Origin of the sequence: Methylorubrum zatmanii, from assembly GCF_014845115.1 — a bacterium.
In the GTDB taxonomy this organism is placed as follows: Bacteria; Pseudomonadota; Alphaproteobacteria; order Rhizobiales; family Beijerinckiaceae; genus Methylobacterium; species Methylobacterium zatmanii.
This window is the reverse complement of record NZ_NKUI01000039.1, coordinates 1-47,096: the sequence shown is the minus strand read 5'-3', so window position 1 is coordinate 47,096 and position 47,096 is coordinate 1. Positions and strand designations below refer to the sequence as shown.

Annotated in this window: 40 protein-coding genes and 1 pseudogene; 19 read left to right on the top strand and 22 right to left on the bottom strand. The window is 69.5% G+C overall.

Going from position 1 to position 47,096, the window contains the following annotated elements; genetic code table 11:
• The 4 genes from MZTS_RS05110 to uvrB form a co-directional block, all read right to left on the bottom strand.
• On the bottom strand, positions 1-2,229 hold a 2,229-nt coding region (locus MZTS_RS05110), incomplete at its 3' end, for a PAS domain-containing protein (protein ID WP_192282308.1).
• A 262-nt stretch (positions 2,230-2,491) separates the two neighbouring features.
• On the bottom strand, positions 2,492-3,163 hold the full coding sequence (locus tag MZTS_RS05105) for a YidB family protein (RefSeq protein ID WP_009863904.1): 672 nt from the start codon (positions 3,161-3,163) through the stop codon (positions 2,492-2,494).
• Between the two features lie 72 nt (positions 3,164-3,235).
• Positions 3,236-3,574, bottom strand: a complete 339-nt coding sequence (locus MZTS_RS05100) for a hypothetical protein (protein WP_192282306.1) — start codon at positions 3,572-3,574, stop codon at positions 3,236-3,238.
• Positions 3,575-3,740: 166 nt separating this feature from the next.
• Positions 3,741-6,446: an excinuclease ABC subunit UvrB gene (uvrB, locus tag MZTS_RS05095; protein ID WP_192282305.1), complete on the bottom strand. Its 2,706-nt coding sequence runs from the start codon at positions 6,444-6,446 to the stop codon at positions 3,741-3,743.
• Positions 6,447-6,576: 130 nt separating this feature from the next.
• On the opposite strand from uvrB, the gene MZTS_RS05090 reads away from it, so the two are divergent.
• The 9 genes from MZTS_RS05090 to MZTS_RS05050 all read left to right on the top strand — a co-directional run bounded on the left by MZTS_RS05090 (position 6,577) and on the right by MZTS_RS05050 (position 16,029).
• Entirely contained in the window at positions 6,577-7,059 is a 483-nt protein-coding gene (locus MZTS_RS05090) for a VOC family protein (RefSeq protein ID WP_192282304.1), read from the top strand.
• Between the two features lie 85 nt (positions 7,060-7,144).
• Positions 7,145-7,786 (top strand): hypothetical protein, encoded by a 642-nt coding sequence (locus MZTS_RS05085; RefSeq protein ID WP_192282302.1) that lies wholly within the window; start codon positions 7,145-7,147, stop codon positions 7,784-7,786.
• On the top strand, positions 7,773-8,177 hold the full coding sequence (locus tag MZTS_RS05080) for a transcriptional regulator (RefSeq protein ID WP_192282300.1): 405 nt from the start codon (positions 7,773-7,775) through the stop codon (positions 8,175-8,177). The genes MZTS_RS05085 and MZTS_RS05080 overlap by 14 nt, the downstream gene beginning before the upstream one ends.
• Positions 8,178-8,242: 65 nt before the next feature.
• Complete coding sequence (locus MZTS_RS05075) at positions 8,243-8,962, top strand: di-trans,poly-cis-decaprenylcistransferase (RefSeq protein ID WP_192282298.1); 720 nt, start codon at positions 8,243-8,245, stop codon at positions 8,960-8,962.
• Positions 8,963-9,045: 83 nt separating this feature from the next.
• Positions 9,046-10,572, top strand: a complete 1,527-nt coding sequence (gene bchE, locus MZTS_RS05070) for a magnesium-protoporphyrin IX monomethyl ester anaerobic oxidative cyclase (protein WP_192282296.1) — start codon at positions 9,046-9,048, stop codon at positions 10,570-10,572.
• Positions 10,573-10,647: 75 nt separating this feature from the next.
• On the top strand, positions 10,648-11,178 hold the full coding sequence (locus tag MZTS_RS05065; RefSeq protein WP_192282294.1) for an ankyrin repeat domain-containing protein: 531 nt from the start codon (positions 10,648-10,650) through the stop codon (positions 11,176-11,178).
• A 170-nt stretch (positions 11,179-11,348) separates the two neighbouring features.
• On the top strand, positions 11,349-12,854 hold the full coding sequence (gene glpK / locus MZTS_RS05060) for a glycerol kinase GlpK (RefSeq protein ID WP_192282292.1): 1,506 nt from the start codon (positions 11,349-11,351) through the stop codon (positions 12,852-12,854).
• Complete coding sequence (locus MZTS_RS05055; protein WP_192282290.1) at positions 12,854-14,029, top strand: alpha/beta fold hydrolase; 1,176 nt, start codon at positions 12,854-12,856, stop codon at positions 14,027-14,029. Before glpK ends, MZTS_RS05055 begins: the two co-directional genes overlap by 1 nt.
• A gap of 314 nt (positions 14,030-14,343) precedes the next feature.
• The gene (locus MZTS_RS05050; RefSeq protein ID WP_192282288.1) at positions 14,344-16,029 is read left to right on the top strand and encodes a methyl-accepting chemotaxis protein; all 1,686 of its coding nucleotides are present in this window, start codon (positions 14,344-14,346) and stop codon (positions 16,027-16,029) included.
• A 258-nt stretch (positions 16,030-16,287) separates the two neighbouring features.
• Here the strand turns inward: MZTS_RS05050 and MZTS_RS05045 are convergent, their stop codons facing one another.
• The 6 genes from MZTS_RS05045 to MZTS_RS05020 form a co-directional block, all read right to left on the bottom strand.
• The gene (locus MZTS_RS05045; RefSeq protein ID WP_192282307.1) at positions 16,288-18,306 is read right to left on the bottom strand and encodes a glycosyltransferase; all 2,019 of its coding nucleotides are present in this window, start codon (positions 18,304-18,306) and stop codon (positions 16,288-16,290) included.
• Positions 18,288-19,523 carry an HlyD family secretion protein gene (locus MZTS_RS05040; protein ID WP_192282286.1) on the bottom strand — a complete coding sequence of 412 codons (1,236 nt, stop codon included), beginning with the start codon at positions 19,521-19,523 and terminating at the stop codon, positions 18,288-18,290. Before MZTS_RS05040 ends, MZTS_RS05045 begins: the two co-directional genes overlap by 19 nt.
• A gap of 362 nt (positions 19,524-19,885) precedes the next feature.
• Positions 19,886-20,647 carry a glycerophosphodiester phosphodiesterase family protein gene (locus tag MZTS_RS05035; RefSeq protein WP_192282284.1) on the bottom strand — a complete coding sequence of 254 codons (762 nt, stop codon included), beginning with the start codon at positions 20,645-20,647 and terminating at the stop codon, positions 19,886-19,888.
• On the bottom strand, positions 20,644-21,117 hold the full coding sequence (locus tag MZTS_RS05030; RefSeq protein ID WP_192282282.1) for a RidA family protein: 474 nt from the start codon (positions 21,115-21,117) through the stop codon (positions 20,644-20,646). Before MZTS_RS05030 ends, MZTS_RS05035 begins: the two co-directional genes overlap by 4 nt.
• 83 nt (positions 21,118-21,200) lie before the next feature.
• Complete coding sequence (locus tag MZTS_RS05025) at positions 21,201-23,384, bottom strand: peptidase domain-containing ABC transporter (RefSeq protein ID WP_192282280.1); 2,184 nt, start codon at positions 23,382-23,384, stop codon at positions 21,201-21,203.
• Positions 23,381-24,676, bottom strand: a complete 1,296-nt coding sequence (locus MZTS_RS05020) for an HlyD family secretion protein (RefSeq protein WP_192282277.1) — start codon at positions 24,674-24,676, stop codon at positions 23,381-23,383. Before MZTS_RS05020 ends, MZTS_RS05025 begins: the two co-directional genes overlap by 4 nt.
• 448 nt (positions 24,677-25,124) lie before the next feature.
• On the opposite strand from MZTS_RS05020, the gene MZTS_RS05015 reads away from it, so the two are divergent.
• The 4 genes from MZTS_RS05015 to argF all read left to right on the top strand — a co-directional run bounded on the left by MZTS_RS05015 (position 25,125) and on the right by argF (position 29,091).
• Positions 25,125-25,343, top strand: coding sequence for a hypothetical protein (locus MZTS_RS05015; protein ID WP_192282275.1), 219 nt, complete (start codon positions 25,125-25,127; stop codon positions 25,341-25,343).
• A gap of 349 nt (positions 25,344-25,692) precedes the next feature.
• Positions 25,693-26,586, top strand: a complete 894-nt coding sequence (locus tag MZTS_RS05010) for a helix-turn-helix domain-containing protein (RefSeq protein ID WP_009866615.1) — start codon at positions 25,693-25,695, stop codon at positions 26,584-26,586.
• Positions 26,587-26,875: 289 nt separating this feature from the next.
• On the top strand, positions 26,876-28,066 hold the full coding sequence (locus MZTS_RS05005; protein WP_192282273.1) for an acetylornithine transaminase: 1,191 nt from the start codon (positions 26,876-26,878) through the stop codon (positions 28,064-28,066).
• 74 nt (positions 28,067-28,140) lie between these two features.
• The gene (gene argF / locus MZTS_RS05000; protein ID WP_009866892.1) at positions 28,141-29,091 is read left to right on the top strand and encodes an ornithine carbamoyltransferase; all 951 of its coding nucleotides are present in this window, start codon (positions 28,141-28,143) and stop codon (positions 29,089-29,091) included.
• Between the two features lie 54 nt (positions 29,092-29,145).
• On the opposite strand, the gene MZTS_RS04995 is transcribed toward argF, so the two are convergent.
• Positions 29,146-29,616, bottom strand: coding sequence for an SRPBCC family protein (locus MZTS_RS04995; protein WP_009866891.1), 471 nt, complete (start codon positions 29,614-29,616; stop codon positions 29,146-29,148).
• A gap of 14 nt (positions 29,617-29,630) precedes the next feature.
• Positions 29,631-30,064 (bottom strand): annotated as a pseudogene (locus MZTS_RS04990) (VOC family protein).
• Between the two features lie 205 nt (positions 30,065-30,269).
• Here MZTS_RS04990 and MZTS_RS04985 point away from each other — a divergent pair.
• The 4 genes from MZTS_RS04985 (at position 30,270) to MZTS_RS04970 (ending at position 35,903) form a co-directional block, all read left to right on the top strand.
• Positions 30,270-31,076: an SDR family NAD(P)-dependent oxidoreductase gene (locus MZTS_RS04985; RefSeq protein ID WP_192282271.1), complete on the top strand. Its 807-nt coding sequence runs from the start codon at positions 30,270-30,272 to the stop codon at positions 31,074-31,076.
• Positions 31,077-31,080: 4 nt separating this feature from the next.
• Positions 31,081-32,463 carry a dihydrolipoyl dehydrogenase gene (locus MZTS_RS04980; RefSeq protein WP_192282269.1) on the top strand — a complete coding sequence of 461 codons (1,383 nt, stop codon included), beginning with the start codon at positions 31,081-31,083 and terminating at the stop codon, positions 32,461-32,463.
• A 221-nt stretch (positions 32,464-32,684) separates the two neighbouring features.
• Positions 32,685-35,309, top strand: coding sequence for a histidine kinase dimerization/phosphoacceptor domain -containing protein (locus MZTS_RS04975; protein ID WP_192282267.1), 2,625 nt, complete (start codon positions 32,685-32,687; stop codon positions 35,307-35,309).
• 30 nt (positions 35,310-35,339) lie between these two features.
• Positions 35,340-35,903, top strand: a complete 564-nt coding sequence (locus tag MZTS_RS04970) for a biliverdin-producing heme oxygenase (protein WP_009864535.1) — start codon at positions 35,340-35,342, stop codon at positions 35,901-35,903.
• Positions 35,904-35,948: 45 nt separating this feature from the next.
• On the opposite strand, the gene MZTS_RS04965 is transcribed toward MZTS_RS04970, so the two are convergent.
• Positions 35,949-37,091, bottom strand: coding sequence for a lysylphosphatidylglycerol synthase domain-containing protein (locus MZTS_RS04965; protein WP_192282265.1), 1,143 nt, complete (start codon positions 37,089-37,091; stop codon positions 35,949-35,951).
• On the bottom strand, positions 37,084-37,464 hold the full coding sequence (locus MZTS_RS04960; RefSeq protein ID WP_192282263.1) for a (2Fe-2S) ferredoxin domain-containing protein: 381 nt from the start codon (positions 37,462-37,464) through the stop codon (positions 37,084-37,086). Before MZTS_RS04960 ends, MZTS_RS04965 begins: the two co-directional genes overlap by 8 nt.
• A 374-nt stretch (positions 37,465-37,838) precedes the next feature.
• Between MZTS_RS04960 and MZTS_RS04955 the strand changes: the two genes are divergently transcribed.
• Together MZTS_RS04955 and MZTS_RS04950 are read left to right on the top strand one after the other, a co-directional pair.
• Positions 37,839-39,170 carry a KpsE/RkpR family capsule polysaccharide export protein gene (locus MZTS_RS04955; RefSeq protein WP_192282260.1) on the top strand — a complete coding sequence of 444 codons (1,332 nt, stop codon included), beginning with the start codon at positions 37,839-37,841 and terminating at the stop codon, positions 39,168-39,170.
• 21 nt (positions 39,171-39,191) lie between these two features.
• Positions 39,192-39,476, top strand: a complete 285-nt coding sequence (locus MZTS_RS04950) for a hypothetical protein (protein WP_009863948.1) — start codon at positions 39,192-39,194, stop codon at positions 39,474-39,476.
• Positions 39,477-39,700: 224 nt separating this feature from the next.
• Here MZTS_RS04950 and flbD read toward each other — a convergent pair whose 3' ends face one another.
• From flbD to MZTS_RS04910, 8 genes are all read right to left on the bottom strand, one after another.
• Entirely contained in the window at positions 39,701-41,068 is a 1,368-nt protein-coding gene (gene flbD / locus MZTS_RS04945; protein ID WP_192282258.1) for a sigma-54-dependent transcriptional regulator FlbD, read from the bottom strand.
• A gap of 194 nt (positions 41,069-41,262) precedes the next feature.
• Complete coding sequence (fliN, locus tag MZTS_RS04940) at positions 41,263-41,610, bottom strand: flagellar motor switch protein FliN (RefSeq protein ID WP_192282256.1); 348 nt, start codon at positions 41,608-41,610, stop codon at positions 41,263-41,265.
• A 5-nt stretch (positions 41,611-41,615) separates the two neighbouring features.
• Positions 41,616-42,254: a FliH/SctL family protein gene (locus MZTS_RS04935; RefSeq protein ID WP_192282254.1), complete on the bottom strand. Its 639-nt coding sequence runs from the start codon at positions 42,252-42,254 to the stop codon at positions 41,616-41,618.
• Positions 42,251-43,306 (bottom strand): flagellar motor switch protein FliG, encoded by a 1,056-nt coding sequence (gene fliG / locus MZTS_RS04930; RefSeq protein WP_192282253.1) that lies wholly within the window; start codon positions 43,304-43,306, stop codon positions 42,251-42,253. The genes MZTS_RS04935 and fliG overlap by 4 nt, the downstream gene beginning before the upstream one ends.
• A 41-nt stretch (positions 43,307-43,347) precedes the next feature.
• Positions 43,348-44,970: a flagellar basal-body MS-ring/collar protein FliF gene (fliF, locus tag MZTS_RS04925; RefSeq protein WP_192282251.1), complete on the bottom strand. Its 1,623-nt coding sequence runs from the start codon at positions 44,968-44,970 to the stop codon at positions 43,348-43,350.
• Positions 44,971-45,222: 252 nt separating this feature from the next.
• The gene (gene sciP / locus MZTS_RS04920; RefSeq protein WP_009865968.1) at positions 45,223-45,498 is read right to left on the bottom strand and encodes a CtrA inhibitor SciP; all 276 of its coding nucleotides are present in this window, start codon (positions 45,496-45,498) and stop codon (positions 45,223-45,225) included.
• Between the two features lie 141 nt (positions 45,499-45,639).
• A complete protein-coding gene (locus MZTS_RS04915) occupies positions 45,640-46,311 on the bottom strand; it encodes a flagellar hook assembly protein FlgD (protein WP_009865967.1) in 672 nt (223 codons plus the stop codon).
• A gap of 9 nt (positions 46,312-46,320) precedes the next feature.
• The coding region (locus MZTS_RS04910; RefSeq protein WP_192282249.1) for a flagellar hook-length control protein FliK at positions 46,321-47,096 on the bottom strand (776 nt) is incomplete at its 5' end.

Genomic DNA, 47,096 nt, shown 5'->3' with positions numbered 1-47,096 from the left:
AACGTGGCTGTAGCCGGAGGTCAGAGCCACCGGGAGCGCCGGAAACTTTTCGCGAAGGATGCGGGCGAGGGCGATGCCGCCCATGCCGGGCATCACCACGTCCGAGAACACCGCGTCGAACGGCGTTGCGGCCCGTTCCAACTCGGTCAGGGCGGCCTCGGCATTCTCGGCCCAGACCGGGTGATGGCCGAGCTCCTCCAGGATCTGGGTGCAGAAGCGGCCGACTTCGAGATTGTCCTCGACCACGAGGACGCGCAGCCGCGCCTCCGCCGACGCCGCCTCGCTCGGGCCGGCGGGGGCGGAGGTCTCGGCCGGGGCGGCGACCTGGGGCAGGTAGAGGGTGAAGGTCGTGCCCGCGCCCGCCCGGCTCTTCACGTCCACGTCCCCGCCCGATTGCTTGGCGAAGCCGATCACCTGCGACAGGCCGAGCCCGGTGCCCTTGCCGACTTCCTTGGTGGTGAAGAACGGCTCGAAGATGCGGCCGAGATCCCCGGACGCGATGCCGGTGCCGGTATCGGTGACGGACACCGCGACGAAGGGGCCCGCAGCGCCGGCATGGCCCCGGATCGGCGGCATCGGCGCACCGCCGTCGAGATGCAGGGTCAGGCGGCCCTCGCCGTCCATGGCGTCACGGCCGTTGACGGCCATGTTGACCAGGGCGGTCTCGAACTGGCTCGCATCGGCGCGCACGTAGCAGGGCTCGCCGGGCAGGTCGGTCACCACGCGGATACGGGCGCCGGTCACCGAATCGAGCATCTCCGAGATGCCGCGCAGCCGCTCGCACACGTCGAAGGTCTCGGGCTTCAACGCCTGCCGCCGGGCGAAGGCGAGAAGCTGGCCCGTCAGCTTCGCCGCGCGGTCCACGGTGTCGGACACCGCGTCGAGGTAGCGGCGCTTGCGCTCCGGCGCGAGGTCGGGCCGGCGCAGGAACTCCACCGAGGAGCGGATGATGGTGAGCAGGTTGTTGAAGTCGTGGGCCACGCCCCCGGTGAGCTGGCCCACCGCCTCCAGCTTCTGCGACTGGCGCAGGGCCTCCTCCGCCTGACGCTGCTCGGTGATGTCGCGGCCGAAGCCGTAGAGCAGGCCGTCCTCGGGCACGACGGTCCAGAGCACCCGGCGGGTGCCGCCTTCCCGGGTGAGGCAGGTCAGTTCGAGATCGGTGGAGGCACCGGCCGCGAGCCGCTCCAGCGCCAGGGCCGCCGCCGCGCGCTCCTCGGGGGCGAGGAAATCGGGCACCGAGCGGCCCACCGTCTCGTCCGGCGTCCATCCCAGGGTCCGGGTCCATGACGGGTTCACCTTCTCGATCCGGCCCGCGGGGGAGGCCACGACCTTGAGCACCGGCGAGAGCGTCCAGACCCGGTCGCGGTCGCGCCTCTGCGCCACCACCTCCGCCTCCAGATCGGCGGCCTTGGAATGGAGCGAGTGCTCCACCCGCCGACGCGCGGTCACATCCTGGAACAGCACCGCCACCTGGCGCCGGGAGGGCGGCTCGATGCGGAAGGCGGCGACTTCGAGGTAGCGGCCGGTGGCGACGAGTTCGCGCTGGATGCGGATCGGGTGGCCGGTGCGCAGCACCTCGCCGTAGAGCGCGATCCAGCCATCGGCCTCCGCGCCGACCATGTCGCGCAGACGCCGGCCGACCACGTTGTCGATGCCGGCATGCTGCGCATAGGCGCGGTTGGCCTGGATATGAACGTAGTCGCTCAAGGGGCCGTGGGGGCCGTCGATGAACTCGATGACGCAGTAGCCCTCGTCCATCTGCTCGAACAGCGTCCGGTAATGCTGTTCGCTCTCGGCCAGCGCCGTGCGTTGGGCCCGCTGCTCGGTCACGTCCCGCACCACGCCGGACAGGCGGAGCGGCACACCGTCGGCGTCACGCTCGATGTCGAAGCTGCGCGCAATCCAGCGGGAAGCGCCGGTGGCGGCATCGCGGACGCGGTAGATCGCTTCCTGCCCGGCTGGCGCCTCCGGCGTCAGACGGGCCTCGGCGAGTTCGGCGGCGAGGATCGAGGCCGGATAATCCGCGCGCACCTCCAGGCCGTGCAGACGGCAGAAGGCGGGACTCGGATGCAGCCTCCCCTCGCGCAGGTCGAGGGCGAACAGGCCGATCCCGGCGGCCTCCTGCGCGCGGACGAGATGGTCCCGCGCCGCATGCAGGCGATCCTCCGCCGGCGGACGTGCCGGCTCGGGTTTCACATCGTCGAGGGTGCGGGGCTGGCTCACGGTCATGCTCACGGGCATTACCTTATCACGCCGCATTGCAGCGCAAGCGCGACCGTTTGGCCGCGCAAAACTCCCTTTCCGTCCTTATAGTGGCCCAACCGCGATCAGGGGAGATCGCGTGCCGGCCAGGGCCGGAAGATGTTCTGCTCTCTGAACAACAGGCGCCCTTCGCTGGCGAGGCAGGCCGCGATCCGCAGCCATCCGCGGATCTGCGCCCATGAAGACCGAATCACCCTCCCGAGAGGATCGGCTGGCCCGGCCCATCGTTCTACCAGCCGCCGCGCTCCTCACGGCTCGGCGGTCGCCCCTGAGGCGTCAATGCATCGATCACGCCGGGCAGGGCCTGGGCGAGCTGGGTCAGCAGGTCGTCCCGCGACAGGCCCGTCTCCCGACTGAGGGTGTCGACCGCCCCCGGGCCGAGGGCGTCGGCGAGGCGGTTCGGCGCGATCTCCCGATTCGGGCCATGGCCGATCCAGGAGGCGATCACGTCGCCGAGCCCACTTCTGTCGAAGCCGCGGATCAGATCGTCGAGGCCGCCCGCCACAGCTCCGCCTTCGTCCTGCGGTTCCCGGTCGAGTCCGGCATATGGGCCCTCCCCAGGGGAGCGGCTGCCGGCCGGCACGTCGCCCGGACCGTCGAGCATCCCGGCGAGATCGCCGAACTCGCCGCCCAAGCCGGGATCGCTGCCCTGAGACGGCAGCCCGCTGCGGCGGCCATGGTTGAACTCGCCGAGATCCCCGTCATCGGCGTCGGGACCGGGGAGCGGCCGTCCGCCGGCCTCCGCCTGCCCGCGCCCGAAGATATCGCCGAGGCCGCCCGCTCCCTTGGCGAGGAGCAGCATGAGGAGCGCCTTCATCACCGGTGAGGCCAGGGCTCCGCCGCGCCCGCCTCCCAGGACCTGTCCGACCACACCGCCGATGACCTGATCGAGCAGCCCCATGCGTTCCTCCCGACATCGCGGCCCTATGGCCGGCCTATCGTGAAACGGTGGTGGCCACGCTAGGGTTGCCGATCAGTTCTCGTGGTTGGAGCGGAAGGGCTTGGAGAGGTGCTCCGAGGGGTTGGTGCGGGTCGTCTTCTCGCTCCCTCGACCGCTACCCTTCCGTTCGGGCACCACCGAGGTGGAGGGCCGGATCGCACTCGGTGCCGAGACATCGCCGGTCGGCCGCTCGGCGGCGGGGCCGCTGCCACGGACCGTGTCGGTGCCCGGGGGCAGGGTGCCTGCGGTGGGCTGGTCGTTGGGATTGGCCGCGCTCTGGGCCATCGCGGAGCCAGTCAGGCTCGCCAGCAGGAGGCCGCCGAGGAGGGCGGCGGTCGCGGTGACCCAAGGGCGGGGAGAGGGGCGCGTCATGGTCGGCTCCGGCGTGCGGATGCCGCGCGGCCGAGGAAGACGGCCCGCGGCGGCGGCGGGATGCCGGGCCAATCCCCGGCCCGCCGCCACGGTTCCGCTCTCGCCTGCCCGAGTTTCGGGCAGAGGCCTTCGGACAGCGGTCCCGAAGCCGGAGCCTGATCCGGCCTCAGCCGCGCTTGCGCCCGCCGCCGCCCTTGTAGCGGGGCTTCTGGCCCCCCAATCCTTGCGTCGAGCGTGCCTTGGGCCGCTCCTGCCAGGGCACGGCGCCGGCGGGCAATTCGCGGTCGGTGCCGGGGCCCATGTTGTCCAGCGTCGGTTTCGAGATGCGGCTGCCCTTCTGCCCGTAGCGCCCGGCCTCGCGCTCCACATCGCTCTGGCGGGCCATGGGATCGTCGGAGACCATCAGCTCGGTCGCCTGCAGGCGCTTCAGCTCGTCGCGAAGCCGGGCCGCCTCCTCGAAATCGAGGTCGGCCGCCGCCGCGCGCATCCGCTTCTCCAGATCGGCCATGACGGCCTTGAGGTTGTGGCCGACGGTGATCGCGTCCTTGGCCAGCCCCGTATCGACGCGGACGTGATCGCGCTCGTAGACGCTTTCCAGAATGTCGCTGATGCCGCGCTTGACCGATTGCGGCGTGATGCCGTGCTCTTCGTTGTAGGCGAGCTGCTTCTGGCGACGGCGCTCGGTCTCCGCCATCGCCCGCTCCATCGAGCCGGTGATGGTGTCGGCGTAGAGGATGCAGCGGGCCTCGGCGTTGCGCGCGGCGCGGCCGATGGTCTGGATCAGGGAGGTTTCAGACCGCAAGAAACCTTCCTTGTCGGCATCGAGGATGGCGACGAGGGCGCATTCGGGGATGTCGAGCCCCTCACGCAGCAGGTTGATGCCGATCAGCACGTCGAAGGCGCCGAGCCGCAGGTCGCGGATGATCTCGATCCGCTCCAGGGTGTCGATGTCGGAGTGCATGTAGCGCACCCGCACCGAGTTCTCGTGCAGGTATTCGGTGAGATCCTCGGCCATGCGCTTGGTCAGCGTCGTCACCAGGGTCCGATAGCCGGCCTGAGCCACGGCTCGGACCTCGCCCAGCAGATCGTCGACCTGGGAGCGGGCCGGGCGGATCTCGATCACCGGATCGACGAGGCCGGTGGGGCGGATCACCTGCTCGGCGAAGACGCCCGCCGTGCGCTCCATCTCCCACTTGCCGGGCGTGGCCGAGACGTGGACCGATTGCGGCCGCATCGCGTCCCATTCCTCGAAGCGCAGGGGCCGGTTGTCGAGGCAGGAGGGCAGGCGGAAGCCGTATTCGGCCAGCGTCGCCTTGCGCCGGAAGTCGCCCCGGTACATGCCGCCGATCTGCGGCACGGTGACGTGGCTCTCGTCGGTGAAGACGAGGGCGTTGTCGGGCAGGTATTCGAACAGGGTCGGCGGCGGCTCGCCGGGTTTGCGCCCGGTCAGGTAGCGCGAATAGTTCTCGATGCCGTTGCAGGCACCGGTGGCCTCGATCATCTCGATGTCGAAGGTGCAGCGCTGCTCCAGGCGTTGCGCCTCGATCAGGCGCCCCATCCGGGTCAACTCGTCGACCCGCAGCTTCAGCTCGGTCTTGATGCCCTTGATCGCCTGCTGCAGCGTCGGGCGCGGCGTGACGTAGTGCGAGTTGGCGTAGACCTTCACGAACTTCAGCTCGTTGATCTTCTTGCCGGTCAGCGGGTCGAACTCGACGATCGATTCCACCTCGTCCCCGAACAGGCCGATGCGCCAGCCGCGATCCTCCAAGTGGGCCGGCCAGAGTTCGATCACGTCGCCGCGCACCCGGAAGGTGCCGCGGGCGAAGTCGGACTGGATCCGCTTGTATTGGAGCGCCACGAGGTCGGCGATGAGCTGGCGCTGCTCGATGCGCTCCCCGAGCGAGACGGTGAACGACATCGCCGTATAGGTCTCGACCGAGCCGATACCGTAGATGCAGGAGACCGAGGCGACGATGATGACGTCGTCCCGCTCCAGCAGGGCGCGGGTGGCGGCGTGGCGCATCCGGTCGATCTGCTCGTTGATCGAGGATTCCTTCTCGATGAACGTATCGGACCGGGGCACGTAGGCCTCCGGCTGATAGTAATCGTAATACGATACGAAGTATTCGACCGCGTTGTCCGGGAAAAAACTCTTGAACTCGCCGTAGAGCTGCGCGGCCAGCGTCTTGTTCGGTGCGAGGATCAGGGCCGGGCGCTGGGTCTCCTCGATCACCTTCGCCATCGTAAAGGTCTTGCCCGAGCCGGTGACGCCGAGCAGCACCTGATCGCGCTCGGCCGTTTTCACACCCTCGACCAGGGCGGCGATCGCAGTCGGCTGGTCGCCGGCGGGGGTGAAATCGGATTTCAGCGTGAACTTCACGCCGCCTTCCGACTTCGCCGGCCGCTCTGGACGGTGAGGCACCCAGGCCTCCCCGTTCTTGAACAGCGGATTGCCCTCGGTGAGCAGCTTTTCCAGCGCCTCGACGGTGGCCGAGACGCCCTCGGTCGCGAGGGATGGGGCATCGTCCTGCCCCGCGCCCTCAGGGGCCGGCCCATCCTCGGGCGGGGTCAGGCCGAGCGCCTGGGCCAACCGCGGATCGACATCCGCCGCGTCGCCGAGGGCGAAGCCCGCCTGCGGCGCCTCGGCGAAGCCGTCCTGCGCGATTCTCCTGGAAGCCTTCGCCTCGCTCTTCCCACCGCGCCCCTTGCCACCGCGCCCCTTGCGCTCCGGCGGAGGCGCCGGCTCGGCGGCCTTCGGGCGGTTGCGGTTGAGGGCGGGGTTGAGCAGCGCGGCGAGATGCTCGTCGAGCGGCATCAATTCAGGCTTGTCGGCCCGCGCTTGGGTGACGCGCGGTTTTTTCGGTGCGGGCATGGATGCAATATGGGTCGAGCCGGCCGCGCGCGGAAGTGTTTTGGAAGCGATTGCGGACCTTCCCTGATCCCGACGGATCATGCCAGAGGTTGCGCGGTCGTCCGGCTGCTCGAGCCGCCCCGGAGGAATCATGTCCGAACCGATCCATCCGCAAACCCGTATCGGCCATGTCCATCTCAAGGTGGCCGATCTCGACCGCGCCCTGGGCTTCTATTGCGGGGTCCTCGGCTTCGCGCTGATGCAACGCTACGACAGCCAGGCCGCCTTCGTCTCGGCCGGCGGCTACCACCACCATATCGGTCTCAACACCTGGGAGAGCGCGGGAGGCGAGCCGCCGCCGCCCGGCACCACCGGCCTCTACCACCTCGCCATCCTCTACCCGACCCGCGCAGCCCTCGCCGACGCCCTGCGCCGGGTCGAGGCGGCGGGCATTCCTCTCGACGGCGCGAGCGACCACGGCGTGTCCGAGGCGCTCTACCTGCGCGACCCCGATGGCAACGGCGTCGAGCTCTACCGTGACCGGCCGGAGGCCGATTGGCCGCGGGACGGGGAGGGGCGGCTCGCCATGGTCACCCGGCGCCTCGACGTCGCGGACTTGCGATCGGAGACCTGAGCGACGGCGCCAACGCCGCTTGACGGCTCTGCGAAGGCGTGTACTTTGCAATGCAAAGCACGCCCCGACGCGGGAAGACGAGCCCATGCGTGACCGACACGGAGACCTCGACAAGGCGCTCGCCGACATCGTCGCGATTCGGATGCAGATCGCGCGGGACACCGCCTTCCGCGGCCTCGGGGCGGCGACCCTCGCCGCCACCGGCGTGCTGGCGCTCGTCGTCGCAGCAGGACAGGCCGTGCTGCTCGACGATCCGACCGGGCGCCCGGTCGCCTTCTTCGGCCTGTGGATCACCGCCGCCGTCACCGCCTGCGCCCTGATCGGCTTCGAGGCGGTGCGCCGCTCGCGCCGGGTCCATTCAGGCCTCGCCGACGCGATGGTGTTCAGCGCCATCGAGGGCTTCCTGCCGGCGGGGGGAGCCGGGCTGTGCCTCGGCCTCGTCTTCGCCCGCTTCGCGCCGGACCAGCTCTGGATGCTGCCGGGGCTGTGGCAGGTGCTGGTCGGACTCGGCCTGTTCGCCTCCGCCCGCATCCTGCCCCGCAGCGTCGCGCTGGCCGGGGCGTGGTACCTGCTCGCGGGATTCGCGGCCCTGGCGCTCGCCAGCGAGACGCGGCACCTCTCGCCCTGGCTGATGGGCCTGCCCTTCGCCGTCGGCCAGGGACTGGTCGCCGTCATCATCCACTTTCAATCGGGACGCCTTGACGGAGACGCCGATGCCGACCTCTGACCGTCCGCAAGTCCCCTCCTCGCAAGCCCGCTTCTCCTATGAGGGGCTCGACCGGATCATCCACGAGCGGGCGCGGCTCTCGGTGCTGACCTCCCTGGTCTCGCATCCCCGCGGCCTCGCCTTCCCCGACCTCAAGCGCCTGTGCGGCCTCACCGACGGCAACCTCAGCCGCCATCTCGCGGTGCTGCAGGAGGCCGACCTCGTCAGCCTGGAAAAGGGCTACGACCAGAACCGCCCGCAGACCCTGTGCCGCCTGACTCCGTCCGGGCGCACCCGCTTCCTCGATTACCTCGGAGTGCTGGAGCAGGTGGTGCGGGATGCCGCCCAGGCCGCCGGCAAACCGCAACCGGCCGGCGGCCACGACCGTTCCAGCCTCGCCAAGCCGGCCTGACGGCCCCGACTCCGTCGAAGCCGACCTCTCCCCCTTCGTTCCTCATGTCGCCCGGAGACTTTACGATGCAAAGCAGTCTCGATCGCAGACCCCGGCAGCAGGGACTCCACGCGGCGATCATCATGGACGGCAACGGCCGCTGGGCCAGCGCCCGTGGCCTGCCGCGGGGAGCGGGCCACCGGGCCGGGGTCAAGACGATCCAGCGGGTGGCGGAGGTCGCCCCCGATCTCGGCATCGGCACGCTGACCCTCTACGCCTTCTCCAGCGACAACTGGCGCCGCCCGGCCGAGGAAGTCGGTGGGCTGATGCGCCTGCTGCGGGCCTATCTCCGCGGCGAGACCGAGCGGCTCGCCCGCACCGGCACGCGGCTCTCGGTGATCGGCCGCCGCGACCGACTCCCCGCCGGCATTCCGGAGGCCATCGCCCGCGCCGAGGCGGCGACCGCCGCCGGCGACCGGCTGCACCTGCGCATCGCCGTCGACTACTCCTCCCGCGACGCGATCCTCGCCGCCGCCGCCCGCCTCGGACCGGAGGGCCTGAGCCGCGAGGGCCTGAGCGGCGCCCTGGGCGCGGACGGGGACGTCGACCTGTTGATCCGCACCGGGGGCGAGAAGCGGCTCTCCGACTTCCTGCTCTGGGAGGCGGCCTATGCGGAGCTGCACTTCACCGACCGGATGTGGCCGGATTTCGGAACCGCCGACCTCGCCACCGCAATCGCCGACTTTTCCGCCCGCGACCGGCGGTTCGGCGGGTTGAACGTCGCGGCGGTGCCGGAAGCCGCCTAAAGCGCCTTCAACCAAGCCCATCCGGCGAGCCCCCGCAGAATCGTCTCGGTTCTGCGCCGCCTTCCTCATGCCCGAAGCACGCGATGAAGATTCTGCTCGTCAACGTGCCGCATCCGGCGATCGGCAGCCGCATCCCTGACGATCATCTGCCTCCGCTCGGGCTGCTCGCTATCGGCGGGCCCTTGATCGATGAAGGCCACGCCGTCTCCTTGATCGACGGCGAGTTCGGACCGATGCCCCTCGGCGATCTTGTCGCCCGGATCGTCGCCGCCGCACCCGAGGCGGTCCTGTTCGGACATTCCGGCTCGACCTCCGGTCATCCGGTGATCGCTGCCGTCTCATCCGATCTGGCGATGGCGATGCCAGACGTCAAAATCGTCTATGGTGGCGTATTCCCGACCTACCATTGGCGCGACATCCTGGAAGCGGAGCCGCACGTCACCGCCATCGTCCGCGGCGAGGGGGAGGAGACCACCCGCAGGCTGATGTCAGCGCTCGAAGCAGGCCGGCCGCTCGATGCGATTCCCGGCATCGCCTTCCGCGACGGCAGCGTGATCCGAGAAACCCCGCCGGCAGCCCTGATCCGCGACCTCGACGCCTACCGGGTGGGCTGGGAGCTGATCGATCACACCCGCTACAGCTACTGGGGCGGCCTGCGCGCCGTCGTCGTGCAATTCTCTCGCGGCTGCCCGCATCCCTGCACCTATTGCGGCCAACGCGGCTTCTGGACCCGCTGGCGCCACCGCGATCCCATCCGCTTCGCCGCCGAGCTCGCCCGCCTCCATCGCGAGCACGGCGTCCGGGTCATCAATTTCGCCGATGAAAACCCCACCGTCTCGAAGAAGGTCTGGCGCACCTTTCTCGAAGCGCTGATCGCGGAGAACGTCGACCTCATCCTGGTCGGCTCGACGCGGGCGGACGACATCGTGCGCGACGCCGATATCCTGCCCCTCTACAGGCAGGCGGGCTGGGTGCGTTTCCTGCTGGGCCTCGAAAGCACCGACGCGGCCACCCTCGACCTGATCCGCAAGGGCACGACGACGACGACCGACCGCGAAGCCATCCGCCTGATGCGGGAAAACGGCATCCTCTCGATGGCGACCTGGGTGGTCGGCTTCGAGGAAGAGCGCGACCGCGATTACTGGCGCGGCCTGCGGCAACTCCTCGCCTACGATCCCGACCAGATCCAGATGCTCTACGTCACGCCCCATCGCTGGACCCCGTATTTCCGGCTCACCGAGGAGCGCCGGGTGATCCAGCTCGACCGGCGGCGCTGGGACTACAAGCATCAGGTGCTCGCCACCCGTCACATGCCGCCCTGGCGGGTTCTGCTCTGGTTCAAGCTGATCGAGGTGATCCTCCAGGCGAGGCCGAAGGCGTTGGCGCGGACCTACCTGAACCGCGATACGCGGCTGCGCCACGCCATGCGCTGGTACACCCGGATGGGCCGCCGGGTCTGGCCGCACGAACTCTTGTCCTGGTTGCGCGATCCACTGACCCGGGACGGGCCAACCGTGGCGGAGTTCTGGGGGAAGGGACAGGAGCGGGAGGACTCGATGGTCGTGCGCGCCAACGCCCGGCCCGTTGCGGCCGGGCGCGAGGCCGCCTGACCCCTTCAGGCTGGACGAACGCCGTGACAATCCCACATGCACGGTCCCGACCCGTCACGAAGCTCACACGCCGCCATGCAGGCCGATCCGAACGCCGCGCCCCCCGCCCTCGACGACGAGACCCTCGCCTTCGCCGGCCGGGTCTTCCAATACGCCCGGATGGGCCATGCGGAGGAACTGGCCGAATTGTTCGGGCAGGGCCTGCCGGCCAACCTGCGCAACGACAAGGGCGACAGCCTGTTGATGCTCGCCGCCTATAACGGGCAGGAGGCGGCCACCCGCGTCATCCTGGAGGCCGGGGGCGATCCGGAACTCGCCAATGATCGCGGCCAGACCCCGCTCGCCGGGGCCGCCTTCAAGGGCGAGGCCGGTATCGTCCGGCTGCTGCTGGAGCACGGTGCTCAGGTCGATGGGGCCGGCGACGGCAGCCGCACGGCGCTGATGGTGGCGGCGATGTTCGACCGGACCGAGATCGTCGACCTGCTGCTCGCCCACGGCGCCGATCCGTCCAAGCGCGACGCCTCCGGCCTGAGTGCCGCCGACATGGCCCGGCAGATGGGCGCTCACAACACTCCGGCCCAGTTGGAACGCGCGCAAGGGGGCTGACAGGGGGCCGATACGGGAAGCCCGCGCGGCGTCTGAGCGGAGCCCAAATCCACCATCCGAAGCGATCACCCGGATTTGGTATGACCGGTTCCGGCGCCCCCCGCCTCGTGTAGAATCGGCCGCGAGCCGGGCCAAAGATCCCGGATGCGAGGAACGCCGGGAGGCACGCCATGCCGGATGCGGTCGGGGCGATCGACCAGGGCACCACGAGCACGCGCTTCATCGTGTTCGACCGCCACGGCGCGATCCTGGCGCAGGCCCAGCGCGAGCACGAGCAGATCTTTCCCCGGCCCGGCTGGGTCGAGCACGATCCCCGGGAGATCTGGCGCAACACCCACGCCGTGATGCGCGAGGGCTTGGCCCGGGCCGGGCTGACACCGCAGGCGCTCGCGGCCATCGGCATCACCAACCAGCGCGAGACGGCCCTGTTATGGGATCGCCGCACCGGCGAGCCGCTCCACAACGCCCTCGTCTGGCAGGACACCCGCACCGACCGGCACGTGGCGGCCCTGGCCCGCGACGGCGGCCGCGACCGCTTCCGCGCCGTCACCGGCCTGCCGCTGGCGAGCTACTTCTCGGCCTCGAAGCTCGCCTGGCTGCTCGACCGCGTGGACGGGGCGCGGGCCAAGGCCGAAGAGGGCGACGCCCTGTTCGGCACGGTCGATTCCTGGCTGGTCTGGAATCTCACCGGCGGTCCGCAGGGCGGCCTGCACGTCACCGACGTGACCAATGCCAGCCGCACGCAGCTGATGTCCTTGGCCACCCTCGACTGGGACGAGGGCATGCTCGGCGCCTTCCGCATCCCGCGGGCGGTGCTGCCCCGAATCGTCTGCTCCAGCGGCGTGCTGGGCGAGACCCGCGAGCCGTTCCCCGGCGTGCCGATCGGCGGCATCCTCGGCGACCAGCAGGCGGCTTTGTTCGGGCAGACCTGTTTCGCGGCCGGCGAGGCCAAGAACACCTACGGCACCGGCTGCTTCGCCCTGATGAACACCGGTCCGCAGCCCGTCGCCTCCACCGCCGGCCTCGTCACCACCGTGGCCTATACCTGCGAGGGGCACGCGCCGGCCTACGCGCTCGAAGGTTCCATCGCCATCACCGGCGCCCTGGTGCAGTGGCTGCGCGACAATCTCGGGCTGATCGGCGCCTCGAGCGAGATCGAGGGCCTGGCCCGCAGCGTCGAGGACAATGGCGGCGTCTACGTGGTGCCGGCGTTTTCCGGCCTCTACGCGCCGCATTGGCGCGACGACGCCCGCGGCCTCATCATCGGCCTGACCCGCTACGCCAACCGGGGCCATATCGCCCGCGCCTGCCTGGAGGCGACCGCCTACCAGACCCGCGAGGTGCTGGAGGCGATGGAGCGGGATTCCGGCATGGCCCTGGCCGAGCTGCGCTGCGACGGCGGCATGACCGTCAACGATCTGCTGATGCAATTCCAGGCCGACATCCTCGACCGGCCGACCCTGCGCCCCAAGATTTCGGAAACGACGGCGCTCGGCGCGGCCTATGCCGCCGGTCTCGCCACGGGATTCTGGAAGACGCTCGGCGATCTTCGGGACAACTGGGCCGTGGACAAACGCTGGCATCCGCGTATCGCGGAAGAAGAACGTCGCGCACTCTTCACCGGATGGGGCCGGGCGGTGGAACGCTCGTTCGGGTGGATCGAGGAGGAGACGTGATGGGTGCTTCGACAGCCGGCCGGAGACGCTCGCTTCGAACGGCGTTGCTCGCCGCCGCGATGATTGTCTCGCCGCTCGCCGCCGGCCTCGCTCCGGCACCGGTCCATGCCGCGCCGGCCGCCGCCTATCCGGGCCAGCGGGAGGGCGACCACGTCGTCGAGACTTTCCGATTCGCCAATGGCGAGAGCCTGGACAAGGTCAAGCTGCACTACACCACCCTGGGCACGCCCCATCGCGGCGCGGATGGCGAGATCGACAACGCCGTCCTCGTCCTGCACGGCACCACCGGCACCGGAAAGAGCTTCCTGATCCCGACCCTGGGGCCGGAGCTGTTCGGGGAGGGGGCGCCCCTCGACGCGCGCCACTGGTACGTGATCCTGCCCGACGGGCTCGGCCGCGGCGGCTCGTCAAAGCCCTCGGACGGCCTGAGGGCACGCTTTCCCCGCTACGGCTATGCCGATGTGGTGGAGGGCCAGCACCGGGTCGTCACCGAGGCGCTCGGGGTCAAGCATCTGCGCCTCGTACTCGGCACCTCCATGGGCGGGATGCAGGCCTGGATGTGGGGCGAGCGCTATCCCGGGGCCATGGACCTGCTGATGGCGGTGGCGAGCCAGCCGATCCCGGTGAGCGGGCGCAACGCCCTGTGGCGGCGCCTGCTGATCGAGGGCATCCGCACCGATCCCGACTGGAAGGGCGGCGAGTATACCGAGCAGCCGCGCCATTTCGGCCGGATCCTGCCGATCTTCAACATCATGACCGAGAGCGTGCTCGGCCTGCAGAAGCAGGCGCCGACCCGCGCGGCCGCCGACAAGGCCTACGATAAGATGATCGCCGGCTACGAGGACAAGGCCGACGCCAACGACTGGCTCTACTGGTTCGATTCCTCCTACGACTACGACCCGTCGCCGAACCTCGAAAAGATCACCGCGAAAGTATTGGCGGTGAACTTCGCCGACGACGAGCTGAACCCGCCCCAGCTCGATGTGATGAACGCGGCGCTCGCCCGCGTGAAGGGCAGCCGCTTCGTGCTGGTGCCGACCTCACCGGACACCCACGGCCACCAATCCCTGCGATTCGCGAGCCTGTGGAAGGGTTATCTCGCCGAGTTCCTGGCCCACCCCGAGGCGGCGACGGAGGCAAAGAGCACGTCGGAGCGCCCGCAGGGCACCCGCTGACGCTCCCGGTGCACGCTGCCACGAAGCGTGCGGGCGAGTCCGTGAACCGCCGCACGGGAAGCCCCCGGCTTTCCCGTGCGGGCTCCCGCGACTCCAACCTCCGGTTGACGGCTGTCCGGACAAAGATTTCAGGCTGCAAAAGGCAATTTTCTTCCGACAGAAAATAGAATTTGGTGAGCCCACAGGGTAATCTTCGTCCACCGCCTGTGTCTCCGGACTCGGATCAGGCATTTTTCTGCAAAAATCGATGAACCGTTAAGCATTGCGCGGACAGAGTGTGGCCCGGATCGTTTCGATGCCCGGCCGGTTTCATCATGCGCATTTCCCTCAAGGCTGCCCTGGTGGGCTCGTTCAGCCTGATCGCCATCGCCGCCTCCGTTCAAGGCGGGATCAGTATCGTCAAGCTGTCGCGCATCGACCGCGACGTCCGCAGCATCGCCGATAATTGGCTGCCATCGGTGGGATTGCTCGGCGACATCAGCACGGCGACACGGGACGAGCGGGTGAAGACCTACCGCTACGTCGCCGCCTCCGACACCGAACAGCGGCTCGCCGAGAACGAGAAGAGCGTGCGGGCGAGCCAGGCGGCACTGGTGGCGTTGCGGCGGGCCTACGAGCCGCTGATCGCCTCTACCGAGGAGCGCGCGCTCTACGAGCGGTTCTCCACGACCTGGGCGACCTACAACCAGCGCGTGGAGGAGATCGTCGCCCTGATGCGGGCGGGCCGCCGGTCCGACGCGCTGGCGCTGCTGGCCGGCCCCGAGACCCTCGGCCTCGCCCAGGCGGCGACCAAGGTGCTGCAGGAGAACCTCGCCCTCAACAAGCAGGGCGCCCGGACGAATGTCGACGATGCCGTCGGCAGCGCGGCGTCCGCCGCCGCCACCGCCTGGATCGCCATGGCGGTGACGCTGCTCGCCGCCCTCGCCGCCGCCCTGTTCGGCTGGTTCGGCATCTCCCGGCCGATCGAGCGCATGACCGGAGCGATGGGCTCCCTCGCGGCAGGGGATGCGACGGTGGCCGTCCCGGGGCGTGGGCGCCGGGACGAGATCGGCGCCATGGCCGCAGCGGTCCAGGTGTTCAAGGACAACCTGCTCCGCACCCGAGCATTGGAGGAGGAAACGCAGGCCGCCCGCGCCGGCGCCGAAGCGCAGCGGCGGACCGCCCGCCACGCCATGGCGGACGCGTTTCAACGGGCAGTGGGCGGCATCGTCGACGGAGTCACCGCCGCCGCGACCGAGTTGCAGGCCACGGCCCAGCAATTGACCGCCACCGCGCGCCAGACCGCCGGGCAATCCGGCACGGTCGCCACGGCGGCGGAGGAGGCCGCGGGCAATGTCGGCACCGTCGCCGCGGCGGCCGAGGAGCTCGGCGCCTCGGTGCAGGAGATCGGCCGGCAGGTCGACGGCTCGGCGTCCCTGGCGCAGGCAGCGGTGGACGAGGCCGGGCAAACCGCGACCCTCGTGCGCGACCTCTCGGAGGCCGCCGCGCGGATCGGCGACGTGGTGGCGATGATCTCGACCATCGCCGGCCAGACCAACCTGCTGGCCTTGAACGCCACCATCGAGGCGGCCCGTGCCGGCGAGGCAGGGCGCGGCTTCGCCGTGGTCGCGGCGGAGGTGAAGGAGCTGGCCAACCAGACCGCGCGGGCGACCGAGGAGATCTCGGCCCAGATCGCTCGCATCCAGGGGGCGACGGGGCAGGCGGTCGGGGCGATCGACAGCATCGCCGGCCGCATCCGCGAGATCAGCGGCGTCGCGACCGGCATCGCCGCGGCGGTGGAGGAGCAGGGGGCGGCCACCCAGGAGATCGTCCGCAACGTCTCCCAGGCGGCCTCCGGCACCGAGGCGGTCACGCGCACCATCACCGGCGTGGCAGACGCGGCGGAGGAGACCGGCGCGGCGGCCGCCCAGGTGCTCGCCTCCGCGACCGAGCTGTCGCGCCAGTCCGAGCATCTCTCGGCGGAAGTCGCCCGCTTCCTCGACACGGTCCGCGCGGCTTAGATCCTGGTCTCCATGACAGTCCTCATGGAGTCACTGCGCCAGCAGCCTCGAAGCAGCCCGCGACGCTTCTCACGGCTTGGGAATGCCCTGGGATCGACCGTTCCGGGGTGCTTCGAGGCCGAGCGGACGCTCGGTTCCTCGGCATGAGGATTGTGGGACCGGCCCGGCAAGGGAGTTCAAACAGGCTCTGAGGGCGCTCTCCGACTGAGGCCTCCGGGCTCCGTGAAAGCGCGGTTTTCTCCTCAAGGGAAAATGGGTTCAGGCCGGATCGTAGGTGCCGCTTCGTCCGAAGAGGCGGTGCCATAGGCCCCCGACAATGGCCGACTTGTCGATGTCACGGATGTCCTGCGAGTACTGGCCGGTATAGAGCCGGACGATCATCGCGTCGCGGCAATCGCCCTCGAGGGCGTAGGAGAAGCTGACGCAGACCGGTCCGCGCCGCTTGCCGGGCGTCACGCTCGCGACCTTGCCTTCGAGATGCGGGAAGCGCTCCATCTCGATCCAGATCCGGTCGCCGGGACGCAGGCCAGGATCCGTGGTGAAGGAGGCAACGCCCCGATCCAGTGACAGGCTGGCGATCCGCGCATCGAAGGTTCGGTCCGCGGCCACGATTCGGGCCGGCTCATCGGTTGCGAAACTGTCGAGCAGCGGGCGGGACTTCTCGAAGCAGATCAGCGCCGCGACCAAGAGGACGAGGATGTTGAGGGCGGCCCAATAGGCCGAGACGATCGAGAACTCACCCTCGCCGATGCGCGACCATTCCGGCACGATGTTGATGACAAGGCCAAGCGCCGTCACAGCGATCCAGAAGGCGATCGAGAAGAAGGTGTAGGCGTCGAAGGCGTTCTCCTCGTTGCCGCTGCCCTTCGGCGTGACGCGGAACGGGACACCGAACGGCTTGATCACGCTGGACACCACGACGGGCAGCATGCGGAAGGTCGCGAAGGTGCCGACCGCGCTCGACACCAGAGGCAGGTAGCGCGTCGGCGTCAGCCAGCCCATCAGCAGGAAGTAGGCCGTGAGCACCGGCAACTGATAGGTGACGATGTCCTGCGTGCCGGTGAAGTACAGGGGCGCGGCGCCGGTCCAGAGGTAGACGGCGGGCACGACGAGGATCACGAACCGCGTCGTGTACTGCATCAGCCACGACAGGGGCAGGAACATCACCCGCTGGAACAGGTTCAGGCCCGGGCCGCGCAACGGCCCGTTATGCAGATAGATCGTCTGGATGCCGCCGCGGCACCAGCGGCCCCGCTGGACGAAGTAGCCCTTCAGGTTCTCCGCCGCGAGGCCCATCGACAGGCGCTCGTTCAGGTAACGGGTCTTGTAGCCCTTGTTGAGCATGGCGAGGGTCGTGAGCAGATCCTCGGTGATCGAATCGTGCGGGAAGCCGCCGATCACGTCGAGCGCCGCGCGGCGGGCGATCGAGCAGGAGCCGCAGCAGAAGCTCACGTCCCAGGCATCGCGGCTCGCGGCCATCTCATCGAAGAACAGCCGCTGCTCGTCGGGCCAGACTTTTTCGAGCGAGAGGTTCGACTGGACCGGATCCTTGTTGAAGAAATGTTGCGGCGTTTGAACGATACCGATCGTCGGATCCATGAAGAAGGGCAGCGTCCGGCGCAGAAAATTGCGGTAGGGCACGAAGTCCGCATCGAAGATCGCGATGAAGTCGCCCGATGAGACTTTGAGGCCGTTGTTCATGTTGCCGGCCTTGGCGTGAGAATTATCCGGCCGGGTGACGTGGATCGCCCCCTTCTCCTCGCAATACGCCTTCAGCCAGTCGCGCCGCTTGTCGTCGAGGACGTAGACCTTGAACTTGTCCCGCGGGTAATCGAGGGCGAGAGCGCCGACGATGGTCCGCTCCAGCACGTCCAGGGGCTCGTTATAGGTCGGGATGAAGACATCGACCGTCGGCAAGTCCGCCTTTGGACGCGCGAAGAAGGTCCGTTCGGACTGGCTCGCCTCGGTGCTCCGGTCGACCGAGCGGCTCATCACGACGAGGAAGAGCAGGATGTCGGCGAAGGCGCCGAGTTCCACGCAGAAGACCGTCCAGGTCCAGATGAACGCGAAGCTTCCATCGACCGGATGCGGCAGCACGGTGTGAAAGAAGCGCCAGAGCAGGTAGCGCACGGCCACCGCGAGAACGAAGAGGCAGGCAACGCTCCGCGCCCAGGTTTTCTGCCGCGGCCAATTCGTCACAAAGATAAAGAAAAAAGCTCCAACGAGGAACGTCGGAGCGAGAGGAGCGAGCTCCAGATCTAGGAGATACTGAACCACAGGCTCTTCATCCAATTGACGATCGGCAGAATCACTGTAGATCTTTCGAACCGCACTTGTACGGTGCGACCCACATGGCAGAAGTTCTCGTAGTCGGTTTGCATCGCGTTCTGCTCGAGGATCAGCCGGATGCGGGCATTCTTGCCCCTGCTCTTCGGCGGGATGGCCGCGAGCGTCACCTCCTCCACCGCCGCACTCGCGCCGCGCACGGAGTTCACGCGTCCGGCGATGATGTCCGAGGTTCCGAGGAGGCGCACTTCTGCGGGATCGCCGGGCTTGATCTGGTCGTAATCGACCTCGTCGAGCAGGATGTCGACGAAGAGATCCCGGCAGTCGAGCAGGCGGGTCAGTTCATTGCCGACAACCACGTTCGAGCCGCCGACGACGTTGTTGCGCCAGATCACGCCACGGAACGGGAGCCTTATGGAGGCATTCGATAGCCTGTCGTTTCGAGCGCGCTCGATGAGAAGCTGCTTTTCCAGAAGCTGAACACGCGCTCGTTCGAGCTTGGCCTGCGCCTCGACATTGGCGAGCTGGATCGTGACCTCGTCTCCGCGTTGTTGCGAGTAGGGCACGTCATTGCGGCCCTCACCCACGAAGGTGCCGCGTTTCAGGGCATCGAGCTGCTGGCTGAGCCTGTCGAGTTCAGCCTTGGCGATCGTGCCCTCGTTGCCGGAGGCAATGGCCGCAGCCCGCGCCGCCTCGACCGAACTGTTCGCGACCACACCTGTCGCGCCGAGCGTCTGCTTGCGGCTGAGATCGGCCTCTGCGGAGACACGGTTGGCCTGAGCCGTGCTGATCCGCTGCTGGCGGATGATGATCTCCTGCTGGATGCTTTGCAGGCTCGCCTTCTGGTAGTCGCCGAGCCGGGTGGAAAGCTCCTTCTTGAGAGCCGTGAGCTGACCGATCTGTGCGTCCAGCGCCTTCAGGCGCTCGCGCGCCGCGCCGAGATCGGCATCGAGCTGCGCCTCCGCCGTGCGGGCAATGCGATCGTTCGTGATCTGGAAGAGCTCTGCGTCCTCCGGCAGCGCGGTCCCGACCTTGGGAGGCGTATCGGAAACGACCCCCTCGATCGGCGCCGACAGCACAGCGAAACGTGCATTCACGGTGCCATCGAGACTAGTATATCCCGTGAGCCCCGGCAGAACGACAATGATCGCGATGGATAAAAGAGATAAGCCGACAAGAATGCGGATAATACGCGTGTTCCAAAACATGCTCCATCATCCTGACGCGGCGTCTCAGCGCCTTTGGCTCCCCAGGCAATTAGCCCAAAAAAGTCAGATGGATTTCTTGGGCTACAGTCGCGAGAACCCTCGATAAGGCAATTCGGATCCTTAGATTCGCAGGAATGTTGCGTCTTTTCTCAGCGAGATCGCTCCGCCATCACCTCCGCAGCTGTCGCGTATGGACAGCCCGCCGGGGACGGCCGTCGGAACCTTGCGGACTTGCTTTGGTCCATCGCTTCGGCGCGGCCTGGGAGGATCCGCTGGAGCCCGCCCAGCAGGCTCTGCGAAGGCCCGAACAGGGCCGGCATCGGCCGCTTACCGGGCCGAGCGGATCGGGGTTCGCGCTCGGATCAGGCCCGAAACCCCTCGAACACCATCTGGTCGGCATGCTCGGCGGCGAGCGCCCGCTGCGCCTCGGTCCGCACGGTCCAGGTCATCACCGGCATGGCGCCGAGGCGGCGGCAGAGATAGGGCACCGGGCCCGGCAGGTCGTCGACGCGCCAGGACAGGAAATGCGGGCGGCTCACATGGAGATGGAGCAGGCCCGACAGCTCGGCCCGCATCGTCGGCGAGAGCTTGGCATAGGCGGGATCGTCCTGGCTCGCCTCCGCGACGATGCCGCGGGGGATGTCGGGGGCGATCTCCGCGAGGGTGGCGACAAGGACCGGATCGAAGGATTTGAGGGCGACCGGCGCCTCGAAACCGGCAACGATGGCGGCGGCGCGGCGGGTGAGCCGCCGGTCGCCGTCGAAGCGCGACTTGATCTCGACGATCACCGGCACGCGGCCCGCGATCCGGCCGAGGAACTCCGCCAGGGTCGGGATGCGCTCCCGGGTGCCGGCGATGGCGAGGCTCCCGAGGTCGGCGGCCGTGCGGGATTCCACCGGGTCGGTGGCCTCGGTCAGCCGCCCGAGCGCGGCGTCGTGGAACACCATCGCCTCGCCGTCGGCGCTGAGCTGCACGTCGCACTCGATGGCGTAGCCGCCGGCGATGGCGGCCTCGGCCGCCGCCAGGGTGTTTTCCGGAATGCCGGAGGCGCGGTCGTGCAGGCCGCGATGGGCGATCGGACGGGCGGTCAGCCAGTCCGGCGCCCGGCGCGTTTCGCCGCTCACGCGACCTCGAACAGGGCTTCGACCTCGACGGCGGCGTCGAGGGGCAGTTCGGCGACGCCCACCGTCGAGCGGGCATGCCGGCCGCGGTCGCCCAGCACCGCGACCATCAGATCCGAGGCGCCGTTCATCACAGGAGCGAGGGCGGCGAAGCTCGGCACCGCGTTGATGAAGCCGCCGAGCCGCACGCATTGCACCACGCCGCGGTCGAGATCGCCCACCGCCGCCTGGACCTGGGCCAGGACGTTGAGGGCGCAGAGGCGGGCCGCCGCCACGCCCTGCTCCGGCGAGACCTCGGCGCCGAGCTTGCCCTTGTGGGCGGGGTCGAGGGTGCCGTCCGGCCCGAAGCAGATCTGGCCGGAGATGACGACCATGTTGCCGCTGCGCACGAAGGGCACGTAGTTCGCCACCGGCGCCGCCGCCTTCGGCAGCACGAGGCCGAGGGCCTCCAGACGTTCCTTGACCGAGTTCATCGCCGTCGCCTCCCGAAGTGGTGATGCCGGCAGGCTCTGAGCACGGGGGCGGGGCGACTCGCAAGGGGTGCGCCGCCCCGCGCTCACTCCGCCATCGCGGCGCCCCGGGGCGCCGAGGCCGGCTCCGGTCCGGGGAAGACGTAGCGCAGATCGGCATGGGCGACGGTCGCCGGGCGGTGGGCGACGATCACCCGGGTCATCCTCAGCTCCTTGAGGGCGGCGGCGATCACCGCCTCGGTCGGCTCGTCGAGGGCGCTGGTGGCCTCGTCGAGGAACAGGATCTCCGGGCGCCGGTAGAGGGCGCGGGCCAGGATCACCCGCTGGCGCTGGCCGCCGGACAGGGTCGAGCCCATGTCGCCGACCAGCGTCTCGAAGCCCATCGGCGTGCGGACGATGTCGTCGAGGATCGCGGCGCGGGCGGCGCATTCGCGGATCCAGCCGAGATCGGGCCGCTCATCGAAGCCGGCGATGTTCTCGGCGATCGAGCCGGCGAACAGCCCGTCGTCCTGCATCACCCCGGCGATGCGGGCGCGATAGGCGGCCAAGCCCCCGGCGCGGATGTCGCGTCCCTCGACCAGCACCGCGCCCTCGGTCGGGGGCAGCAGGCCCATCAGGATCTTCATCACGCTGCTCTTGCCGCAGCCCGAGGGGCCGGTGATGGCGAGGCTCGCCCCCGGCGGCACCTCCAGGCCGAGATTGCGGAACACCCAGGGCTCGTCGTCGCCGTAACGCAGCGACAGGCCGACCGCCCGCAGGGCCGCCCCCCGGACCGGCTCGCGCGCTCCGGCGGGAAGGATCGCCGGGGCGGGGACCGGCGCCTCGCCGGCGGCGAGAGACGGGGTGAGCGGGGCGGCGGCCTCCTCCGGCTCGGTCATCACGATGTCCGAGAGCCGGTCGGTCTGCACGTTGAGCATGCGCAGCTGGAAGCCGGACTGGATCAGGTTGCCGATGCGGGTCGAGAACTGGTCGCGATAGGCCAGGAAGGCGACCAGCATGCCGAGCGTCATCGACTGGTCGATCACCGCGCGGGCCCCGAGCACGAGCAGGATCAGCCGGTCGGCCCCGAACAGGAACTCGTTGCCGCGCCCGAACACGAGGTCGAGCCGCTGCAGCCGCAGCCGGGCGTTCAGCGCCTGCACGAACTGGTTCATCCAGGTGCCGCGGCGGCGCTCGCGCAGGTTCAGGAGCTTGACGCTCGCCATGCCGCGCACGGTCTCGATGAAGTGGCTCTGCTGGCGCGCCTCGGCGACGATCGCCTCCTCGGTCCCCTCGCGATAGGCCTTGTAGGCGACGATGCGCAGGCCCGCGTTGAGCGCGGTGGCGGCGAGCGCCACCAAAGCGAGCCAGCCGCCGTAGAGGAACAGCATGATCAGCATGCCGGCCGACATGAGCCCGTCGAGCAGGGCCTGGACCAGATCGGTGGTGATGCCCTTCTGGATCGTGGCGAGGGTGCCGAAGCGGGAGATCACGTCGCCGACATGCCGCTTCTGGAAATAGTCGAGCGGCAGCCGGGACAGGTGGTCGAACAGCGAGCCCGACCATTGATAGTTCAGGTTCGTGCCGGTGAGCATGATCGCCCAGGTGCGGGCGATGCCGAGCCCCAGTTGCAGCACCAGCAGCAGGGCGAGACCGAGGCCCACCACCAGCAGCAGGTCGAGGTCGCCGTTCACGATCACCTCGTCGATGACGATCTGCGAGGCGATCGGCATCAGGATCGCGACCAGCTCGATGCCGAGCGACAGGACCAGGATCTGCGCCATGGCCGAGCGGATGCTGGCCATGCCCCGGAACAGGTCGGACAGGGCGAGGCCCTGCACCGCCTTCTCCCGCACGAAGCTCTGGTTCGGCACCACCTCCAGCGCCACGCCGGTGAATTCGCGGGAGGCTTCGGCGAGGCTCAGGGTCCGGCGCCCGCGGGCGGGATCGTGGATCACGATCTCCCGGCGCCGCACCGCCGCCAGCACGACGAAATGGTTGAGGCCCCAATGCAGGATGCAGGGCAGGCGCAGGCGGCCGAGATCGGTCATCTCGACCCGCAGAGCCCGCGTGGTCAGGCCCATGCTGCCCGACAGGTCCATCAGGTTCCTGAGCGTCATGCCCTTCAGGGAGAGGGTATGGCGGGCGCGCAGGGTGCCGAGATCGACCTGACGGCCGTGATGGCTCAGCACCATGGCGAGGCAGGCCATGCCGCACTCGGCCGCCTCCGCCTGGAGCAGGACCGGCAGCCGCCGCCGGAAGCCGAATTGCAGATCCGACAGCACGCTCATCGGCCGCCTCCTTCCGTGACGAGATCGACGCTGCGCTTGACGTGGTAGAGGGGGTCGAGGAGCCAGCGATAGAGCGCGCGCTTCTCGAGCGCGATGTCGGCCTCGACCCGCATGCCGGCCTCCAGCCGCCGCGGCTCGCCATAGGCCGTCACGCTGTCCTCGTCCGGCCGCACCACGATGCGGTACACGCCGCCGTTTCCGGCCGTCCTGGCCGCGTTGCGGGCCGCCTCCGGCTGGGCACCGCCATCGCCCTCCAGCGGGGCGCGGGTCACCTCCGTCACGACGCCCCGGTGCAGGCCGAAGCGCTGGAACGGGAAGGCGGCGTAGCGCAGCATCACGCTCGCCCCCGGCTCGACGAAGCCGATGGCCGAGGAATCGACGAAGAGGTTGGCCTGCATCCGCCCGTCGCTCGGCAGCAGGGTCAGCAGGTTCGCCCCCGCCGCCACCGTCTGCCCGGCCTGGGCGCGGATCGAGGTGAGGATGCCGCGCTCGGGCGCGCGCACCTCGATGGCGCGGCGGGCCTCGCTCTCGGCCCGCTGCTGTTCGAGCTGGGCGGCGCTGCGGTCGAGTTCGGCGAGATCGCGGGCCAGGGTCTCGTCGAAGGTCGCGAGCTTGGCCCTCAGCTCGCCGAGCTTGCCCTCGATCTGGAGCGCGCCCTGGCGGAACTGCGCCAGCTGCGAGCTGGCCTGGAGGTAGAGGTAGTTCTGGCTCTGGAAATCCGCCGCGCGGGCGAAGCCCCGGGTCACGAGGTCGGCGAGTTCGTCGGCGCGGGCCTTGAGGGGAGGCACCAGCTTGTCCTGGAGCAGGACCTGCTCCTCGATCCGGGCGCGCTGCGCCTCCAGATTGGCGATCTGGTCCTTGAGCCCCGCCTTCTCGGCCTCGGCCATGGCGGCGCGGGCCGCCCGCTGGCGCTCGACGCTCTCCCGCTGGAGGGCGAGCTGGGCGATCACCCGCTCCTGGGTCGGGCCGCTCGCCGAGACGGCGTCGAGATCGATGGTGAAGAGGAGCTGGCCGCGCTCGACCCGGTCGCCCTCCTTCACGCCCGAGGCGCTGACCCGGCCGGCAAGCGGGCTCGCCACGGTGATGAGCCCGATATCCGGGGCGAGCATGCCCTCGGCATGGACGCGGCGGGTGTAGCTGCCGAGCCAGGCAAACAGGCCGACCAGAACGACGAAGACGAGGCAGAGACCGACCACGAGGCGGATCGCCAGGGGCTGCACCACCTGGGCCTCGCCGAGCCAGGCACTTTTGCGCGCTTCGACGACCTCGCGTCGGAACAGGGGAGCATTCACCGGAGCCCTCTCCTTATCAGCGACAGTCCGACACTCTGCGATATTCTGACGCACACAAATGATAATACGGAATAATTACAACCTTTTACGTAGGCGTCCACGGACATCGACCGGCACAGCGTCGCCGAGGTCAATTTTTGCTCACTGTCCGGCGCCGCTCCGTGGAATCGGATACCGCCGCGCTGAGCCGCCTAGGAAGGGCCGCCGCCCGCCATGCTCCTCGGCGCGCCATCCCCACGCCATCCGTCGGCAGCGCAGAAAGGCAAAATCTGTTCATTCGTCGCTTCCCATGTCGTCCGGCCACGAACGTCGGACCGGGCCCGGCTTGCCTGCCGGAATAATATCCATACCTTATCCAACAGAGCGGCGCATCGGCGCGGCTCTTATGTCAAAGGAAGACAGAAATATAGAACGATCTTCCAGTATCGTTCGGACAAAGGAGAAAACCATGCAGCAGAACATTGACACCATTCGCGAGCTGAACGCTGCGGAGCTGGATCAGGTCGGCGGCGGTCTGTCTCTCGGTCTCGGTCTGGAGCTCGATCTCAGCAAGGAACTCGGTGCCGTGTCCGGTGTCGTCGATCAGGTCGGCGGCCTCGTCGGCGGCACGCTCGACAAGGTGCTCGGCGCCGTAGGCGGCCTGCTCGGCGGCTTGCTCGGCAAGTAACCAAGTCAGGTCGCCGGACCGAGCCGTCCGGCAAGAATGGGCGTCCCGCGCCTCTCCCGGCACTGACCCGCCCCTCGCCCGATGGGGGCGGCGCAGCGGGAGCCTCGTGAAAGACGGGACGCTCATCTCCCGCGGAAACGGCCGATCCGGCCGCTTCCGCGGGGCGCTCCGGCAAGGAACGGGTGAGGGAGCGGGAACAGCCTGCGATCCGATCCGTTTCATTCGGTCGGCCCTCAAGCGTCAGCATTGGCCGCGCGCCTCGAAGGCGCGCGGCGAAGCAGGATCATCGGGCAAGGATCATGAAACGCGCCGTCGAAGCGCGTCAGCGTCAGGGAGAACGAAGCGGGAGATGAGCGTTCCGTTCGTCAACGCCTCCGTCCAGGGCGAGTTGAGCGCACCGCCCGACGTGATCTTCGGCCAGATTCCGGCCAGCGGCCTCGACGGCATCGCCTTTATCGATTTCGCCTACGGCTCCCCCGGCCACAGCACACACCGCGTCGATGGCCTCCTCATCGGCACTTGGCACGGCGTCCGGCAGACCCGGCTGACCTTCAGCGGCGGCTGCCCCGCCGACGGCGAGCAATGCGACGAACGGACGGGCGAGGCCTTCGTCCTGCGCGGACCCGGCTATGCCGGCAGCACGCTCTGGAGCGGGCAATGCCGTGGCCGCTACCTCGCCTTCATGCCCGCCGCGGTGGAGCGGATGATCGAGGCGCCCCTGTCACAGGCCCGGATTCCCTCGATCACCTGCGACCTCACCGAGCGGATGACCGTCTTCCACCTCCTCGCCGCTCTTGGGCAGGAGGCGTGCGGTCAGGACAGGGCCGCGGACGCGCTTCTGGTCGACAGCGTCGCGCTCGCTGTGTTGCGGACCTCCGGCGCCCTGTCGGCGACCGGCCCCCGCCGGAACGCGGCGCTCAATCCCCGTCAGGCCCGGCGGGTACGCGACCTCGTCGCCGAGCGGATCGGCACCCCGCTCTCGCTCGGCGAGATGGCGGAGGCGGTGGGCCTGAGCGAGGGCTATTTCGTCCGCGCCTTCAAGGGCAGCTTCGGCGTGACGCCGTACCAATACGTCCTGCGCGAGCGGGTGACCCTGGCCCAGTCGCTGATCCGCTCCGGCACCGTCTCCTTGAGCGAGGCGGCGGCCCGCGCCGGCTTCCCGGATGCACGGCGCATGGGGCGGACCTTCCGCAAGATCGTCGGACGCTCGCCGACCGGAGCGACGCGGCTGCAACGGGCTTGAGCCCCCGAAGCAGGGGAGGTCGCCCCGTCGTGGGAGCGCGCGACGAGGCCCCGGCTCGGAACCGCCCCCGAGGCGGCCCGCCCGAGATACGGCCCTCGATCAGCGAGGACGACCGGGAGAAGGGCGAAGGTAGAGACTCCCCGAACCATTTGCCGGCTCATGAGAAAGAGCGCCGGAAAAGCCAGGCCGAGATTGACAGAGCGGACCGCTTCCATAGTAATCGCGCCCGTGCCGCCCGCTCCACGAGGCGGCACTTTCTTTTGGATCGCGCCCGAGGAGACGGACCCGCGTGACCTCCGCCCTGCTCCCGACCTATGCCCGCGCCCCGGTCGCCTTCGAGCGAGGGGAGGGCGCATGGCTGGTCGCCGAGAACGGCGACCGCTACCTCGATTTCGGAGCCGGCATCGCCGTCAACGCCCTGGGCCACGCCCATCCCCATCTGGTGGAGGCGCTGACCACGCAGGCGCAGAAGCTCTGGCACACCTCGAACCTGTTCCAGATCCCACAGGGCGAGCGTCTGGGCCAGCGGCTCGTGGACGCGACCTTCGCGGACGTGGCCTTCTTCGCCAATTCCGGCGCGGAGGCCAACGAGGCCGCCATCAAGATGGCGCGCAAGTATCATGCGGCCGACGGACACCCGGAGCGCTACCGCATCGTCACCTTCGAGGGCGCGTTCCATGGGCGCACCCTGGCGACCATCGCCGCCGGAGGTCAGCAGAAATACATCGACGGCTTCGGCCCGAAGGTCGATGGCTTCGACCAGGTGCCGGTCGGTGATTTCGCCGCCCTCGAAGCCGCGATCGGGCCGGAGACCGCCGCCCTGATGATCGAGCCGATCCAGGGCGAGGGCGGCCTGCGGGTGATTCCCGGCGAGATGCTGCGGCGCCTGCGCTCCCTGTGCGATGCGCACGGCCTGCTGCTGATCATGGACGAGGTGCAGACCGGGGTCGGGCGCACCGGCAAGTTCTTCGCCCATGAATGGTCGGGGGTCACCCCGGACATCATGAGCGCGGCCAAGGGCATCGGCGGCGGCTTCCCCCTCGGCGTCTGCCTCGCCACCCGCGAGGCGGCGCGCGGCATGGTGGCCGGCTCCCACGGCACCACCTTCGGCGGCAATCCGCTGGCCATGGCGGTGGGCAATGCCGTGCTCGACGTGGTGCTGGCGCCGGGCTTCCTCGCCCATGTCGAGCATACCGGCCTGCTGCTCACGCAGAAGCTGGCGGAGCTGATCGACCGCCACCCCCATATCTTCTCCGAAATGCGGGGTCAGGGGCTGATGCGGGGCCTCAAGCTCAACCTGCCGAACACCGAATTCACGGCGGCCGCGCGGGCACGGCATTTGCTCGTGATCCCGGCCGGCGACAATGTGATCCGCCTGCTGCCGCCGCTGATCGTCGGCGAGGCGGAGGTGAACGAGGCCGTGGCCCGGCTGGATGCCGCGGCGACCGATCTGGAGGCGCAGATGCGCGGCGCCGCCTGAACGGCTTTCGCGCGGCGCCCACAAGGCGCTGCGCGAGGCCCTCGGAGCGCGGCACCGCGAGCGAAGATATTGAGATGACCACGACCCTGAACGGCAGCGGATCGCATGTCCGCCACTTCCTCGACCTGAAGGATTTCTCCGCCGAGACCCTACGCGGCGTCCTCGATGCCTCCGCCGCCATGAAGCGGGCGAGGGTGAAGGGCAGGCGCGCGGAGGAGCGACCGCTCACCGGCAAGATGCTGGCCATGGTGTTCGACCGGCCCTCGACCCGCACCCGCGTCTCCTTCGACGTGGCGATGCGCGAGCTCGGCGGCGACACCCTGATGCTGACGGGCAAGGAGATGCAGCTCGGCCGCGGCGAGAGCGTGGCCGATACCGCCCGCGTCCTGTCCCGCTTCGTCGATGCGATCGTGATCCGCACCCTCGACCACACGCTGATGGTCGAGCTGGCCGAACATGCCACCGTGCCGGTCATCAACGCCCTGACCAAGGTCTCGCATCCGTGCCAGATCATGGCCGACGTGCTGACCTTCGAGGAGCATCGCGGGCCGATCAAGGGCCGCACCATCGCGTGGTCGGGCGACGCCAACAACGTGCTGGCGAGCTGGGTCCACGCCGCCGCGCGCTTCGACTTCACCCTCAACGTCGCCGCGCCGAACGAGCTGGCGATGCCGCCGGCCCTGGTCGCCTGGGCCGAGCGCGAGGGCGCGCGGGTCAACGCCACCACTGACGCCTACGCGGCGGTGGAGGGAGCGGACGCGGTGGTGACCGATTGCTGGGTCTCCATGGGCGATGACGACGAGCATTTCCGCCACAACCTGCTCTCGCCCTACCGGGTCGATGCGGCGCTGATGGCGCATGCCGCCAAGGACGCGATCTTCCTGCATTGCCTGCCGGCCCATCGCGGCGAAGAGGTCACAGCGGACGTGATCGACGGCCCGCAATCGGTGGTGTTCGACGAGGCGGAGAACCGCCTGCACGCCCAGAAGGGCATCCTGGCCTGGTGCCTGGGCGAAGCGGCCTGACCTCGCACCCGCCGGCCCCCTCTTCCCGTCCCGGGCGGGGGTGCCGGCGGTTCGTCAGCGCAGTTCCGTCACCAGCTCCGTGAGCTGGTCGGCGCAGATTGCCCAGCCTTCGGCAAAGCCCATCTCCTCGTGGCGCCGGCGATCCTCCAAGGTCCAGTGGCGGGCCCGCACCGTGTAGCGGGTGCCGCCGGCCTCGTCGGCGAAGGTGAGGATCACCGTCAGGAACGGCTTGTCGGACGGGATCCAGGCCGAACGATAGGCGTCGGTGACGACGAGGCGCTCGTCGGGCACCACCTCCAGATAGACACCGGTATTGGGCAGGTCCTGCCCGTCGGGACTGCGCATCACGATGCGGCTGGTGCCGCCGGGGCGCAGGTCGAGTTCGGCGACCGGGGTGGTGTAGGGTTTCGGCGCGAACCACGCCTTCAGCAGATCCGGCTCGGTCCAGGCTCGCCAGAGCGCCCGGCGCGGGACCGGGATCAGGCGGGTCAGCACGAGGTCGCGCGGGTCGTCGGCATCGGCCATGATGTGTCTCCCGCTCAGGATCGGGCCGTCCGACCGGGCTGGTTCATCGCCCAGATCACGCCGAACGGGTCGCGCAGCTGCCCGTAGACGTCACCCCAGAACATCGTCTGATAGGGGGTGACCACCTCCGCCCCCGCCGCCACGGCCCGGTCCCACCAGACCGCGATATCTTCGACCGGCAGGAGCAGGCTGAAGGATTGCGGTGCCTGGAGCGGGTGGCCGTATTCGGGAAAGGCATCGCAGAGCATCACCGAGCTGCCGTTCACGATCAGGTGAACATGCATGGTTCGGCCCTGCTCGTCCGGCGGGATGGAGGCGACGATCTCGGCCCCGAAAGCGGCTTTGTAGAACTCCGCCGCCCGGAGGCACCGTCGAGGGTGAGATAGGCAACCACGCCGCCCTTCGGGGGCACGGCCGGACCCGGCTGCGCCGTGTCGCTCGCGCTCATGGTGTCCCTCCCATCCGATTCGCTTTTGCACCGCGTCCGTGAAGGTGCCGCGCGGCGGCGATCCCCGCAAACGCTTTCACAAGTGCCGCAGCGCCCGGCTGGAACGATCCTCTCCCGCTGCCGTTGGCACGCGGCTTTAACAAAGGCTGCCGCGGCGACATCGAAGGGTCGAATCGGACGCCGACAGCGAAAGAAGGTCGCCCCCATGGATCTCGGCATCAGCGGTCGCGTCGCGGTCATCACAGGGGGCGATTCCGGGATGGGCTATGCCAGCGCGGAGTACCTGCTGCGGGAGGGCGTGAAGGTCGTCCTCTCCGACCTGAAGGAGATGGAGCTGCAGGAGGCGGCCCAAAGATTGGCCGCCCTCGGCCCCGTGAAGGCCTGCCAGGCCGACCTCTCCAGCGAGGCCGGCGCGCGCGCGCTGCGCGACTTCGCCGCCACGGCCTTCGGCGAGACGCCGACCATCCTCGTCAACGCCGCCGGCGTCACCGGGGCCACCGGCGATTTCCTGGAGATCGACGACGAGGGCTGGCTCTCGACGATCCAGGCTGACCTGATGGCGGCGGTCCGGGTCGCCCGCGCCTTCCTTCCGGGCATGCGGGAACGGAAATGGGGGCGGATCGTGTTCTTCACCTCCGAGGACGCGGTGCAGCCCTATGTCGAGGAATTGCCCTATTGCGCCGCCAAGGCCGGCCTGATGAATCTCACCAAGGGCCTGTCCAAGGCCTATGGCCCGGACGGCGTGCTGGTGAATTCGGTGGCGCCCGCCTTCGTGGCGACGCCGATGACCGACGCGATGATGGAGAAGCGCGCCGAGGAACTCGGCGTCTCCTTCGAGGAGGCGATCGAGAGCTTCCTGGAGGAGAAGCGCCCGGGCATCGTCGCCAAGCGCCGGGGCCGGGTCGAAGAGGTGGCGGCGGCCGTGGCCTTCCTCTGCTCCGAGCAGGCGAGCTTCATCACCGGCGAGAACCTGCGCGTCGATGGTGGCGCCGTCCTCACCATGGCGGCCTGACGCGATGCGCGACCTCGCCTGCGACGTGGCGGTGATCGGGGCCGGCACCGCCGGCATCGCCGCCCACCGTGCGGCCCTCTCGGCGGGGGCGAAAGCGGTGCTGATCGAGCAGGGGCCCGGCGGCACCACCTGCGCCCGCGTCGGCTGCATGCCCTCGAAACTCCTGATCACCGCCGCCGAAGCCGCCGAGGATGCCCGCGCGGCCCATCGCCTGGGGATCCATGTCGGCGCGGTGCGCGTCGACGGGCCGGCGGTGCTCGCCCGGATGCGGCACTGGCGCGACCGTTTCGTCGGCTCCGTCTTCGAGGGGCTTGAGCAGCTCCCGGACGAGTCGCGCCTGACGGGCCGGGCGGTGTTCGAGGGGCCGGACTGCCTGCGCGTCGACGATCACACCCGCCTGCGCTTCAAGGCGGCGGTGCTGGCGACCGGCTCCAGCCCGAGCGTGCCGGAGCCGCTGCGGGATCTGGGGGAGCGGGTGCTCACCACCGATACCGTGTTCGACATCGAGGATCTGCCCGCCTCCCTCGCCGTGCTCGGCGCCGGCCCGGTCGGGCTGGAACTGGCCCAGGCCATGGCCCGCCTCGGCGTCCGCACCAGCGTGTTCGATCCCGGCGACAGCCTGGGCAGCCTGAGCGACCCGGACCTGAAGGCGGCGGCGCGAGAGATCTTCTCGCAGGCCTTCGACCTGCATCTCGGCGCCAAGGTCGAGCACGCCGCTCCGGACGGGGACGGTGCGCGCCTCGGCTGGAACGGGGAGGGCGGCGCGGGCGAAGGCCGCTTCACCCGCGTGCTCGCCGCCGCGGGTCGTCCGCCGAATGTCCGCGGCCTCGGCCTGGAACGGACCGGCGTCTCGCTCGACGAGACGGGCAGCCCGTCCTACGATTCCCGCTCCCTGCTCTGCGAGGGCGCGCCGATCCTGATCGCCGGGGACGCCAATGCCGACCGCCCGGTGCTGCACGAGGCGAGCCGTCAGGGCCGGATCGCCGGCCGCAACGCCGCCCGCCTCGCGGCGGGGGAGGGGCCGGAGCGGCCGGAGCGTTGGGTCGCGCTCGCCATGGTGTTCAGCCAACCGCAGATCGCGGTGATCGGCGGCGGGTTCTCGCCCGGTTCCGGCCGGATCGTCGGACGCGCCGATTTCTGCGACCAGGGCCGGGCCCAGGTGATGGACCGGGCGCAGGGCGGCATCCGCCTCTATGCCGAGCCGGACGGGCGGCTCACCGGAGCCGAACTGGTCGGCCCGGAGGTGGAGCATCTCGGCCATCTTCTGGCCTATGCCGTCCAGGACGGGCTCGACGTACGGCGTTTCCGCGACCGTCCCTTCTATCATCCGACCCTGGAGGAGGGGCTCGACACGGCCCTGTCCGATCTCGCGGATCGGCTGGATTGAAGAGGTCCGTTTCAGGATGGCGACAGCCCCGTTCAGACGCCGATCCGACCTCCGACGCCCGGACCTGAAGGAGCCCGCACAGTATCGCGGGAATTGTATGATTTCAGACAAAGCCAGCCTGCACCAATCACTTGGCTCTCCTCATTTCGCAGACCACAAAGGAACGTGAGGCTGTACCGGCATTGCACAATCGAGATACGGCGGGCATACCGGCTTCTGTAATGGTCGATCCGTCGCAGATGCACGCCAAGGGGCCGAACAGTGCTCCGATCGACCTTCCGGTCGATCCTGATTCGCTGTCTCCCGAAGAGCGAAACGAACTCGGCGTAGGGCTGCTGGCCCTCGACGGGACCGGGCTCGTGCTCGATTGCAACCGGGTGGCCGAAACCCTGTGCGGCCTCCCCTCGGAGGCGATGGTCGGGCGCAACTTCTTCAGCGAGCTCGTTCCGAGCGCCAACGTGCCGAGCTTCTATGGCCGTTTCCTCGCGAGCGTGCGCGGCGGCCTCTCCGACCACAGCTTCGAATTCGTGTTCGGCCGCATCCCGGCCCCGTTGCGGGCGCGGATCGGTCTGCGGGCGGCGGCGGCCGGCCATCTCTGGCTGACGATCACCTCCCTGGAGCAGATCGCGGCCGGCCCCTCGCGCGAGGCGGTGCTCGCCGCGATCAGTCATCGCAGCCGGGCCGAGCCGGTCGATCCGAGCCTGTGCGAGCGCGAGCCGATCCATATTCCCGGCTCGATCCAGCCGAACGCGGTGATGTTCGCCGCGGATGCGACGAGCCTCGAAATCCTGGCCTTCAGCGCCAACGCCGCCGACGTGCTGGCCCCGGAGTCCTTCCCGCCGAATGGTCTTTCCCTATCGGAGGTGCTGCCGGCGGACATCGTCTCGGCGATCCGGGACGGGCTGGCCGCCCATACGCTGACGGACGGACGGCTCCTGCGCCGCAGCGTCGTCCTGCCGCCGCGGGGCGAGCGCTTCCTCCTCGTCGCCCACGCCCATCTCGGCCGGGTGATCGTGGAACTGGAACTGGCGCCGGAGCGGCCCGAGGACTTCTCCGCCGCGAGCCCGCTCGATACCGAACTCGCCATGATCCGGCTGCGGATGGCGGAAACCCTGACCGAGGCCGCCCAGATCGCCGCCCTCGAGATCCGCGCGATGACGGGTTTCGAATCGGTGCTCGTGTATCGCTTCGACACGGATTGGAACGGCGAGGCCATCGCCGAGGACATGGTGCCGGACTGGCAGCGCCCGCTCATCGGTCTGCGCTTTCCCGCCTCGGACATCCCGGCCCAGGCCCGCGCCCTCTACACCAAGGCCAAGAGCCGCTTCGTGATCGACCGGGATTGCGTGCCGGTGCCGCTGGTCGCCGACCGCAGCGCCGGCAATGCGCCGATCGACCTCACCTTCGCGCAAAACCGCACGCTCTCGCCGATCCACCTCGAATACCAGCGCAATCTCGGTGTCGACGGCTCGATGTCGATCTCGATCATGGTCGAGAACCGGCTCTGGGGCCTGATGATCGGCCATCACCGCCGGCCCCATTACGTGGCTCCCGAAACCCGCGCTGCGGCGACCGTGCTGACCGATGGCTTCGCCATGCGCGTGCAGGAGATCGAGGGCAAGGCGCTGTGGAGCGAGCAGCAGCGCCATCTCGACATCCAGGGCCAGCTGGTGCGCGGGCTGACCCGCTCCGATGATTTCGTGAATTCCCTCACGCAGGGCAATCCGACCCTCCTCGACCTGTTCGGAGCCGTGGGCGCCGGCATCGTCTCGGACGACGTCGTCTGCCTCGTCGGCACCACGCCGTCGGCGGAGGCGGTGCAGGCACTCGCCGGATGGCTGCGGGAGAGCCTTGGCCCCAACGAGCGGACCTTCGTCACCGACACGCTGGTGATGCACCACGCACCGGCCGCCGCCTATACCGAGATGGCGAGCGGCCTGCTCGCCGCCTTCGTCGGCCATTCGCGCCAGCACCTCCTGATGTGGTTCAAGCCGGAAGTGCCGAGCACCGTGACCTGGAGCGGCGACCCGCGCAAACCCGTTCTTCCCGGCAGCGGCCCGGTCGCAGTGCTGCCCCGCCGCTCCTTCGAGCGCTGGGTCGAGGAGCGGCGCGGCCATTCCATGCCATGGGCGCCCTGGAAGGTCGCCCTGGCCGCGCAGCTCGCCGATGCCGTCGACGGCGTGGTGCTGCGCCAGCGCCGCAAGATCGATGAGCTGACGGGGCTGCTGGCCGACAAGGAGCGGCTGCTGATCCAGAAGGATCTGCTCACCCGCGAGATCGACCACCGGGTGAAGAACTCGCTCCAGATCGTGACGGCTTTCCTGCACATGCAGCGCCGGCAGATCGCCGACCCGTCGGCCCGGCAGGCCTTCTCGGAGACCTCGGCGCGGGTGATGAGCGTCGCGCGGGTGCATGACAGCCTCTACCAGGGCGAGAGCATGGAGCAGGTCGATCTCGGCCAGACCATCCAGGCCCTGTGCAACGACCTGGCCGGCATGGCCGGGGACGAGCACAGCGTCGAGCTGACCGCCGAACCTGGCCTGATGGTGCCTTATCGCCACGCGGTGGCGCTCTCCCTGATCACCACCGAACTCGTGACCAACGCGTTCAAATATGCGGGCCGACCCGACAAGGGGGTGCGGATCAGCGTCACCGTCGACGGCGCGGCGGGCGCCGTGCGGCTTCAGGTCTGCGACGACGGGCAGGGCATGCCGCTGGGCTGGGAGAATGCCAAGGCGCAGGGCACCGGCCTCGGGATGAAGCTGATCCGCGCCATGCTCGAGCAGATCGGCGCCCGCCTCGACGTCGAGAATGCCGACGGCGCCTGCTTCACCGTCCACGCCTGATCCCGTTTCAGACTTCTCCCAGGGGTCTTCTTGACCGACAGCTTACACGCCCGTCTGCGGGAGGCCACGGCCGAAGCGCATGCCGCGCTGGAGCGAGACCTCGATTGGGAGGCGCGGGTGGCGACGCTCTCCGGCTACCGGGATCTGCTCGGACGCCTGCGCGGCTTTCATGCCAGCTATGAGCCGGCCATCGCCGACGCCCTCAACGAGGCGGCGTTCTTCGATCCCCGCCGGAGGCTGACGGCGCTCGATACGGATCTGCGCATCCTCTCCTCCGAGGATACGGCCCTCGGCGCCCTGCCCGCACCCTCCCGGCCCCGTCTCGACGGCAAGGGGGGGGCGCTCGGTGCGCTCTACGTGCTGGAGGGTTCGGCCCTGGGCGGCACGGTGATCGGCCGCCACGTCGCGCGCCTGCATGGGGATAACGTGCCGCTGGCCTATTATGCCGGCCGAGGACGAGCCGTCGGACCGCTGTGGCGCAGCTTTCGCCAACGGTTGGACGACTTGGCCGACGGAGAGGCGCCAGTGGCCTTCGCCGCCGGCATCACCACCTTCGAGGCGATGCGGCACTGGCTCGTGAACGGAACAGGCTGAACGGTCACCGCGCGTGACCTCCGGCCCTTCGGGATAACGGCTGCCCTAATCCCGCGGCGCCAGAACCTGCGCGCGCCGCGCCTCCAGGGTCTGCCAGACGATGAGCGAGGGCAGGCCGAGCACCACGTCGGGGACACGTTTGGCCAGCGACAGGGCGATGGCGATGCCGGCATCGAGCCCGAACAGGGCGCCGACCACCATGAAGCCGCCCTCCTGCACACCGAGTCCGCTCGGAACCGGGAAGGCCGCCGACTTGATCGCCTGCGAGAGCGATTCCAGCACCAGCACCTCGGTCAGGCTGACCTCGATCCCGATACAGGCCAGCACGATCCAGATCTCGGCGGCGCCGAGCGTCCAGGCGGCGGCATGCAGACCGACCGATTGAGCGATGAACCGGCGCCGGTCCCGGGCCCAGACGACATCAAGAGCGTCCTGAACGGGGAGGCCCCCCGGCGACGCCGAAGCCGCCTCCGGCGTCGCCGAGCGCAGGAGGCGCCGGCCGAGGCCGGCCAAGCGTCGCTCCAGCCCTCGGGCGGCGCCGAGGGTCTGCAGCGCGAAGAAGGCGGTCACCGCCGCCACCGCCAGCGCCGCCGCCTCCGTCGTCCAGCGGGCCAGCGCGGCAGCGGCCTCCCCCGGCAACCGCCAGAGCAGGCCGGCGCCGAGCAGGGTGAAGGCCACCTGCGTCGCGACCTGGATCAGCATGTCGGCGAGGAGCGAGGCTGCGGCGAGGCCGCCCGCCACGCCCCAGAAGGTCAGCAGGCGCCCGCCCACCACCTCGCCGCCGACCGAGGCCACCGGCAGCAGCACGTTCACGCCCTCGCGCACGAAGCGCAGGATCAGGAAGGCACCGGTCTCGACCGAAGGCTCGGGAGACGACGCGCCCCCGCCGGGCGCGCGGCCGGAGGGCGGCAGGCCGTCCAAGACCCGGGCCCAGGCGAGGCCGCAGAGCAGGATGATGAGCGCTCGCACCAGCACGATGGCGACGAGGCCCAGGGGGCCGATCCGCCCGAAGGCGGCGCCGACCGCCGAGAGATCGTTGGTGGCGACCAGCCAGACGCCCAGGGCCAACCCGCCCAGGGTGCCGATCAGCGGCAACCGGCGCAGGAGCCCGCGCAGAACGCCGTGCCCGGAGCGCTGCGCTGCCGGCCTGCCGGCGGGGGCCGTCTCGCGGATCGGAGCCTCAGCCATCCCGCGCTCCGGTGGACGGGGCACCGGCCGGACTCCGCGCCTCGGAGGGAGCGGCCAGGATCCCCAGCACCTCGGGGCCGAGGGTGTCGAGCGCCGGATCGATCAGGATGACGCGGCGACTGGCGATGGAACGCGGGGTCGCGACGGTCAGCATCCGCTTCGGGCAGGGGCCGAGACAGCCCGTCTCCACGACCCGGACCTTGCCGGTGCCCGTCTCGCGGGGCACGTTCGTAAGAGCACGCTTCAGGGCCCGGCCGAGCTGTTTGCGATCCACGCCCTGACGCTTGGCGCATTTGCGGCAGACCAGCACAAGGTCGGAAAACGCCGCCTTGGCCGTGCGCGGCACCCCGCCGGGATCCTGTCCCCGTCCCACGTCACCTCCCGAACGGCCCGGTCGTCCCGGGCCCTGCCGAGAGCATCGTCCCGGATATCAGAGCCGGGACGATGCTCTCGATCCTTGCTTCCGCATCGTCTTTTTCCGACAGCCGGAAACCGCCTTTCGGGACGATGCTCTCGCGCCGCCCCGTTGCGGGGATCGCGCGCCACACGGATGCGGTATCGCAGCCCTGTCGGTCGCGGCGCAATCCCGGCGGATCGCCGCGCCTTAAAAAGGGCCGAAAAGAACGTGACCTCAACCGGAGACGGGATGCCGCCCCGAACGCCTTGCCGACGAGCCTCGCCCGAGCGTATCGCGAGGGGCCGGGCGCGGGCGCGCGGCGGCAGCGGATCCGTGAGGGCTCCCTTTCGATGAATTCCGACGAGGTCAAGCAGGAGACCAGGGTCAGGCCGAGCCCGAGCGTTCAGTCGCTCATCGACCTGGCCCGGCGCTCCGTGCCGGATCTGCGGCGCAATGCCGAGACGATCGAGCCGGTCTCGCCGCAGCGGGGCCGGTCCCTGCTGGCGCGGGCCCGGCAGACCCTCGACTGGACCCGCCTGCCGGGGCTTCGACCACGGGAGGCGCGGCCGCCCGAGCGGCTGGCGAAGCGGCTGTTCCGCAGCTACGCCCTGTTCGTGCTGGCGCCGACGGCGGTGATCGGCTTCTACGTGTTCGTGATCGCCACGCCGCAATACGTCGTCGAATCGCAGTTCGCGATCCGCGGCAACGTCGAGCCGATGGCGAGCGCCGATCTCGGCCTCTATGCCGAACTGATCCAGAAGCATAACAGCCAGGACAGCTTCATCCTGCGCGACTACATCGGCAGCCGGCCGATGGTGGAAGCGGTCGATGCCAAGCTCGGCCTCGAGAAGATGTTCGCCCGCGACGGGATCGACTTCTGGGCCCGCTACCAGGACGGCCAGCCGGTCGAGAAACTGGTGCGCTACTGGCGCAAGCACGTGACGCCGCATATCGACGTGATCTCCGGCGTGATCCACCTGACCGTCCGCGCCTTCAGGCCCGAGGACGCGGTGGCGATCTCGCAGGAAGTGATCGCCCGCTCCGAGACCCTGATCAACACGATCTCGCGCCGCGCCCAGGCCGACATGATCGCCCAGTCGATGAAGGAGGTGGAACAGGCCACCGAGCGGCTGAAGCAGGCGCGGCTGGCGATGCAGGAATTCCGCAATCGCTGGGGCATCATCGATCCGGTCAAGTCGGCCGAGGCCGCCATGACCACGATCGAACTTCTGCGCAAGGACAGGATCAAGGCCGAGAACGACCTGCGCGTCCTGCGCGATTCCAAGCTCGACGAGAAGACCCGCGGCATCCAGGTGCTGGTGGCCACCATCGGTGCCCTCGACGGGCAGATCAAGGAACTCCAGAGCCGCCTCACGACGGACGGCATCGTCACGAATTCCGAGCACAACCTCACCCAGGCCCTGCTCGAATACGAGGGGCTGATGGTCGAGCAGACCGTCGCCGAGAAGCTGCTCGCCTCGATGAGCCTGATCCTCGACCGGGCCCGGGTCGCCGCCGCCAAGCAGCAGATCTACCTCTCGACCTTCGTGCCGCCGCTGCTGCCGACCTATTCGGAATATCCGGCCCCGTTCTACGCGCTGTTCGCGGCCCTGTTCTGCTTCACCGTGCTGTGGAGTTCGGTCTCTCTGGTGACGGCGGCGATCAACGACAACCGGCTCTGAGCGACCGAACCGGACCCATCCATGGCGGATTTCACAGATCTCATCGCCCGCGCCGTCACCCCGGCGATGAGCCGGGACGAGCGCGAACAGGTCTACACGGTGGTCCGTCAGGCCGTGCAGCGGCTTCAGGACCGGGAGAACCTCACCCCCAACGATCCGCGCATCCTGCTGCAGCGCCACCTGATCGAGGAGACGATCCGCGATGTCGAGTTCGACATCGTCCGCTTCCTCACCCTGCGCAAGATCGAGCAGGCGCGGGCCGCGCAGAACGCCGAGTACGAGGCCCAGTTCGCCAAGAAGCGGTGAGGGGCGCGGGCGGCCTTTCTAGAGCATTTTCCATGATCCTTGGATCACGGGAAATGCTCCATCTGCTCGATGGTGCCGCATTGTCTTTCGCGGAACCGGCAACCACTTCCGCGGAAAATGCTCTAGAGCGCTCTCCGCCGAAGTGGATGCCGTTTCGGCGAAAGAGAGCGCGTCGAAACAATGGCTGAGCGCCTCTTCCGATCGCACCGCGATCGGAAGAGGCTCTAGCCGTAGGCCGCCACCCGAACTCCGCCCGGCTCGGCGACCGGCACGCCCGCCTCGACATATTCGTTGAGCTTGTTGCGCAGGGTCCGGATCGAGATGCCGAGGATGCGCGCCGCGTGGGTGCGGTTGCCGAGGCAATGGTCGAGGGTGTCGAGGATCAGGTCGCGCTCGACCTCGGCGACGGTGCGGCCGACGAGGCCGCGGGTGGCCGCCTCCGCGGTACTCGCCGCCCGCTCGACCGGCCCCAAGGAGGCCGGCGGCGCCAGGGATTCCCCTTCCGGGCTCAGGATCGCCTCAGGCCCGATCTCCGCCCCCTGCGCCAGCAGCACCGCCCGGTGGATGGTGTTCTCCAGTTCGCGCACGTTGCCGCGCCAGGGATTGCGCGCCACCAGCGCCTGCGCCTCGCGGGCGAGGGGCCGCAGCGGCAATCCGTTCAGCTCCGCATATTTGCGGGCGAAATGGGCGGCGAGTTCGAGGATGTCGGCCAGCCGCTCCCGCAGGGGCGGCAGGCGCAGATGCACCACGTTCAGGCGATAGAACAGGTCCTCGCGGAACGTTCCTTTCTTCACCTCTTCGGACAGGGTGCGGTTCGAGGTGGCGAGCACCCGGATATCGACCTTCACCGGGGCGGCCCCGCCGACCCGGTCGATCACTCGCTCCTGAAGGGCGCGCAGCAGTTTGGATTGCAGCCGCACATCCATCTCCGAGATCTCGTCGAGGAGCAGCGTGCCGCCATGGGCCTCCTCGAACCGGCCGATGCGCCGGGCCACCGCCCCGGTGAAGGCGCCCTTCTCGTGGCCGAACAATTCGGATTCGAGCAGGGCCTCGGGGATCGCCGCGCAATTGACCGAGACGAAGGGGCGGTTGGCCCGGTTCGACTTGGCGTGGACGTGGCGCGCCAGCACCTCCTTGCCGGTGCCGCTCTCGCCGGTGATGAGCACGGAAGCCTCGGACCGGGCGACCTGCTCGGCCAGCCGCACCACGCGCTCCATCGAGGGATCGCGCCAGACGAAGCTGCGGGTATCCGCCGCCACCGCCTCCAGCACCGCGGCGATCATGTCGGGATCGGGGGGGAGGGGGATGTATTCCTTGGCGCCCGCCTGGATCGCCGCCACCGCCGCGCGGGAATCCGAGGCGATGCCGCAGGCCACCACCGGGGTGCGGATGCGCTCGTCGGACAGGGCCCGCACCATGCGCCCGATATCGAGGCCGACATCGACCATGACGAGGTCGCCGCCCTTGGCGCGCAACGCCGCGAGCCCCTGCTCGATCCCGTCCGCATGGGTCACCGAGGCGCCCCGGCTCATGGCGATCTTGGAGGCGGTGACGAGTTCGCCCGAGAGCCGTCCGACGATGAGCAGCCGCATGGCGTGGTTTCTCCGAAAACGTGGTCCGCCGGCCTGAATCCGTCGGATCGAAAGTTCGCCCGCCCGTCGCCTTGGACCACGATGTCCGCGGCGGCGTGCCTCGCAGGATGAGGCCCCGGAAGGGGAGGGTTTGGTGACGCTCACCGCCGGCCCGGCATCCGTTCCGGCGGTGGGCGCCCTGATGAGAGGTCTCGTCAGTGGTCGTTCTTGATGATCTCGGTCATGGTGACGCCGAGGCGCTCCTCGACCAGCACGACCTCGCCGCGGGCGACGAGGCGGTTGTTGACGAAGATGTCGATGGCCTCGCCGACCTTGCGGTCGAGTTCGAGCACGGCACCGGGGCCGAGCCGCAGCAGGTCGCCGATCGGCATGCGCGACGAGCCCAGCACCGCCGAGACCACCACCGGCACGTCGAAGACCTGTTCGAGATCCGCCGCGCTCTTCGGGCTCGTCGGCGCGTCGCGCACGGAACCGGGGCCGCCCTCGTCGTAGGGCATGTCGCCCTCGTTGAGCTGGGGCAGGCTGAAATCGTCGGTCGACATCGGGCTCAGGCCTCGGCGGTTCCGGTGAAGGGCAGGGTGCAGGGCATCAGGGCCGCCTCGACCGCCGCCTCGATGCGGGCGCGGTCGCGCACGACGCCGCCATCGGCCCATTCGAGGCGGGCGTCGCCCAGCGCCATGTCGGGCTCGCCGAGCACGACGAGACGGCCCTCGAACCCGTGTTCGCGGGACAGGCGCTGCATCAGCGCCTCGGCCTCGTCGACGAGATCCTGGCTCACCCGCAGGACGAGATGGGGCACGCCGCGCAGGTGCCGGAGCGCCGAGCGGGCCGCCTCCTCCACCGTTGCCAGCGGGCGCGCGTCGAGGGCTTCGCCCGCGATCCGGCGGGCGAGCGCCTGGGCGAAGGCGAGGGCCTCGGCCTCCTGCTCCGCCGCGTGGGCATCGGATTGGCTGAGCAGCCCGGCCGCCGCGAGGCCGACCCGGGTGAGGGCATCCGCGAGGCGGGCCTGCCCCTGCGCCGCGGCCTCGGCCCGGCCCGCCTGGAGGCCGCGGGCATAGGCATCGGCCTCCAGGGCGGCCCGCTCCGCCTCGGCCCGGGCGAGCGCCTCCGCATCGGCGGGGGAGGGCCCGCGCGGGCGGCGGAAATCGGTGTCGAACAGGAAGGGACGGGAGGCTTTCGCGCTCAATAGACCAGCTCCTCCTCACCGCCGTTCTTGGCGATCATGATCTCGCCCTTCTCGGCCAGTTCCTTGGCGAGTTCCGTCATCTTGGCCTGGGCCTCGTCGACCTCCTTGAGGCGGATCGGACCCATCGTGCCCATCTCGTCGGTGAGGTTCTTGGCCGCCCGGGTCGACATCTGGTTCATGAAGAAGGCCCGCACCCGCTCGTCCGCTCCCTTGAGCGCCCGGCACAGGGTGTCGTTGTCGACCCGGCGCATCAGGGTCTGGACCGAGCCCGGATCGAGCTTGAGCAGGTCCTCGAAGGTGAACATCAGCTGGCGGATCTTCTTGGCCGAGCCGCGATTGGCCTGGTCGATCGCCGCGAGGAACCGGGTCTCGGTCTGCCGGTCGAAGGCGTTGAACACGTCGGCCATCAATTCATGCGCGTCGCGGCGCGTGGTCTGGGCGATGGTCGAGACGAACTCGGTGCGCAGGGTCTCCTCGATGTGGCGCAGGGCCTCCTTCTGCACCGTCTCCATGCGCAGCATCCGGTTGAGCACGTCGATGGCGAGCTCCTCCGGCAGGATGGTGAGCACCTTGGCGGCGTAGTCGGCGCGCACCTTGGAGAGCACCACCGCCACGGTCTGCGGGTACTCGTTGCGCAGGAAGTTCGCGAGGATCTCCGGGTCGATCTGGGTCAGGCTCGCCCAGACGCGCTTGCCGGAGGCCCCCTTGATCTCCGCCATGATCGAGGAAACCTGCTCGGGCGGGAAGATCTTGAGCAGCAGCGCCTCGGTGCGCTCGAAGTTCGAGGTCATGCCGCCGCCCGAGGACAGGCGTGAGACGAAATCGACGATCAGCCGCTCGACGGTGCCCGCCTCCAGGGAGCCGAGTTGCACCATGGCGTGGCTGACGATCTTCACCTCGTCCTCGTCGAGGCGCTGCCAGATCGGCGCGCCCTCCTCCTCGCCGAGCAGCAGCAGCAGGGCCGCAGCCCGCTGCGGGCCCGGCATCTGCGCGAAGGCAACCGAGGCGTCGATGCTCTCGACGGCAGCGGTGAAGTTCAAGCCCGCGGACACGGATTCCCTCCTCTCTTTCCGTCTCGCACCCCGTCAGATCCTCAGGTGTCGTGGATCCAGTTGCGCAGCACCTCGACGGTCTCGCTCGGGCTCGCCCGCACCATGTCGACGACACGCTCGACGGTCTCGGCCTGGATCTCGCCGTTGAGCTTGGCCGAATCGAGGAACTTCTTGGTGGCGTTCTCGCGCACGACCACCTCGACCGTGCCGGGTGCGCCCGGCGCCCCGGCAAGGGCGAGGGCACCGGCAGGGCCGGCGAGCGCCGCCGGCTCATCGGATTCCAGCACCCGCCGCAGGAGCGGGCGAACCACCGCCATCAGCACGATCACCGTGAGCAGGCTGAGCACCGCGAGTTCGACGAGGCGCATCACGTCCTCCTTGGTCGGGCTCAGGAGCGACTGGATCAGCCCCGGCTCGGCGAAGTCGGGCGCGGCGGGGCTCTCGGCGAAGCGCAGGTTGACCACCTCGACCTGGTCGCCGCGGCCCTTGTCGTAGCCGACCGCGGTCCGGACCAGGGCGGCGATGCGCTCGATCTCGGCATCCGGCCGCGGCTGGTAGACCGGCTTGCCGTCCGCCCCCGGCGCGTAGACGCCATCGACCAGCACCGCCACCGAGAGGCGCCTCAGCCGGCCGCCCTCGAGGGTCTCGACCTTGGTGACGCGGGAGATCTCGTAATTGGTGGTCTCCTCGTTCTTCTGCGAGGAATCCTTCTGCTGCGGCTGGGCCTGGTTCTGGTTGGCGCCGGGCAGCTCGTTGCCGACGCTGACCTGTCCCTCGGCCCCCCCGGTGAGGGAGTTCTCGGACCGGGTCTGGGTGGAGCGGACGACCCGGCTCTCGGGGTCGAAGCTCTCCGAGCGGCTCTCGACCCGGTTGAGGTCGAGTTCGGCCGCCACCTGCACCCGGGCGCGGCCCTGGCCGACGATGCCGGCCACGATCTCCTCGATCTGGGAGCGCAGACGCCGCTCGATGCCGGCCTGCCGCTCCTCCAGGACCCCCGCCCCCTCGGCCTCGGCGCCGCGGGCGCCGTCGGCGAGCAGCCGCCCGCGCTCGTCGACGATCGAGACCCGCTCCGGCTTCAGACCCTCGACGGCCGAGGCCGCGAGATGGCGGATCGCCCGCACCTGGCTCGCATCGAGATCGCCCATCAGCTTGACGACGATGGCCGCGGACGGGGCCTCGCGGTCGCGCTCGAACAGGCGGCGCTCGGGAATGACGAGGTGGACGCGGGCGGCCTGGACCCGGCCGATGGCGCGGATCGAGCGGGCGAGTTCGCCCTCCATCGCCCTCAGGTGGTTCACGTTCTGGACGAAACTCGTCGAGGAGAAGGCGTCGCCCTTGTCGAAGATCTCGTAGCCGACGCCGCCCTGGGCCGGCAGGCCCTTGCCGGCGAGGTCCATCCGCAGCTTGGCGAGGTCGGCGCGGGGGGCGAGCACCGTCTGCCCCATATCGCCCTTGGTCTCGTAAGGGATGCCTCGGGCATCCAGCTCGCGGATCACGGCGGAGGAATCCTGCACCGACAGGTCGGAGAACAGCACGCCCATATCCGGGCGCGAGACCTTCAGGATCACGAAGGCGAAGAAGCCGATGAGCGTCAGCGTCACGGCCGCCATCGCGGCGATGCGCGCTGGCCCGAGCTTCGTCACCAGTTCGAGGATGGGTTTCACGGCCGAGCACGCCCAGGACAGCGAGTGCGGCCGCGAGGGAGGCGCGTCCGCCCGGCAAGAATTGCCCGGTCCGTGGTTAGCGAGACGTTAACGCCGGGACATCGCCGTGCACGAAGCGGCGCCCGCGACGGCGCGACCGGGGCCCCGGGAACGACGAAAGCCGCTCCCGTGCTCCGGAAGCGGCTCCTCATGCGCCGCGCGGGAAACCGCGCGCAACGGATGGGTCTGACCCGACGAGTCGGGCCGGTGGCGTCAGTGCCGGTAATGCTGGATGCGCGTGGTGCGCAGGCCCGCAAGCCCGTGCTGGTCGATGGAATACTGCCAGCTGAGGAATTCCTCGGTGGTCAGCGTATAGCGCTGGCAGGCCTCCTCCAGGCTGAGCAGACCGCCGCGCACGGCGGCCACGACCTCGGCCTTGCGTCGGATCACCCAACGACGGGTGGTCACGGGGGGGAGATCGGCGATCGTCAGGGGGCTGCCATCGGGGCCGATCACATACTTCACGCGCGGCCGGGGGGTTTCGGTCATGATACGCTCTACACTCGACTGACCTGTCGAGAGGCAAGCTACTTGCGCCCGCTTAAAAGTTCTTGAAGTCGGTCGCTCGAATGCGATTCGTCTGTTGTTGGCGGGTGTGGACAAATGCGGCCGCACCGATGCTGCAATGCATCAAGAGTCTGATGTGGTGAGGGTTTTAACGCTCGACACCGGCACTCGCGCCGTGCCGATCGTCAGCGTCGGTTCAGACCCGCTGAGGTCGACGCCGTCCACGGAACCGGACACCTTGGTATCGACGGCGACCTTCGCCCCCGTGGTATCGAGGGCATCGACGGTGATGGTGTAGCGCCCATCCGCCGCCGTGAGGCCCGAGGTCGAGGTGCCGTCCCATTCGAAGGATTGCGCGCCGGCCTTCAGCGTCGTGGTCTTGGTGGCCACCACGGAGCCGTCCTTGCTCTTGATGGTGATGACCGCCTTGGCAGCGGCCCGGTCCGGCGTTAGGGTCCAGGTCGCCTTGCCGCCGGTGAGGTCGGTGGTGGCGCCATCGGCCACCACAGTCCTGCCGATCAGACCGGAGGCGGAGGAGGCCGCCGAGGCCTTGGAATTGGTCAGGATCGTATCCAGCGAGGCGTTGGTCTTGAGCTGCTGCTCCACGCCCGCGAATTGCACGAGCTGCTGGGTGAACTGATTGGTGTCGAGGGGGTCGAGGGGGTTCTGGTTCTTGAGCTGCGTGGTGAGCAGCGTCAGGAACTGGGTGAAATTGCCGGCGATCGACTTCGTGTCGGTGGTCGAGGCCGTGCCGGTGCTGGTGATGCTGGTGCTGCTCGCGATCCCTGAGGTCATGGCGTCGTCCTAGATTCGGATATCGAGATTGCCCGCGGCGCGAAGCGGACGCAGGGGCGCGAGATCGAGGGGCGAGGGAACCTCGGCCCGTCCTCCCGGCGGGCCCTCGGACCGTCCGCGGGAGGAGGGCTCGCCGTCCCGGCCGCCCTGGGAGCCCGTCTCCCCGCGCAGGGACAGGTCGATGCCGCCGCCGGCCTCGGCGCCGGCCTCGAAGCCCGCCTGGGCAAGGGCCTGCTGCAGGGAACTCGCGTCGCGCTGGAGCAGGGCCAGGGTTTCCGGGCGGTCCACGACGAGATGGGCGCGGGCCTTGCCCCCCTCCTTGTCGAGGTCGAGGGAGACGTCGATCCGGCCGAGTTCGACCGGATCGAGGCGGATCGCGAAGCGATTCATCCCCGAGAGCGAGCGCAGCCCGATCGTCATCGGCACGGCGCTCAGGGGAATCGGGGACGTCACGGGAGGCTGCGGGAGAGCGGCACCGTCGGCCGCCGCCGTGCCACCGGCCGGCCTGACGGAGCCGGCTGCAGAGGAAGCCGGCAGGGCCTGCGCGAGCGCCTGCGCCGCGTCCTGCACGCCCCCCCGTGACCCGACGAGCACCGCGTCGAAACCCGCCTCGCCCGGCTGCGGCACGGAGGCCGCGCCATCGGCGGCGGCGGTCACGCCCCGATCCGGCCCGCTGCCCGCCGCAACGGCCCCGCCTTCGATCTTGCCGCCTTCACCGGCGCCGGTGCCGGCGACGGGGGAGGAAACGGCGGGCGAGGCGGAGGGTGCGGGCGGCGTCAGGGGAG

Coding starts and splice junctions, on each gene's coding strand:
- MZTS_RS05025 (WP_192282280.1), bottom strand. CDS start 23,384: ATGAGCGTGCTGTCGGATCTGCAATTCGGCTTCCGGCGGCGGCTGCCG.
- MZTS_RS04950 (WP_009863948.1), top strand. CDS start 39,192: ATGGCGGATTTCACAGATCTCATCGCCCGCGCCGTCACCCCGGCGATG.
- MZTS_RS04965 (WP_192282265.1), bottom strand. CDS start 37,091: ATGGCTGAGGCTCCGATCCGCGAGACGGCCCCCGCCGGCAGGCCGGCA.
- MZTS_RS05040 (WP_192282286.1), bottom strand. CDS start 19,523: ATGTTTTGGAACACGCGTATTATCCGCATTCTTGTCGGCTTATCTCTT.
- sciP (WP_009865968.1), bottom strand. CDS start 45,498: ATGACCGAAACCCCCCGGCCGCGCGTGAAGTATGTGATCGGCCCCGAT.
- MZTS_RS05075 (WP_192282298.1), top strand. CDS start 8,243: ATGCAAAGCAGTCTCGATCGCAGACCCCGGCAGCAGGGACTCCACGCG.
- MZTS_RS04975 (WP_192282267.1), top strand. CDS start 32,685: ATGGTCGATCCGTCGCAGATGCACGCCAAGGGGCCGAACAGTGCTCCG.
- MZTS_RS05100 (WP_192282306.1), bottom strand. CDS start 3,574: ATGACGCGCCCCTCTCCCCGCCCTTGGGTCACCGCGACCGCCGCCCTC.
- uvrB (WP_192282305.1), bottom strand. CDS start 6,446: ATGCCCGCACCGAAAAAACCGCGCGTCACCCAAGCGCGGGCCGACAAG.
- MZTS_RS04915 (WP_009865967.1), bottom strand. CDS start 46,311: ATGACCTCAGGGATCGCGAGCAGCACCAGCATCACCAGCACCGGCACG.
- MZTS_RS05080 (WP_192282300.1), top strand. CDS start 7,773: ATGCCGACCTCTGACCGTCCGCAAGTCCCCTCCTCGCAAGCCCGCTTC.
- MZTS_RS04995 (WP_009866891.1), bottom strand. CDS start 29,616: ATGGCCGATGCCGACGACCCGCGCGACCTCGTGCTGACCCGCCTGATC.
- flbD (WP_192282258.1), bottom strand. CDS start 41,068: ATGCGGCTGCTCATCGTCGGACGGCTCTCGGGCGAACTCGTCACCGCC.
- MZTS_RS05090 (WP_192282304.1), top strand. CDS start 6,577: ATGTCCGAACCGATCCATCCGCAAACCCGTATCGGCCATGTCCATCTC.
- bchE (WP_192282296.1), top strand. CDS start 9,046: ATGAAGATTCTGCTCGTCAACGTGCCGCATCCGGCGATCGGCAGCCGC.
- MZTS_RS05105 (WP_009863904.1), bottom strand. CDS start 3,163: ATGGGGCTGCTCGATCAGGTCATCGGCGGTGTGGTCGGACAGGTCCTG.
- MZTS_RS05030 (WP_192282282.1), bottom strand. CDS start 21,117: ATGAACTCGGTCAAGGAACGTCTGGAGGCCCTCGGCCTCGTGCTGCCG.
- MZTS_RS04980 (WP_192282269.1), top strand. CDS start 31,081: ATGCGCGACCTCGCCTGCGACGTGGCGGTGATCGGGGCCGGCACCGCC.
- MZTS_RS05015 (WP_192282275.1), top strand. CDS start 25,125: ATGCAGCAGAACATTGACACCATTCGCGAGCTGAACGCTGCGGAGCTG.
- MZTS_RS04985 (WP_192282271.1), top strand. CDS start 30,270: ATGGATCTCGGCATCAGCGGTCGCGTCGCGGTCATCACAGGGGGCGAT.
- MZTS_RS05055 (WP_192282290.1), top strand. CDS start 12,854: ATGGGTGCTTCGACAGCCGGCCGGAGACGCTCGCTTCGAACGGCGTTG.
- fliN (WP_192282256.1), bottom strand. CDS start 41,610: ATGTCGACCGACGATTTCAGCCTGCCCCAGCTCAACGAGGGCGACATG.
- glpK (WP_192282292.1), top strand. CDS start 11,349: ATGCCGGATGCGGTCGGGGCGATCGACCAGGGCACCACGAGCACGCGC.
- MZTS_RS04955 (WP_192282260.1), top strand. CDS start 37,839: ATGAATTCCGACGAGGTCAAGCAGGAGACCAGGGTCAGGCCGAGCCCG.
- MZTS_RS05010 (WP_009866615.1), top strand. CDS start 25,693: ATGAGCGTTCCGTTCGTCAACGCCTCCGTCCAGGGCGAGTTGAGCGCA.
- MZTS_RS05065 (WP_192282294.1), top strand. CDS start 10,648: ATGCAGGCCGATCCGAACGCCGCGCCCCCCGCCCTCGACGACGAGACC.
- MZTS_RS05085 (WP_192282302.1), top strand. CDS start 7,145: ATGCGTGACCGACACGGAGACCTCGACAAGGCGCTCGCCGACATCGTC.
- MZTS_RS05050 (WP_192282288.1), top strand. CDS start 14,344: ATGCGCATTTCCCTCAAGGCTGCCCTGGTGGGCTCGTTCAGCCTGATC.
- argF (WP_009866892.1), top strand. CDS start 28,141: ATGACCACGACCCTGAACGGCAGCGGATCGCATGTCCGCCACTTCCTC.